Annotated in this window: 37 protein-coding genes and 2 pseudogenes (1 of these 39 running past the window's edge); 15 read left to right on the top strand and 24 right to left on the bottom strand. The window is 50.9% G+C overall.

Going from position 1 to position 57671, the window contains the following annotated elements:
* The 3 genes from ACR0KS_RS00195 to ACR0KS_RS00185 form a co-directional block, all read left to right on the top strand.
* Positions 1–3820, top strand: the 3' portion of a protein-coding gene (locus ACR0KS_RS00195; RefSeq protein ID WP_480693080.1) for a DEAD/DEAH box helicase. The gene continues 2564 nt to the left of window position 1, outside the view; the window shows 3820 of its 6384 coding nt (coding positions 2565–6384); its start codon lies off the left edge, out of view; it ends in the stop codon at positions 3818–3820.
* Entirely contained in the window at positions 3817–5997 is a 2181-nt protein-coding gene (locus ACR0KS_RS00190) for a UvrD-helicase domain-containing protein (RefSeq protein WP_170756910.1), read from the top strand. The genes ACR0KS_RS00195 and ACR0KS_RS00190 overlap by 4 nt, the downstream gene beginning before the upstream one ends.
* 456 nt (positions 5998–6453) lie before the next feature.
* On the top strand, positions 6454–8238 hold the full coding sequence (locus tag ACR0KS_RS00185; protein ID WP_170756909.1) for a hypothetical protein: 1785 nt from the start codon (positions 6454–6456) through the stop codon (positions 8236–8238).
* On the opposite strand, the gene ACR0KS_RS00180 is transcribed toward ACR0KS_RS00185, so the two are convergent.
* The 9 genes from ACR0KS_RS00180 to ACR0KS_RS00140 form a co-directional block, all read right to left on the bottom strand.
* Complete coding sequence (locus tag ACR0KS_RS00180) at positions 8225–9559, bottom strand: hypothetical protein (protein WP_170756908.1); 1335 nt, start codon at positions 9557–9559, stop codon at positions 8225–8227. The two genes, ACR0KS_RS00185 and ACR0KS_RS00180, sit on opposite strands and share 14 nt — an antisense overlap.
* A 101-nt stretch (positions 9560–9660) precedes the next feature.
* On the bottom strand, positions 9661–10512 hold the full coding sequence (locus ACR0KS_RS00175) for a M48 family metalloprotease (protein ID WP_170756907.1): 852 nt from the start codon (positions 10510–10512) through the stop codon (positions 9661–9663).
* Between the two features lie 191 nt (positions 10513–10703).
* The gene (locus ACR0KS_RS00170) at positions 10704–13859 is read right to left on the bottom strand and encodes a UvrD-helicase domain-containing protein (protein ID WP_480693079.1); all 3156 of its coding nucleotides are present in this window, start codon (positions 13857–13859) and stop codon (positions 10704–10706) included.
* Positions 13852–16512, bottom strand: coding sequence for a PD-(D/E)XK nuclease family protein (locus tag ACR0KS_RS00165; RefSeq protein ID WP_170756905.1), 2661 nt, complete (start codon positions 16510–16512; stop codon positions 13852–13854). The genes ACR0KS_RS00170 and ACR0KS_RS00165 overlap by 8 nt, the downstream gene beginning before the upstream one ends.
* 195 nt (positions 16513–16707) lie before the next feature.
* Complete coding sequence (locus ACR0KS_RS00160) at positions 16708–19905, bottom strand: helicase-related protein (protein ID WP_170756904.1); 3198 nt, start codon at positions 19903–19905, stop codon at positions 16708–16710.
* Positions 19898–21745, bottom strand: coding sequence for a phospholipase D family protein (locus ACR0KS_RS00155; protein WP_480693078.1), 1848 nt, complete (start codon positions 21743–21745; stop codon positions 19898–19900). Before ACR0KS_RS00155 ends, ACR0KS_RS00160 begins: the two co-directional genes overlap by 8 nt.
* Positions 21735–22904, bottom strand: a complete 1170-nt coding sequence (locus ACR0KS_RS00150; protein ID WP_480693077.1) for a DUF6361 family protein — start codon at positions 22902–22904, stop codon at positions 21735–21737. Before ACR0KS_RS00150 ends, ACR0KS_RS00155 begins: the two co-directional genes overlap by 11 nt.
* Positions 22905–23072: 168 nt before the next feature.
* Positions 23073–23246, bottom strand: coding sequence for a hypothetical protein (locus ACR0KS_RS00145; protein ID WP_480693076.1), 174 nt, complete (start codon positions 23244–23246; stop codon positions 23073–23075).
* Positions 23247–23538: 292 nt separating this feature from the next.
* Positions 23539–23958: a hypothetical protein gene (locus ACR0KS_RS00140; protein WP_480693075.1), complete on the bottom strand. Its 420-nt coding sequence runs from the start codon at positions 23956–23958 to the stop codon at positions 23539–23541.
* 163 nt (positions 23959–24121) lie between these two features.
* On the opposite strand from ACR0KS_RS00140, the gene ACR0KS_RS00135 reads away from it, so the two are divergent.
* Complete coding sequence (locus ACR0KS_RS00135) at positions 24122–24517, top strand: hypothetical protein (protein ID WP_170756900.1); 396 nt, start codon at positions 24122–24124, stop codon at positions 24515–24517.
* Positions 24518–25147: 630 nt separating this feature from the next.
* Here the strand turns inward: ACR0KS_RS00135 and ACR0KS_RS00130 are convergent.
* Complete coding sequence (locus tag ACR0KS_RS00130; RefSeq protein WP_480693074.1) at positions 25148–27232, bottom strand: AAA family ATPase; 2085 nt, start codon at positions 27230–27232, stop codon at positions 25148–25150.
* 635 nt (positions 27233–27867) lie between these two features.
* On the opposite strand from ACR0KS_RS00130, the gene ACR0KS_RS00125 reads away from it, so the two are divergent.
* The 3 genes from ACR0KS_RS00125 (at position 27868) to ACR0KS_RS00115 (ending at position 30626) form a co-directional block, all read left to right on the top strand.
* On the top strand, positions 27868–29298 hold the full coding sequence (locus tag ACR0KS_RS00125) for a hypothetical protein (protein WP_170746479.1): 1431 nt from the start codon (positions 27868–27870) through the stop codon (positions 29296–29298).
* A 109-nt stretch (positions 29299–29407) separates the two neighbouring features.
* Positions 29408–30346, top strand: a complete 939-nt coding sequence (locus tag ACR0KS_RS00120; RefSeq protein ID WP_170746480.1) for a metallophosphoesterase — start codon at positions 29408–29410, stop codon at positions 30344–30346.
* Positions 30333–30626 (top strand): hypothetical protein, encoded by a 294-nt coding sequence (locus tag ACR0KS_RS00115; RefSeq protein WP_170746481.1) that lies wholly within the window; start codon positions 30333–30335, stop codon positions 30624–30626. The genes ACR0KS_RS00120 and ACR0KS_RS00115 overlap by 14 nt, the downstream gene beginning before the upstream one ends.
* Positions 30627–30962: 336 nt before the next feature.
* Here the strand turns inward: ACR0KS_RS00115 and ACR0KS_RS00110 are convergent, their stop codons facing one another.
* Together ACR0KS_RS00110 and ACR0KS_RS00105 are read right to left on the bottom strand one after the other, a co-directional pair.
* Positions 30963–31571, bottom strand: coding sequence for a hypothetical protein (locus ACR0KS_RS00110; protein ID WP_480693073.1), 609 nt, complete (start codon positions 31569–31571; stop codon positions 30963–30965).
* Positions 31572–31747: 176 nt separating this feature from the next.
* Positions 31748–31863: pseudogene (locus tag ACR0KS_RS00105) on the bottom strand (integrase core domain-containing protein); the annotation flags it as partial.
* A 163-nt stretch (positions 31864–32026) separates the two neighbouring features.
* Between ACR0KS_RS00105 and ACR0KS_RS00100 the strand changes: the two are divergent.
* On the top strand, positions 32027–33043 hold the full coding sequence (locus ACR0KS_RS00100; RefSeq protein ID WP_480693072.1) for a hypothetical protein: 1017 nt from the start codon (positions 32027–32029) through the stop codon (positions 33041–33043).
* A 13-nt stretch (positions 33044–33056) separates the two neighbouring features.
* Entirely contained in the window at positions 33057–33458 is a 402-nt protein-coding gene (locus ACR0KS_RS00095; protein WP_170746485.1) for a hypothetical protein, read from the top strand.
* A gap of 300 nt (positions 33459–33758) precedes the next feature.
* On the opposite strand, the gene ACR0KS_RS00090 is transcribed toward ACR0KS_RS00095, so the two are convergent.
* From ACR0KS_RS00090 to ACR0KS_RS00050, 9 genes are all read right to left on the bottom strand, one after another.
* Entirely contained in the window at positions 33759–37226 is a 3468-nt protein-coding gene (locus ACR0KS_RS00090) for an SNF2-related protein (RefSeq protein ID WP_480693071.1), read from the bottom strand.
* An 11-nt stretch (positions 37227–37237) separates the two neighbouring features.
* Entirely contained in the window at positions 37238–38578 is a 1341-nt protein-coding gene (locus ACR0KS_RS00085) for an EH signature domain-containing protein (RefSeq protein WP_480693070.1), read from the bottom strand.
* Entirely contained in the window at positions 38575–39843 is a 1269-nt protein-coding gene (locus tag ACR0KS_RS00080) for a hypothetical protein (RefSeq protein ID WP_170746488.1), read from the bottom strand. Before ACR0KS_RS00080 ends, ACR0KS_RS00085 begins: the two co-directional genes overlap by 4 nt.
* A 2-nt stretch (positions 39844–39845) precedes the next feature.
* Positions 39846–41897, bottom strand: coding sequence for an anti-phage ZorAB system protein ZorA (zorA, locus tag ACR0KS_RS00075; protein WP_480693069.1), 2052 nt, complete (start codon positions 41895–41897; stop codon positions 39846–39848).
* A gap of 279 nt (positions 41898–42176) precedes the next feature.
* Positions 42177–43202, bottom strand: coding sequence for a helix-turn-helix domain-containing protein (locus ACR0KS_RS00070; RefSeq protein WP_480693068.1), 1026 nt, complete (start codon positions 43200–43202; stop codon positions 42177–42179).
* 229 nt (positions 43203–43431) lie between these two features.
* Entirely contained in the window at positions 43432–43782 is a 351-nt protein-coding gene (locus ACR0KS_RS00065; protein ID WP_170746490.1) for a hypothetical protein, read from the bottom strand.
* 38 nt (positions 43783–43820) lie between these two features.
* Positions 43821–44189: a hypothetical protein gene (locus ACR0KS_RS00060; protein ID WP_170746491.1), complete on the bottom strand. Its 369-nt coding sequence runs from the start codon at positions 44187–44189 to the stop codon at positions 43821–43823.
* Positions 44190–44344: 155 nt separating this feature from the next.
* Positions 44345–44785, bottom strand: coding sequence for a single-stranded DNA-binding protein (gene ssb / locus ACR0KS_RS00055; protein WP_480693067.1), 441 nt, complete (start codon positions 44783–44785; stop codon positions 44345–44347).
* Positions 44772–45602, bottom strand: a complete 831-nt coding sequence (locus ACR0KS_RS00050) for a hypothetical protein (protein WP_480693066.1) — start codon at positions 45600–45602, stop codon at positions 44772–44774. The genes ssb and ACR0KS_RS00050 overlap by 14 nt, the downstream gene beginning before the upstream one ends.
* Before the next feature lie 184 nt (positions 45603–45786).
* Here ACR0KS_RS00050 and ACR0KS_RS00045 point away from each other — a divergent pair, with 184 nt between their 5' ends.
* The 4 genes from ACR0KS_RS00045 (at position 45787) to ACR0KS_RS00030 (ending at position 51779) form a co-directional block, all read left to right on the top strand.
* Positions 45787–46824 carry a hypothetical protein gene (locus tag ACR0KS_RS00045; RefSeq protein ID WP_480693065.1) on the top strand — a complete coding sequence of 346 codons (1038 nt, stop codon included), beginning with the start codon at positions 45787–45789 and terminating at the stop codon, positions 46822–46824.
* Between the two features lie 39 nt (positions 46825–46863).
* On the top strand, positions 46864–47676 hold the full coding sequence (locus ACR0KS_RS00040; RefSeq protein ID WP_170746495.1) for a MerR family transcriptional regulator: 813 nt from the start codon (positions 46864–46866) through the stop codon (positions 47674–47676).
* Positions 47669–48991 carry a VWA domain-containing protein gene (locus ACR0KS_RS00035; RefSeq protein ID WP_170746496.1) on the top strand — a complete coding sequence of 441 codons (1323 nt, stop codon included), beginning with the start codon at positions 47669–47671 and terminating at the stop codon, positions 48989–48991. The genes ACR0KS_RS00040 and ACR0KS_RS00035 overlap by 8 nt, the downstream gene beginning before the upstream one ends.
* A gap of 457 nt (positions 48992–49448) precedes the next feature.
* Positions 49449–51779 carry a hypothetical protein gene (locus ACR0KS_RS00030; protein WP_480693064.1) on the top strand — a complete coding sequence of 777 codons (2331 nt, stop codon included), beginning with the start codon at positions 49449–49451 and terminating at the stop codon, positions 51777–51779.
* A gap of 638 nt (positions 51780–52417) precedes the next feature.
* On the opposite strand, the pseudogene ACR0KS_RS00025 reads toward ACR0KS_RS00030, so the two are convergent.
* Both ACR0KS_RS00025 and ACR0KS_RS00020 read right to left on the bottom strand, forming a co-directional pair.
* A pseudogene (locus tag ACR0KS_RS00025) lies at positions 52418–54094 on the bottom strand (DEAD/DEAH box helicase); the annotation flags it as partial.
* A gap of 114 nt (positions 54095–54208) precedes the next feature.
* Positions 54209–54493 (bottom strand): hypothetical protein, encoded by a 285-nt coding sequence (locus tag ACR0KS_RS00020; RefSeq protein WP_170567875.1) that lies wholly within the window; start codon positions 54491–54493, stop codon positions 54209–54211.
* Positions 54494–54821: 328 nt separating this feature from the next.
* Here ACR0KS_RS00020 and ACR0KS_RS00015 point away from each other — a divergent pair, with 328 nt between their 5' ends.
* Together ACR0KS_RS00015 and ACR0KS_RS00010 are read left to right on the top strand one after the other, a co-directional pair.
* Positions 54822–54977 (top strand): VOC family protein, encoded by a 156-nt coding sequence (locus tag ACR0KS_RS00015; RefSeq protein ID WP_170567873.1) that lies wholly within the window; start codon positions 54822–54824, stop codon positions 54975–54977.
* Between the two features lie 233 nt (positions 54978–55210).
* Positions 55211–57262, top strand: coding sequence for a DEAD/DEAH box helicase (locus ACR0KS_RS00010; RefSeq protein ID WP_170567871.1), 2052 nt, complete (start codon positions 55211–55213; stop codon positions 57260–57262).
* Positions 57263–57462: 200 nt separating this feature from the next.
* Here the strand turns inward: ACR0KS_RS00010 and ACR0KS_RS00005 are convergent.
* Positions 57463–57671 (bottom strand): hypothetical protein (locus ACR0KS_RS00005; protein ID WP_480693063.1); only part of this gene is annotated, 209 nt, incomplete at its 5' end.

Raw genomic sequence — 57671 nt, 5'->3', positions numbered from 1 at the left:
TTTGCCCATACCAGATACGCCCAGAAGACTAGGCCCCATCCCGATTACGCTGAGTAATGCTCTGACCGGTGTTGAAAAATTGACGCGTAAACATATCGCAAACTGGTATCGTGATTGGGTTTTCAGAAGCTTTGCAGGTGCAGACCTTAGAATTGGAACTGATCCAGACACGGTTTTTAAACTGGCGCTCGACAGGTTGCAGGCCGACGGTCTCGTCAAGCGCGTTGATGGCCCAGATGGGCACCGGCACGTTTGGCTGCTTGAGCCAAGTAAAGTTGTAGTCTCCTTGAATACGCATGGTTTAACCTGCGATGTTTGTGGGCGGCGCGAGGTAACGCTGGCAGTAAACGAAGACCTTGTCGTCGGTTCGCGCTGTACAAAAATCGGATGCCAGGGACATCTACAGGATGCACGACTCCCAATTCGCCCTGCGATGCGTAGGTCATTGTCCTCAAATCGGAATCATAGAGTTGTCGCCCGGGAGCACACCGGTATCCTCGATGCGGATCAAAGAAACCATATCGAAACGGGTTTCATAACCGAGGAAACCCGATGGGCGCCGAACCTGATCAGCGCAACGCCGACACTGGAAATGGGTATCGACATTGGCGATCTGTCAACGTTGCTTTTGAGCTCGGTTCCACCTGAAGAGGCGAACTATGTTCAAAGAATGGGGCGAAGCGGACGTCGGGACGGCAATGCTCTGAATCTTGTTCTGGCCAACGCCAGGCCACACGATATTCAATTCTGGGAAGATCCAACACCAATGCTGGCGGGTCAGGTCAACCCTCCGGGCGTGTTCCTCTCGGCAGAAGAAGTGTTACTGCGCCAGGTAACAGCGTTCACCCTTGATGCTTTCGTCATCACCACCTCCGAAAGCAGCGATTACGGAAAGGTCAGAGATGTCCTGAAGCGGAGAAATGACGGTACTTCGACAGGCTTCCCAAGGGAATGGCTCGATATGGTCAAATCCGACGGCGCAATGCTCGCTGACCAGTTCTTGGAAGGTCTTCCGGAGGCCATAAAGGCGCGATCCGATTTGACCGCACGAATTCGAGATTACTTGACCCAATCCGACCACCACTCGCTCCCCTGGCGCATCACAGCCGTCTTTGATGAAGCAGAAAATGACAGAGCACGCCTGGTGGACAAGCGAGAAGAAGCAACGAAAGAGCTGCAACGTCTACGCCAGCGCCAGGCTGAGTTTACCGAAGAGGAATACGACAAACGCAGGGGCGACATCGAGCGCAACCGAAAAGAAATCAACAGCATGATCCGCAAGGGTATCGACGATGTTCCCGTAATTAAATACCTCACAGATAAAGGTGTTCTGCCAAACTACGCTTTTCCCGAAGAAGGAGTAAAACTGACTTCGATTCTATTCCGTCGCGACAATGCAAAGGGTGAACCGGAGGAGCCGCTACAAATCGAATATTCCAGACCTGCCAGCTCCGCGTTATCCGAGCTCGCGCCCGGCCAGTACTTTTTTGCAAATGGCAGACAGGTTCAGGTGGAGCGACTTGAAATTGGCAAGGAGGATCTGACGTCGTGGACGTTTTGCCAGTCCTGTTCTCATATTGCTCCACGGCACGAGGGGGACGCGACCAGCAATTGTCCTAAATGCGGGGACAACATGTGGATCGATAGCGGATCCGAACATGAAGTGGTCAAACTGAAATCTGTTATTTCCGCCAGCAGCGAGGAAAAGGCTGCTATTCGCGATTTGGACCAGCGAGATCAGCGTCAATTTGATAGAGAATTGACACCGTTTCATGCAGAAGCCGACGTTTTGTCCTCCTGGTTTACAGATCAGGATTCTACCGCACCATTTGGATTTGAATTCATTCCAGATTGTACCTTCCGCGATTTCAACTATGGCGCAAAGTCATCGGCTCCGGTGGGTCCAATCATCGCGGGCGCCAAGCGCGCTTCTCAGCCTTTCAGGATCTGCAAACACTGCGGCACTGTGCAAAGGCCTCCGCGCAATGAAGATGATGTTGGTGTTCACCCACCAAGCTGTAAAACCTTGCGAGACAACATCAACCGCGAACATTGGGAAACAGAAGTCTTCCTGATGCGGGAATTCGAAACGGAGGCGATGCGTGTTATTATCCCAGTGGTGGGAGATGCTGACGACAATGATCTGAAGAGCTTTGTTGCAGCGATAAATCTTGGCATGCAACGTCATTTTGCAGGCAAGGTTGATCATATTCGCTCCACAATCTACGAAGCCAGGCTTAATGATCATGTTTCGGTTCGAAGCCTCTACTTGTACGACTCGGTGCCTGGCGGATCCGGTTACCTTCGCCAAGTAGGCGAACATCCAGATACAATGAAGTCGATTGTCTCTAAGGCGATTGCGGCACTCTCCCAATGTCGGTGCAACACGGCCGACCCGCCTCGAGACGGATGTTATCGATGCGTAAAACCTTACAGGTCGCAATTTGGCCCCGGCGAGCCAAGCCGGGACCGTGCACGTGCTCTAATGGAAAGTACACTCGGGAAATGGGACAGCTTGACCCAGACCTCGAGTAATATTGATGCGTCTATTCTTGGTGCATTGGTTGAAAGCAAATTGGAAGCCAGGTTTCTTGGAGCCTTATCCAAAACTTATGGTGACGACGCGCTGAAACCCCAGGTGTTATCAGGCGGGCGGCGCGGATACGTCTTGCGTGCAGGAAATGCAGACACCCCAAAACTCTGGACGATAGAACCACAGGTTCAAATCGATACCCGCTTCAAAGGATTGCCCAAAAAAAGAGTGGATTTCCTGGTTTCTCCAGTCAACGCCGCCGACCAATTGCCGGTCGTCGTGGAAATGGATGGGTACGATTACCACGCCAACACCATCGACAAGGACCTGCTGGACCGTATCGAAATGATCCGATCCGGAAAGGTTCGTGTTTGGACGCTTAGCTGGAACGACCTTGATGAGACCGCCGATTTGCCTAGGAACCCCTTTTCGGAAGCGACTTACACGTCCAAGCAGCGCGGAACGCTTGGACGGGTTCTGGCAAATGAACATTTTGCCGGTTTGTCCGAGCCGATAAAGAGCTTGCAGTCACTTCCAAATCTGAACGCGCTGATACGTGTTTTGGATGGCGTGGATACTGACCTAGAGCGAGCTTGGTCGGTGTTGTCTCGCACATTCGTACAGGCAGAAAACCGCGCGTTTGAAGATCTTCCTAGTGTTGGCGACCTACGGAGCGAGAATCTGGAGTTTCTGAAAGAGGCGTGGCGCGCGGCCCATTTTGGTCAAAAACCACTCGACGTGTTTGTCGCTTGTGACCAAGTGAGCCCTATTCAATGGGCAGAAACCAACAGGGACGTGCGCGTTGTTCTCCACGCCACTCTTCCAGACGTGTCAGATGCAACAACAACCAAACCGGTTCTTGAAGATATTTGGCGCGGGCTATGGCGTGCTGTGAACCTGCTTCAATCCTTGCCCGGCTTCCATGTGCAGGTAAACGGGTTGGATACACTGCTACCACCGGAAACCAGTTCATCCAGCGCCGCGGATGAAAAAGAAGATACCGCTTGGCTAGAAACACGATCTCTTTGCGATGAAGTGTTCCACCCTTTGATAGATGCGCTTATCGCGGCCGGTGTAACAGGGCCGGATAGGATCGGCGACGATCTCATGGTGTCCGGCCGAGTCGTCGGTGCAATGGAGTTTGGCTGGTCCAAGTATAACTTCTGCGTGTCTGAAGAAGCTCATGAAAATACTGGGTGGACACTTCTGACCTTCATTTCAGAAGAAAGTCACGTAAGCGAAACCATCGCCGAAATCCTGAAGGCAATTGAGGAGACGAGCAAATGAACCAACCAATTGCGAAACGGGTTTCGTACGACATCGGCTGCATGAAGAGCCTCAGGAAGCTTCCAGACAAAGTTTCGCTTAGATTCATGGATATGATGACCCGTTACATGTCGGCCCCCGAAAGCAACGGTTTGAACCTTGAGACGGTCGAAGGTTCAAAAGACAGTTCCATTAAGTCTCTGCGGGTGGATCAAGGCTACCGGGCTATAGCTTTCGAGCTGGGCCGTGACATCATGTTTGTGCATGTCGGTGAGCATGACAAGGCATACCGATGGGCGACAGGGCGACGGGTGAAACTTGACCCTGGGACCAATCGTGTCCGTATCATCCAGGAAATTGACGCTGAAACGGAAAAGCAGACCACTGCTGCTCAACTTGGATTGTTTGATGATTTTGCGGATAAGAAACTTCGCGCTCTGGGCATACCGGACGAAGAACTACCCGCCATTCGGCAAATTGCCTCGTTGGAAGAACTTGAGACGGACGAAGACAAATTTGATCCCCTCAGCTATCAGGTCCTTTACGCACTAGCAGCGGGGTACTCCGAAGAAGAAGTCTACGCGATGACGGGCGTTGCCGAAAGTGTTGAGGAAGACGCTGAACAGGGTGACGCGGACGTTTCGTTTGACAAGCTCATTGAGACCGACGAAAGCCGACAGTCCATTTTCATTCCTGAAAGTGAAGCGGAACTGAGGCGCGTTTTCGAGGAAGGGCTGGAAGGCTGGCGTGTCTTCCTGCATCCCGAGCAGCGAAAGCTAGCCTATCGCGATTATAACGGCCCGGCGATGGTACGCGGAGGTGCCGGCACCGGTAAAACCGTTGTCGCAATGCATCGTGCGAAACATCTCGCGGATCAAATCGCGGCTGATCCCAGGCGGGTCGGAGAGAAGATTTTATTCACGACGTTCACGACAAGCTTGGTGCAAGACATTCTAAACAATTTGCGCACACTTTGCCCTGAACACTTAGATTCAAAGCCGGCAAGGATTGAAGTTATTAATCTGGATCGTTGGGTGTCGCAGTTCCTGAGACGAAAAGACTTTGGCCGGCAAGTTGCGTATTTCGGCGAAGCGCGTAATCAACTTGAAGAAATTTGGGGGGAAGTGTTTGAAGCGCATGATTTACCAGAAAACCTGACCGAAGATTTTGTAAAAGCTGAATGGGGTCAGATTGTTCAGGCAAAAGGTCTGACGGACAAAAGGGCTTACCTGAAAATTTCGAGAGCGGGGCGCGGCACGCCGCTTGATCGACGAAAAAGAGCCGCTTTGTGGGACGTTTTCTCGGATTACAGAGCCCGCATGGTCAGCGCAGGCCTGGCCGAACCAGATGATGCTTACCGCGAGGCGACCGAGTTGTTGTTGTCTGAAGCACCAAATCTCCCTTACGTCGCCGTCGTTGTGGATGAAGCACAGGACATGGGTGAGCAGGCTTTCAAACTGATTAGAGCCATTGTCCCGGAAAAATCGACCGGCGATAAAAACACGATCTTTATCGTTGGAGATGCGCATCAACGAATTTATGCACGTCGTGCGAGCATGTCTGCTTGCGGTATAAACATCCGCGGCCGCTCACGCCGACTGCGACTGAATTACCGTACAACGCAGGAAATACGAGCCTGGGCCGTATCAATCCTGGAAGGGGTGAGTGTCGATGACCTCGATGAAGGCACTGATACACTGAACGGATACGTAAGTCTGTTGAAAGGGCCAAACCCTGAGCTTGCGTCCCATCCATCAGAAATTGAAGAACTGAAAGGTCTGGCCGATTGGGTAGGTAAGGTGATTTCTTCCGGCACTGCTCCTGAAGAGATTGGAATCCTTTGCAACCGGAGAAAGGACATTGCGCGTGTAGAGGATGCTCTTCACCGGATTGAAGTTCAAACAGTTGAACTGAAGGCTGGAGAAGCTGACAGCCGCGACAAACCCGGGGTGAGAATCACTACAATGCACCGCGCCAAGGGTCTGGAGTTTTTTGCCGTGGCAATTCCGTTCATGTCGAAGTCTGCTTTTCCACCGAAAATAGCTGTAGAGGCTGCTGTTGATGATGCGGACTTGAACGACATCATCGACCAGTACCGTTCCCTATTGCACGTGGCAGCCACTCGGGCAAAAAAGGAACTTCGCGTCTCATGGTCAGGGGAAGTGACTGACTTGGCAGCGATAAGTCGTAGCAAATAGTGCATTGCAAACTCGGAATCCGAGATTTGAGCGTTTGCAATTCGCAGGCCGGGGGGATGACAGTCCTTCTGTTCACCTGTTTAGAATGTGTTTTTCGTTCATTCGGCATGGTCCGTCTTTCTGAAAGCGTTGAACGCCGGGGGCGGTCAATAGTTTCTGAATTGCTCAGAAAGCCTGCGTCACGGGAGCAGAAAGCAGATCACCAAAAATTAGATTTATATGGTTAGAGGATCTATTTTTCTTAGTGTTTTCTATCTCTTAAACGATCAGTTCGTAAATAAACGTCAAGTGAGAGCCCATCTTCTCGACAAAATGCGTCACTTTGCGTCTGTCAGCGCAGTTGGGCTCTCACTGTCCTGAATGCCACAATGTGGCCTGGACCGGTTGAAAACTAAACGGCAATCGCGCAGAACATGTCCAGAACACGCGCCCTGCTGCCAAAAACAAGAAACGAACATGAAAAGATCGAGCAAAACCTTTCAGGCTCCACGTACAACCCGCAACAACCTGATCTCCGGTGAAATATTATCCAAGACCTTGGCGGTGGCTGAGACCGTCGCAGATGTCTTGCGGGACAGCGGTGAAAAACAGGAAAAGGCAAGCGCTCGAACACGGCAACCGGGTTATCTTTCTTACCAACCACTTGGAGAAGGCAAGGGATACGAAAGCCCCTCCGATTGGGTCTCACGCCTCAAGCGATACAGCGCGGATATCAATCCTGAATTCAGATGTCCGGCCGCGCTTGTGGATCTAAACCCGTCTCGGCAGATGACCTGCAATGCTCTGAAACTGATGCATTTCATCCTGGCCTCATGCGCCCATGCAAAGTCGAAAAAGGTCAGCCTGAAAAAAGGTGTTCTGTCAGATTTTCTTGGAGCAACGACACCACGTGTTGTTGATGCAATCCGCACATTGAACGAGTGCTTGCTCACACTGAATGCAATATCGGTAAAGTCCGGTTCCAAGCCGCGCCAATCCAAGTTGCTTAAGAACCTGAATGTTGGAAGATACACGGTGTTCTTGGAGCTTTCCGACCCTGTATGGTTGGAGCTGCGAAACCCTAGTTTCTTTGCTTTCGTCGATCTTCAGGTCGTTCGAAGCCTTAAGTCAACTCATGCGATCCTGCTGACTCCTCTCGCTTCACTTCTGAGCATTTTGCAGCGCGATACAAGGTTCAAGCTCCAACGCCATACCAACACCGCAACAGGAGCGCACCTAAGTACGTATTCTATTGAAGTCTGGCCATCAGAGTTCATGCAATGGCTTGGGTACACTCCAAACGAAAACGTGCACCGGGAACCTGCAAGACTGGTTAAGTCCGTTTCAAACGCACAAAAACAGGTCGAGAAAGGCTTCGGAAAAGATGCTTACGCGCCGTCGTTTTCTGCAAGGCCATTTGAGGATTACGAAGGTTTCAAAAGAGATCTAAGCAAGCCCGACAAAACAAAGCTCAAAATCACGCTAAGACCTGCGGCTCGAAACGTGATGTATGAATTCATGAATCGAGAGATCTATGAACAATTCAATCTCAGCGCACCGAAAGACCTCTACATCAGCCCAAAAAGGTTTATCGCCTTATTGGATGCGCTCCATCTGGATGTGTCAGCAGATTATCTTGAGGCGCATATGAATGTCGTTCAGCTGGCGTGGAAACACTTCCTGTATCAGAAGTACCTGAACGGTGTGACGATTGAACCAATCAATGGCTCGCAACTGATCTCAGAGTTCATTGATGAATGTCTTAATTTTGGCATTCAGACCGGACAAGAAGATCAATTGGTTGCTGCGGAGCTCGCGTTTGAGGATATTGTTTTTGGCCGGTTGAAGCCCGTTTCCGAAGCAGATGAGACCGACGAAGACGATCTGGGCTCGGTGTTTGCCCACCACCCCTCAGAAACACCGCGGAAATTTGCTCTCGAAGGGCCCGTGCGACGCCAACGGAGTGACGCAAACATTCTCACCAAATATCGGATCAAAACCAGCGGTGATGGCAAACTATGGACGTTCAATGATGTCGTCTTCGAAGACCGGCTGAACCCAAAAACCAAGACTATGGAAAGAACCCGCCTGCCGATGAGCGATGTCGTTTCCGGCAAGGTCAATCCTCAGAACTACGCTTTTAGACAAGTCGATCTCACCGCACTGGAAAGGTCGACCCTTTTGGAAGTCCAAATGCTTATCGAGCGTCAACGGGGTTTGGATACAGATAATCCTGAGCCAGTCACCGTCACTGCACGTTGAGGCCCAGGCGTTTTGGGCCTGCCAAAAACAATCTTCGACCCTTTTGATTGTTCTGTAGATTTAAGCCAAAATCTCCGTTGATGACATCAATCAACCCGTCCCAACAAGCCCGAGGCAGATCGCCATAGCCGTTATCAATTGTCACCTTGGACCCTTTAGGACCAATATATATGGTGTGATCCCCAGCGGCCTCCCTGAGCTTTCTAAACCCCCATTTGCGGGCAGCCCTTATCACCTTGGAAGGTGACGCTTGAACCGCGGCTGGTGCATGTCTCGGCGCGATTATCGGACGTGATCCCGGAAAAACCACATCGTAGGCAATGATGTCTTTGTTCCAGAAACCGGCAAACATGTTGGGCGCATACTTCCATCGGCTCGCATTGCCGATAGGGTCGATCATTGCAGTAGCCATACTTTGTTGCAGAGAATATTGATCTTCAGAAAACAGATCATGCTTGAATCTCTGACCTGCAACATAGCGTTGCACCCCCCTATATCCTGGTAAAGAACACGCAAGCGCGGATTTCACCGCGAAACGCTTAAAGATCGCTTGCATAGAAACAACTCCCGGCAGTTTAGGGAACTGTGTCGACCTGTATGGCTGTTCACCGAGACGTCGGATCACGTCACCATTTGCAAGCCCTTCTTCGATCAAGCGATCATCGAGTGGTCTCGTTAAGGCTCTGTAGACATTATCAAAATACGGGACGAATACTGGCCGTCCCGTGGCGATTTCAAGCCGTGTCGCAAAGCACTCACTCTTGTGGTGATACATCTCGTGCAAGAAAAGATACAAGAAAGAGGCTTGTTTCAGCTGCTGGCCAAAAATCATCTGAACAATTCTCGAGGCCTGCAATACTCGTTTCCTTTCAGCGAGTGTCATTGAAAGGAGAATCGCACGCGACAGGCTGGGCAACCGGTCACCCCGAATGTAGATACCGAAGTCTTCTTCGTAGAAATGAATTGGACAATACCAGGCCCAAGTGTCGAATACGGGTTTTTTCAATGCGGTATTGGCAAATTCGTCAAAGCTGCGATTGCCTTCAAGGATTTCATAGGCATCACACTCCTCGAGCCAGTCTCCAAAAAAGTAGTCACTTGGATCCCACATCTCGTCTCTATTATACTTGTGCGGCCTTAAGAAATCGTCCAAGTCCAACGCGACCCTGGAAGGCGATTTGTCATCGTCTGAGCCACTACGTGCAATCCCGTCACCGAGATCATTTGGCGGGAACACTTTCGGTGGTAATTCCGGGGCTTTTGTTGTCGGTCTCGTAAAGCCTAAACTTGACAATTCAGAAACAAGCTCGCGAATTTCCATAGTGAACTTCTCCAGTTTCCCTAAGATTGCGGTTCAAGACAATTTAATTGCTGCCGCCCAGCAGGTGATCGGTAGCAGAATGTCGGATTTTGAAGTCGGTTTCAGTTCGCTTTCTGAAGTGAGCTAGTTTGGCTTGCCTCGATTTTTGCGACTGTTGCAAGGACTGTCGCAATCCTCTTTTCATCTGGTGGATGTGTGCCCCAGAAGCTGAGCTGACCATTCACTTCCTTTGGGCTTTCTGGGCGAGCAAAAAAGCGAACGCCCTGCACCGGGTCATAGCCGGCGGCCTTGGTGATGTAAGTCCCGATGACATCAGACTCCAGTTCATAAGTCTGGCTGAAAGCTTGATTTCCCAAAGCTGATCCAGCGTACACCGCGTTCTCGATGTTCTGCTGTGTAATCGTTGGATCTGTGTAGTAAGAATTTGCACCTGCATATGCAGCAGCCATGCCAAGAATCAGAGCGCCAGCGACAGCTTGCTGCTCTTTTTTTGCAATGTGTTCAGCCAAGTGATGACCCACTTCATGCCCCATGACGAATGCAAGCTCATGCTCGTTTCGCGCATCTGCGATCATTGGTTTTGTAAAAACAATCAATGGCTCTCTGTTTTTCCCGTATGTCTGATAGGCATTGCGATAAGGCGTCTTGCTATCAATCATTATCTTGATATCGCAATCAAATCCCTTTCGATCCGCAGTATGCTGTCGGCAAAAGCTCTCGGCCACAGGCTCCACCCGACGCGCAACGCGATCAAACTGGCGTTCGGCCTGATTTGGAGACAGTTTTGTACCAGCTTTCGCAGTAGACGGGTGGCGTTCTTCAGCAAACATTTTCTGCGCAATTGCATTATGAGCATCTGTCGTTTCAGTAACCTGGTATGTGGTTCCGCACGCCGTCAAAACCCCAAAACCTACAATTGCAGTACACACCCGCATCGAAACATTCATATTCATCTATTTCACCTGCCGGATGCAAATGATCCGGCACTCCGTGTCAACCAATTCCTTACACGAATTGGTCACAACTGACTGAATTTGCTTCCGAACAGGTGCCAAATTCTTGTGATATCCCGCCAAGAAGACTGGAAGGCAACGAAAGCTCGCTTCAGTTTTTTGCAATTGAAGAATCTGCGAGTATTCCGAGGTTAACAGGCATCCTTGGATAGCACCGAAACCTTTCCTTCATTCATCCAGTTTATTGCAATAGCGTCGACCGGTTTTCCAGGAAATACAGCCTGAACGAGCCCGCAGTATGCTTCCAGCTGAGGATAGAAAGATGCAAACTTTTGCGTTGGGTATTCACATCGACCAGATTTGTGATCAAGGATCAAAAAACCGTCTGGACCTTCGGCCAATAGATCCACAACGGCATTGGATTGTGCGCCTGAGTTTTGCTCAAGTTGCATTGGCAGTTCGAAATGTAACTCACTGTATCCAAGAGTATTGAGCCACGCTTCAACTTCTAAAGCCTGATCGCGAACACGCCCTAACACCTTATCACTCAGACCGGTTGCAAGAGCGACTTGATCGGTTTTTTGGGGGTCCTGGAGCAGAACTCTGAATGCCAGGTGCAAGGCCGTGCCGCGTTCAGACGCGTTCTCGAACACACCGGTTTGTTCCGGTATGCCCGTAGCGAGCTGAATGGTCTTCACCGGCGGAATTCCGGAATGATTTGTCTCCTGCAACTGCGATGGCTGAATTCGCCAAGGCGTGCGCAATTGTGCCATTCGTTTTCGTTTCTCTCCAAACCGAATGTAACCTGCGCTTGCAGGTGGCGCGTGTTCAATGTCTTCAGGCTCCGTGGCAACCGTAACCCTCGCAGAAAAGGTTTTCCCTGCCGCCTCCAAACCCGTCCCGTCCAAGCTTACCGACAAGCCGGTTCTTTCAACCAACAGCTGGCCGAGAGACCTGGGGTGGTCTGGAAGTGTTCGAGGCGGTTTGGGAAGCGCCAGGATGAGGCGGTCCCGAGCCCGCGTCATCGCGACATACAACAGGCAAGATGCGGCAGAATAGCTGGCGTCCAATCTGGAAGCCAGAAATCGCTCCTTGTGCTCTGGTGCGCTAAAAGGTGGAAACCAACCCAATCCAGATGCAGGCAAAACATCTGAAAGGTCATCATAGTCGGAAAACTCTGTTCGCAGCGTGTTTTCCTTTTCGCGAAAGTCGTAATCCAGCCCGGCGACAATAGTGATCGGCCACTCAAGTCCTTTCGCTCCATGCCATGTGACGACCTCCACTCCTGGCTTACTCCATCCTTCCGGGTTGGGGTGACGGTCAAAATCTCGCTCTGTCTGCGCGGCCAGCCATCCTAAAAACACCTGTGGCCCAGATCCATAAAACCCTGCCGCGTTTTTCAAAGACTCAGGCAATTGATCAAAACTCTCAGCTTCAGCCTCAAGGCGCGTCAGATCCGCAAGTGCCTGCTCCGGATCATCAAGAGTGCTGGCCCACTCTCGAAGACCAGCAATATCGATTGCGTTTGCCAGCTGAGCGGCGACTGGCAGAGACCGTATTTTTTCGCCGCGCAGGGCTAGATTTTCCAGTGTTTCTTCATTCAGTAAGCTGCCGTCGATTTTTGCCTTTAGCGCTTCCTCCAACGGTTTTCGGGAGGGACCATGTGTGACCAGGTCAAGGGCTGCAAAACCATCTGTGGGATCATCGAGCAATGCCAACGCGGCCCGCGCCATGCGCGTGGACATGGACATCTGCCATCCGTTGCTTTGAATACGTACTTCAATACCACGCGCCCGTAGAGCATCCGCATGCTTCAAAGCCTTGTTGTGAGTATAACATAGTATTGCAATGTCTGAGGCTCGAACCGGCCGAAGCTCGCCATTATCTCGATCACATACCAACTCTTTGCCAGCGAGCAAATCCTCAACTCGCTCAGCAATACATCCCGCGCTGTGATCTCTCCGACCGCCCGGCAGCAACAAAGCTTCCAAAGCCGTTTGACCTGTGCTTGTTCGCTGCGGTGCCAGCGATTGATACCCGTTCGGGAAAAGGCTTGGTCCAATTGAATTAACAAATTCAACGATTTCTGGTGTGCTTCGCCAGTTGCGGTCCAATGGTTGAATATTGTTCGGATGTTGAGCTTCGAGCTCAGCGGCAAGCATTGGGTCCGCTCCCTGAAAGCCCATGATGGCCTGTTTTGTATCTCCAACAATCAAAACGCGCGGCGCCGCACGGGCAAGACACCACAGAACTGCAAACTGCGCTGGGTTCGTGTCTTGAAACTCGTCTATGACAACGCAATCCAGTTCCGCAACCACTGCCGCCAAAATGTCTTCCTGATGGCGCAGCATGGCTTCCGTGCCCGATATCATATCCGCATAGTCAACAAGACCGTCACGCGACTTGGCAAGCTGATAGGCAACCATGATTTCCTGTGCACCATCGACAAGTGCACGCAAATGTCCGCAGGCATCCTCAAGTGGTCCGGAATGGCGAGGCAGAGCATCCGCCGCATCAATGACTGCCTGGGCCAGTTCATCATAGGTTTCCGGTGTTTCCATTCCTCGCTTAGACTGTCTTAGGTCTCGCAAGCGTTGCCAGAGAGACCAATCCCAATCCAAGCGCTCCGGAAATCGCGCTGCTGACCTTATCGCGTTGTGATCATTGCGAAATGTCTTTTCCACGGAAGGTTTAGCCACTGCAATATGTGCAATCCCATTTGGAAACGCATCGTAAAGGGCCATGGTTGCACTTTTGAGGGCCTCCGTCAGATTTTCAGGATGGCAGTCCACCTCTCCATAGATGGCTCTCAATTCATCTAGTGCTCTATCAATTACCGTGGGGTCGGCACCACGTTCACCCAACCCACGCAATAGATCGATTGTTCGAAACACTTGCCCTCTGAATTGATCTTCTGCACTTTCTCCCCTTACAAAGCTTGGCCTGTATCCGTAGCGTGCCAGATTGCTTATCACGGGTTGCAAAGACACTGATCGAGCCATTTCACGACGCAGGAGAAGATCACGCTCTGCTTCGGTTACAAGCCGGGCAGCTGGTGCATGTCCTGCGGCAAAAGCGTGCTCGGTTAAAAGGCGTTGTCCAAGCCCATGAATAGTTCCGACATATGAACGGTCGATTCCCAGCGCACTATTTATATCCCCTGATTCCAATAGGATGTTGCGCAAACGCTCTCGAAGCTCGCTTGCCGCTGCTTCAGTAAAAGTAACAGCAAGAATGCGATCCGCACGGATTTCACCCGTTCTGACGAGTTCAGCAAGCTCAGTTTCGATTTTGTAGGTCTTGCCTGATCCGGCTCCCGCCGGAACAATCGTAAGCCGTTCAGACATTGGGGAATTCCTCCGGCTCTGATTGTGTCAGCAGGAAAGAACCAACAAACATGTTGTCAAGCAACGCGTAAGGTTTACTTCCGCGCTCTTTCTCCATTCTTTCAAGATCGCCTTCATTATTAAGGCGCACAAGCCCGGTTCGAACCTCTTCTATTTTTGATGTGAGATAAGATAAGGAGTTCGCCGAAATATCGTGATTGACGGGTTCTGCGCCCTGAAGCGCAGGCGTACCCACACCACCGAGCAAAACGGTGTGGTCAAGTGTCAAATGATATGCCGTCGCGGCATATGACCCCGGCGGCACAACCACCTCTTTTGCCTTTTCTGTGTCTGGATTGGCGAGCATCTCCGCGTAGAGTGCAACCTGCAAGTCCCAGCCTTTTCGCATTTGGTCCCTGCGTCTGGCAGAACCTGAGCGCTTGTGGTCGACAATGACGATTTGCCCCTGTTTGGTACGGAGAATGCAATCCGCAAGTCCAAAAAGACGAAGTCCAAAAGCGGTTCCGCTAAGGCCAATTTCATTTGCGACTATACTGACGTCGTTCACCCTAAGAAAATCCGCCCAGGCATCGCAAGTTTTTTCGGCCTCGCGCAACAATCCGGCTCGCTCAATTGACCAGCCTGAGCCGGCCAGGAAGGCCGCCTCTTTCAGGATTGCGTCCTGCATTGCAAATGGTAGCACCTTCTTAATTTGCCCAGCCGTTGGTACAGCCTGCTCTTGCGGGAAGACCCGTTCCAATACGCCGTGGATAACACTTCCCAACACCAGCGGATCGACGCCTTCCGGACCCCAAATTCGTTCTCTGGCACCCAACTCGTCCATGAGCCATGCAAGGGGACTTACGATCAGCTTTTCTAAACGTGATGGTGATTGGGTTGCTGGTCGCCCTTTCTCATCGACGCGTAGCTTGAGCAAGTCAGTTTCCAGACGGATTTGTCCATCAGAAGGCACGTCTGGCCTTCCCTGGTTGGGTGCGGGTGAAAGAAGTCGATGGCGACATGGCCATTGTTCCTGACTGGTGCCACGCAAATCCTTGATCAACGCCTCCGGCTTGTGTGCTCCAAGACATCGCCCAAGTAAGGAAAGCCCAGGCGAAGATTGCTGGCGTTGACCAAATGCATCCCTGGCGGGAACGAGAAAATCAATACTGTCCGAAGCCGCACATAGCTGCCGGCGAAACACTTCAAGGTTTCGATCTAGCCGTTGCTTTCGTGAAAAGATTTTAAGACCCGCGGTGTTTTTGACATGTGCGAGTTCGCTGTCCGTAAAGAATGGACTTGCTGACGGGGTTCGCGGCCATTGCCGGCCAGAAAATCCGAGAACAATCATTTTTCTGACAGTTCTCCAGGGAATGGTGGTTTCCTCAAAAACACTTATCCCTTCCACATAGCGGTCGATTACCTGTTCTCCCGACCTCCTTGTCGCAACAGCCTGGTTGACCGCGGCCCAATCCAACCCATCGCACTTCGCCAACGCAGAACGAATTTTCTGGCACCTACCTTGGAAGTCGTCTCGGATTTCAGCAGGCGCTAAGGATTTTGCAATCACCCCAAGCTTGGCCAGTAGTTGATCCGGGCTCTTTGCAGGGCGCAATGAGGAAAGGACTTCAGAGGCGGCGCCGGATTGCTGGTTCGCAGTCTTCGAGCGACCAATGTCCATCAATTCGCGCACCATCTGGTGACCCAAAGCTGCATCCCAGGGCATCAGAGGAGAGCGGTAGAGCGTCGCGAGCGCCAGCCTGGGAGCCGGCCCTTGCAGAATTGCAAGAAGAGCGGATAAGAGTTCGCCGCAAAGATCCCGCTCTTCGTGCCTGGCTGCAATGCCAGACAAAGCGAGGCCCATTTCAGAGAAAACATGGCCTAGGTGGTTGTGGTAAAGTTCGTTGTTCGGAACGAGCAGACCAATTTGTTCCGGTGTTTCAACCTGACACTGATCCAGATAGCTCTGAGACAATGCCGCTGCAAATTCCATTTCTTCAAAGGGGTTGCTCAAGCCAAAGAAGCTTAGTGAATTGTCCATTTCAGAAGGAGATGCAAATCTCAGCAAGTTTTGCTGAATGTATCCAAGCGCCCCAGTTCCGGGCGGAGGCGCATCAAGCTTCAGACGGGTCTGAATAGCATTTTCATGATCAGCCAATCCATGATGTGACTTCAGTAATTCTACCAGCCCGATTTCATCTGGGGTTCGGAATGGATCCGGCGCGTCACTTAGGAGCGGCAGGCTCTCGATGCAATCGTCCGCCTTCGACATCAGTGCATTCCTGACGACCCAGAGGTCCTCAGGAAGACCATCATCAAGCGCTTCCCAGACCTGTTTTATAGCTTCAAGATGCGTCCTGGCCCGACCTTTGACATTCTCCAGATGCAGGTTCTCTACAGACAAACCAGGCGTCGCCTTCGCAATCTCGACCAAGGTATTTACAGCAAGCCTGATGACATCCTGCGGTGCAACATCAAAGCTAGCAGCCCAAGGCAGACCAGGTATTCCAAAGGCGCCTTCAAAATCCAGTTCAGGTGGAAGCGGGCAAAGATAGCTTTCTTGCAACAGGGACGGCGTGACCGGGCGAATAGCTCCGGTGAGTGGGTGGCATGTATGCAGAGGGCCTATTTGCAAGTTATTAATCCCAATACCTGTTTGCGAAGCGTAAGCCAAAAAGACAATGTCTTCCTCCAGCCACCGTGTCTTTTGAACAGGAACACCAAATAATCGGTTCGTGACAGACGATAGCTTTCATCCCCCAACGCCTTGTGACTTCTAATGTTGGACAAGTTTTTTTCAAAACCTCCCCGCCCATTTGTCGGTGGTCGAGTTCAGGCTGCGTGGTTGAAGCGTCAAGTGAAACAATGCTCATTTCTGGCCTGGCCTCAGGCTTATTTGTAGCGCGCTAAGATCAAGGTCATCGAATGTTCTGTCAGCTCTTTCCAAAAAAGACAGGAGATCATCTTGCCGCGGTTGCCCAAACGCGAGTCGGTAAAGCGCAACGGATCGCTTAAGCCAACTCAGCAAATTTGTCTCGCGGCTGAACGGTAAAGAGAGAACATAACGTTCGATACTGGTTCTGCCATCGAGCAGCCAAAATGGTTCAAGGTCTCCCGGTCGGCTGGCATGTTTATGGGCAACAGAAAACATGAAACGCCATGGGTCAGAGATCTCCCGCTCCTTCAGCGCATAAGCGTAGCGCTCTGCGAGATTCAACCTGACGGCGTGGTTCTTGAAGCGGTGAATACGGCCTTCCCGTTGCTCGAGATCCACCGGGTTTGCCGGCAGGTTCCAGTGTACCAGCCGATGGCAGTACGGATGAAAATCAAGGCCTTCCTGACCAACTGATGTGGATGCCAAAACGAAGGGTCTGAACGGCGAGTTGAAAGCACTTCTGACAGTGTCAGTGCGTTGCACAACCCCTTCTTCCTGGCCCTTTTGCAGCAATCGGGTTGCAAAGCGACCGCGCATTGTGAGCGCACGCTGAACATCAATTCGATTGGTATGCGCCGTGTAGCTTTTTATATCGATTTGTGCTGGTTTTAGCGAAATTGCATCTTCAACAGCTTCAGCAAGGATCGCGACAGCCGCACCGGGTTCGGTATCTGCCAATCCTTCCGCTTCAGGAAGCGTATGAACATATTCGTCCATTACCGATTGCAAGTCGTACTCGACGCAATAATGAAGCACGGATTGCCAATAGACTTCATCCGTTTCTCCACGAAGCAATGCCTGACTTTCGGGTTGATTGAAGAGGCTACGAAAAGCCATACCAATCCGCGTGGCAGCGCTGAGAATATCAGGGTCATCAAGTGGTAAGTCGGGTGCAATGCGGCTGAGGGATCTAAGCGCGCATGTTGCCGGACTTCCAAGTGCAAGATCACACAAGTGATCCAACAACCTCTCCTGGTCCGGGTTACCTTGCAAGTCAAAAGAACCCGCGGCATCACGCAAGGCGGACAGGTGGTCAAGCCATGCGACCTGACCGTCCTCACGGATCAGATCTCCAAAGTTCCCGTCTTTGGAAATCCAATCGGCAAAACCTTCCTGCTCAAAATCCAGCGCGGCCGCGCAGGCCCAATCCCATGTTTCGGCACGGTCTGAATATATATCATGGCCAAGTTCAAACCCGGAGCCAGGGCTGGCTTGTTCATGCAATCCAGACCGGTGAGGAGGTCGAAGCCATCCTGTGATACGTCGGGCAAAAGGCAAAAGCGCGGGTCGAACAGCCTCCCTCATCTCTTTGGAACTCTCAAGCTTTCGCCCAGAACAAAATATCTTCAGGGGATCTACCGCCCGCGCCAAAGTCGGGGACGCCACCACCAAGGGCAACACACGCAACCCCGTCAGCCTATCTTTGCTTCGCCTGAAACTAAGAAGTTGCGGGTGTCGTGCAGAATAGCCGCGACCAAGCTTGGCCATGCCCATAGCTCGCTCGCTTTCGTAGGAAAGCAGTGCCGCAATGGCATCAGGAACCATGGCCCATTGAGAAAAAATCAAGACCTTGCTGGCGAGAATACGAGACCCGAAATATGGCAAGCTTGGGGGCATCCACAAGCGTCGAGCCATGTCATCGCGGAACGCAATACTTTTTAATGCACGTATCCGACCGTTGTTTTCAGGTATTGGCTGGTACGTTTCAACAGCTTTGGGATCAATTTGCGCCGAGGAGGCATCGCGAATGGCCGACAACAACTGGGGCGATGGAGTGTCTTTTTGCTCTTCGAGCTTTTGTCCCAGTTTGTATTCTCGCAGGAAGCTCAGCAAGTAAGGCGCGGATTTCCAGTATTCGACGGTGTTCGGTGCTTCCGCGGCATCGGCAACGCGGGCAACAGCGCGTGCCTCTATCAGATCTTGAGCCTCTATGGTAACTGGTACTTTGACGTCACGCATCATGGCATCGCGGTCTTCGGTCTCCGAAACTCGCTCGGTTCTGGAAATAACCCGCCGCAGGGTAGCTTCAATCCCTGTCTTGACTTCAAGTGCCTTGTCGAAACTTGCAGGCAAGCTTTGCATTGCAGATCGGAAACGTCGCATTTCCTTCTCCAGTTCCACGCGGATTTGCTCGCCATGCTCTGCTCCAAAGAGGAAGCCCAGAACATCGAGAAACTCTGCGTAGTGATCTCCGGAATCCGCCTCGTCATCACGCAATGACAACATTTTGTAGGGCGTGGCCGAGAGTAGCAGGACTTTTGCCTGGTTCCCGTCGGGATCAACGGCGTCAAAGAGTTTTTGCGCCAGTTCAGCAGCTTCGCTGTCACCATGCAACAATTCGGTGAAACGTTGAAATTCATCCAAAACGATTAAATCGGGTTCCAAAGCCTCCGCACTCTCGCGGGCGAGGATCGTGCGAAATTCGCCAACAAGCGCTTCCCGACGTCGATTTAGATCCGTGTCTTTATGGCGAAGTCCCTTGTAGGCCTGTGCGCAATCTTCAAGATCACTCAACAATGCAGGGCGCTTTTGAACCGCAGCTAAGAAGCGGTCTTCGATTTGCGGCTCAATTCGTTGTGCATCAATCCACTTTCTTGTGGAGCGCCATCCATGTGGGCCCGCATAACCTTGCAACATTTTTGCGACCGCGCGACGGTCTTCAAGCAGAGGCCAGATCAGGCGCAGAATGAGCGCCCGCTCTTGCTTCGTTCCGCCACCCTGCTTGAGATCCAGCGAAGTACCGGGTGTTAAGCTGAAGAAGTTAACACCCTCACTATTAATTCCACCAGCGCGCGCAAGCTCCAACGCCAACATTGTCAGCCGCGTCGGTAAAACACGCGTGCGTTCGCCACCCATAACGTTCAGGCGAGACACGTTTTGTTTTGCGATTGCCCCGTTCGAACAGATGTAGACAACGTCGATGCGAGGGACCGTGTGCTGCAATGCTTCAATTGTTCTGGCGATAACTCCTCTTGCAACCATGGTTTTTCCCAGTCCGACTTCGTCGGCGACCAGAAAATGGCGTACAGAATCCGGGTCAGTCAGGAGCCGGGCTGACACGTACTCAACAGTTGCTCGCTGAAAGTGCTTGAGCGGGCGTAACGCATTCTCTGCATTGAAGATTTCACCCACTTTGCGACACCTCTTCCGAAATCACTTCTCGGAACGTTTCCCAAAGCGAAATAAACTCAGGAGGAATGACCGCGTCCTCCTCGGACGCGGTATCGCCAAGGCGGGTCACCAAGCGCTCGATATCGTGCAATTGCCTGCCGTCTCCAGACAGTGCGCGTACCATGTTTTCCAGGATCATTGCTTCCCGACTGCTTCCAAACCCAGCTGAGAACCCAGCACCGGAACCAGCGGCGAACAGAGCTTTTGCCGCTTCTGAAACATCACCCAGAAGCAATCGTATATACCTCAGAAATGCTTCACGGTTGTCGATGATAGAGCGCAGGATTTCAGCAGTACGGGTTTCAGGCAATCCTTCCAACTCGGTGCCGAGCGTGAAAACCTGTTCAAATCCGGTGTCCTTGTCTCGAATGCATACGCCAATCCAGCGGGTGACATCCTTCAAAGCAAGATGACCGAGCAAGCGAGGTTTCTTATCCAAGAATGTCAGATCGACGCCATTGTTGCTTCCGGTTACGAGAGGCCAGATGCGTAATCCGATATCGCCTGGAAAAAACATCTGGTTCTTTGCAGCAAGATGCAAAGCAACTCGGTTTTCAGCCGCTTCGCCGCATTGAAGGACCAATTCTGATTTGACGAGTTCACGCCGGAATTGGTCTAACTTGAGATCTGCGGCCTCTTCATCGGCAGTATCCGGAGGTGTAAACGGCGCGAAATCCCGAAGAAAGCGACCCAATCGTTCGGGCTGGAATTGATCGTTGATCGATCCAAGGTGGCGCGTGTATCCGGAAAGGGTCGCAAACACTTCAACATTGTTGCCGGTTAGAAGAGCCGCGTTTGTGGCATTCCCGGATCCAATAGTAAGTTCTGTGCTTGAGTAGCGTTCGGTCATGAATACCTTGGCGTGCAGACCACGCGCAGGCACACTACTGCGTTGCAACCCTTCGGTCTCTTCACCATCTTCGGTTTCAGCGAGCTCGTCCAAAACCATAATTTTACCGAAACGTTCCAGGGTTTGTGGTTTAAGCAGGGCCATTTCTTCGCCGCGCCCCAACAGATAGGCTTTTGCCGGATCGACAAATTTAGCCAGTTCCATCAGAGCGCTGTCGGTCATGAAAGGTGAGATAACGCCTAAAGAATTTCCAATACGCGGGCGCCAGACCTCATCTGACAGCCCATTGACCGCGAAGGATATTTTTCGAATATGTTCAGGGTTTTCCCAGCGCGTCGTTCTTAGATCTGAGCGCAGTTGGTGAACAATTTCAACCGCCCTTTCTGGAGCTGAACGACCTACGGCCAGTTCTGGGAGTGCACCAAGCAGCTCGATCAATGCAGAGTTGACTTCTGACACCTTCTCTCCTGGAGCGCCATCAAGGCAAAGAGACATGTCCCAGGATGCATCTGTCGTCAGGTTTCTCGATAAGAGTGCAAGTCGTAGACGTGGTTGCCCACGGCCATCAATTGGTGTGAAGCGCAAAATCCAGATCTTTGGGTGAAAGGCGCCCCCCCGGGGAGCAACAACCTCTGTTACAGTATCTTCGAGCAACGCCGTCAGCCGGTTTGCGCCTTTGGGGATCGCTTTAATCCGACCGGCTTCACAGAAAATGGCGATCCGGGTCGAAAGGCGTTCCAACCCTTCAAGCAACGCAAGAGGCGTGTCCAACGTTTGCTGGCGATTTTCTGCGGAATGAAGCGCCAGCGTGGCGGGAATGACCAAAGCGGTTTCAAAATCAAGCGTATAGGTTGTGGCTAAGGCAATGTCGATCTCGTACCCGCTCGGGGCTCGCAGAATCTCCCCGTATAGCGCACGATTCTCCGGATCCAAGGCGGTTCTATCGTGCATCGGCAATGTCTTTCAGATGGTTAGAGACTACAGGATTCCAACGGTAGTTCAGAGGCGAAGTGCCAGATGCGCCACTCCAACGAGAGAGTGCTCCATCGTTGCGGAACCGCGATTTCACGCCCTTCAGTCTGGTCTCCCGGCTCCGGATCAATGATCGCGCAACCTGATCCTGAACAACCTCGCCGCCAGTACGGACAACAATCGCACGCCATTCTTCGACAAAGCGACGGGTTGGGTGCTTTACATCGTGGGATGAATTGCGGGAAAGCGTCCAGAGATCATCAAGATCCCAACCGGAAAAAAGACCTGCCGGCGTTTCTGTAGCCCAAAGCTGAAGGCGTACCTGATAATCCTCGACTTTATTGTGCCAATCTGATTCTGCGGTTCCATGCATCTCAGCGGCCCGTTCAGATAGCATTAGGTTGTAGAGAAGAGATGCGCCATGCATGAGCTGCGAGAACCGCTTTGCATGATCCACCAAGGTGCGGATTGGAGCTGGCCAATTTTCACGTTGAGGATGTTGCCAGATCATTTGACAGTCGGATGCGCCTTCTTGGCGTGCAAGCCAGGTAAAGAGGCTACCGGGCGCTTCATCAGTCAAGCGATCCCTCAAAAACCCGGCCTCCTCCAAAGTTAACGCGAACGTCGTTGAACTGTCTTCTGTCGCAAGAAAACTTTCCGGGGCGGAGGGCAATCCTGCGGCCCATAATCCGCTTTCCTCTCCTGGCGCGGCTTCAAGGCAAGCCGACCGGCTTCCTTGAAAGCGGCGGATACCTAGAGTTAGAAGGCCCGCCCAGTAAACATCACTGGGCAAACGCTTAAGCTTCTCACGGGCTTCGCTTCCAATAACGTTGCGTGTTTCACCCCCGCGCACCAACGCTTCAATCAGCCGTGTTTCAAGTGCTCGAGCCAAATCTCGACGAGCTGTAGCTGACCCGGCTTGTTGCCCCGCGATTTGATAGATCCAGGGAACGAACAACATGTAGCGTATTCTGGTTTGGATCGTGCTTGTGCCGGGGAACATCAAATCAGACAATGCATCACGGACAGAACCAAGGCCGAGTTCGTCGCGACTTTCTTCACTGTCAAACAAGTCCATGATCCGCCGCGCACGGTCTCGATCCGCCTGATCAAAATCTATCCAGGCCAGAAATGACATCTGAGAAAATCCTTTTAAATCTGTTTCTTTACCGGGTGGTGGGGGCTTTGCGGAATTGATTAGAAAGCAGCCCTCCGGTCACATAGACGATGCCTCCAATTGGATCGTGGAGCAGTTCGGACAGACTGTTCCAATGATCTGAACCCTGTCCGGCTATTGGGCCGCCCTTCATTTCTTAGTCTCACTATCTGCGGCCAGACCAAGCTTGACGAGCTCGCGAATTACCTTTGTTCGGGCTCGAATCTTGTTTTGGAAACCCCAGGTATCAATGGCATCAATCTCAGACTGTGGCAGGTAAATGTGCAAACGCACTCTTTCTTCACCTTCGGTGTCATTTGTCATGTTCGCCTCCGTTACATCAGGGTGGTGGAAAATTCCCTTTGTGTCAAATGGGTCATTGACACAAACGCAAAATTTTAACACAAAAGACCCACTTAGCACAAAACTGGAGGCGCTCATGTTTGAGTTCATCAAAGTAGCGTATCACCAACTGCACATCGCGGCGGTTATCATCCATGTCGTGCTCGTTTTCGGCGAGCTGCTCCACGTCATTCCTCACGCGTAAAGGAGCCAGACAATGATCCAGTGCCTTCAGATAACAGGGCCGGTGCAGCCACAGGTCTTTACCGTTCAATCAACGCCTTGATGACCTAACGCGCGGCAACCGTCGCAATTTTGGCTGCACCGGCTCCTCAATTTCCCTAGTCTCCAAAAACTTCAGCAGGAAGAACTTCGTGTTGTCGGCTTGCCTACACATCCAACAACCAATTTCATATTCCTTTGCCTCAAGGGTCACGGTGCCAGACAGGTGAGGTAAGCGTTCGGATTTTCGGTTTTTCAGAACCGTCAGTCTCGCTTTGTGGGTTATCCTGACGCCTGATCTTCGTTGATGAATTTCAATATCGATGGCGGCTTGGGAAGGCAGCGTGACCTCGACAGTCGCTGTCGCGAGATACTTTTTGTGACCAAAGTCAAGAATGCCCAACCACTGTGAGTTTGATGACCCTTTGTGAACTCCGTTTTGAAAGAGTTCTGCAATTCCAACTTCTGACATACGCCATGCTCATTTTATTCGAAGAGCAAATGTCATTCGACTTGCAAAACACAACGCACGGATGGTTTCGCAGTTGATTTGTAAATTGCGTAACCCCGGCAAACTCTTTGATTACGCACAATACAAGTTGTGTCGCTAGCACACTGAGCTGGAGAAGACCTGCATGAAGAAAACAAAATACCGCCAATCGGAGCCAATTGGCCTGCGCATCGATCCAAACTTGAAGCAGCTACTGGTCCAAGAGGCAAATGCACAAGGGGTATCACCAACATCCTGCGCACGTCAGATTCTTGCCCAAAGCCTGAACTATAACGTTAGCCTGCCGGCTCAAACGTCACCCAGACGTCATCCCAGGAAGCCTGTTTCTTCCGACCTACAAAAAGCGGTCGCGTTTCTTGCGTGCATTCAAGATGTCCGCAGTGAGTTACGCGCCATCTCGCGGTCACTTCGACAAAACCAAGCACCCTGGTCGCAAAAGCTAGCCGCGATTTTAGCTCTCAAGCAAGTCAACATAACTTTGTCCCGGCTGCAACACAGCCTGATCGGAACGAAGGAATGATCATCAAGTCGAGCCGCGTTCGAACGGAGCGCACAGCCGCAATAGCAAGGTATCTGACCGCGCGGGGCACAAATGAACGGATCACGTGGCAATCGGGTTCGCCTGAAGATATGCAGATAATGGGAGAAATCTCAAAGCTCGCTGGCAAATCCTTTTCCGTCCGACATGTCGTCATCTCACCTGGCGAAAAGACCAGCAATCGAGACCTGGTAAAAATTCTTAGAGAGATATGCCTCGAGTATAATGTGCCATCGGCCGCTGCAAATCGCCTATGTGTTGTCAAACATCAAAAGGCTCGAACCGGTTCTGACTTAAATGTGCATTGGCACGTCGCGCTTGCGGAAACAGATACTATTTCGTTGCGAACCATGGAAAGCTCTTTCAGCCGAATTCGGGACGAAAAGCTCTCCAGAATTGCTGAACTCGTCTTGGGTCATTCCGTAACGCCAGGTCGATTCAACAAGGAGATTTACCAAACCCTGTCCCGGGAGCGAAAAGACCTGGACCTCGAACCGTTTCGGCAGGCCCTACAAAGCGAATGCAGGAGGGCCGGGTTGGAGTATTCCAACTGGCTTTACGTTCGCCGGATACGAAAAAAGCATGCACCTCAGAGTGATCCGGATGTGTTCTCTACACCGTCACCGCGGAACATCCTGTGGGACATGTCCCCGGAGCTTTGAAACCTTTCAAAACTGTAGCCAAATCTTGTTCTACAAGCTCACGCTCAGACATCAGCCTTCTAGCCAAAAACTCAACCGTGTTGCGTTGAGAAACTAGGATAGTCCGGGCCTGTCGCTGCGCGGCTTCCAAATGCGCGATGATCCTCTTTGCGATATTGGTATCTTGCAACAAGGCGTTCAGGTTTTCCTCAGTAACAGGCCTCCAAATCAGCGGCTCCTGCCCAAACCCGTGTTGTGTTTCCAAACGAGCGGCCAAGAGCGTCGCTTTGCTCAAGTCGCTTTCTCGTCCGCCCCCTGCGCCGGTGGATACGGAAGAGAGCATTAAATCTTCGGCTTCGCGCCCGGCCAACAAGGTGGCCAATTGAGCTTCCATCTGTGGCAGTGTCGGATTGGGATGGCTTTCACGAAATGTCACAGAGCCGCCGTGATTTCCAACTTCTGCGCGCAGAGGCACGCCCAGACCTAGCTTGAAACCCACAACGCTGTGCCCCGCCTCATGGTAGGCAATCCTCGCGATGTCCTTTGGAGCGCTTTGGGGAGAAACAATAGTCGCCGCCTCCAAAAGATCGTCGTCGCTCAGATCCCGACCGTTTCGGCGTGCAAGACTTCCGGCATGCCGTACAAGCGCCGCCGCATCCGCACCGCTGCAACCAACAAGATGTGTGGCCACGTCATGCACCGCGGTTTGCGAGACAATGGACCCAGCATGGTCGGACAGAATTGCCGCGAGAGCGGCTTTGCCGGGCAACTTCAATGCAACTTTGAGATCAAATCTTCCGGAGCGCACAAGTGCGCGATCAAGTTTTTCGGGATGGTTGCAAGCACCAATAACCAAGACGCCTTGATTTTTTGTAACCCCGTCCATCGCCTCCAGGAGGCCATTCAAAGCGGCGCGTGTGTAATTCGCATTCTCTCCAGTTGCGGTCGCGCGGTCTTCAAAAGAGTCAATCTCATCAATGAAAAGCACGGAAGGCGTACGCCTGCTCGCATCGTCGAAAGACCGGCGCATCGCGGCTAGGAAGTCTCCAAGGTGGCCATGCCGCTGCCAATCAGAATAACTGGTCGCGATGAAATGCGCACCAATCTGTTCCGCAAGCTTACCGGCGAGAAACGTTTTTCCCGTACCTGGAGGGCCGTACAACAAAACACCTCTTGGAATATTTTCCCAGCTAAGCTCGCCGCGGCCCCATGCCTGCATGTCAGCAGCTAGTTGCTCCAATAGAGCTCTGCTTGCTCCCAGCCCCTTCACCTCGTCTAACGCCTGGTGGTTCGAAGCGGTTACATTCCCAGCTGCGAGACTTGAAATCTTCGCGGCCATTTTCTGGAATTCAGCGGGTCGCACGGAAACTGCCAATTGATCCGGGGTAAGGAGTTGCAAAGCGTCGTCGACAGGCAGTTTGTGGCTGGCGATTTTAAGTGTTTGATCAGGTTCTTTCCGATGGATTACCTGGTGGAGTTGCAAGACGACTTGTCTGGAGACTTTTGCTAGCCGCACAACTTGTGACACTGATGACCTGAAGGGCGCGGGAATGGCTTCCACATCCCGGACAACACAAACAATAGGTTGTGCATTTGAAATGCCGTCCTTGAGGGTGTTCTGGAATTCTTTGTGCCGACTAATGGGATTTCGCGAAGAGTTGCTGAATCTGTCGGTCAATACCGAGACTGCTGGCAGGTATCTATGAGCCCTACGCATTGCAGGAAGTAGTCCACTTTCAAATGCGTCTGCTACATGCTCAATCCAATCCGCGTCAGGTGTTTCAATCACCGTTACACTGAACGGATCAAAAAGGGAGCCCACCAGTGCTGCGGGCTTAGCCTTTTGCGAAACAAAAAACAGGATCAAAGCCGCAGCTGAGTGAATATTCAGCGATGACCTTTGCTTCAGCCATTTTACACCCGGCTCGTTCTCTTCAACTTCTTCTGTCCAGTCAGACGAAAATACATCGCCAGTGTCGAGTTCTCGCAAGGCTTCATCAAACCAGCGGTCTAGTTCAAGTGTATTGGTGAAAGAGTCATTTACAACACACGTCACTGTGCATTCCTTTTTCGCATATATTCTGAAACAGCAGGTAGCGCACGCAATACGAGCGCCAAAATCAGCTGAGAGATATCAGCTGTGCCAACGCGTATGCGCGCAAATCAGAAGGCAATGCGAAACAGGACAAAGAGATCTCCAAAAAGGGCTCTCAATCTACTATTATTTTTATTTATTATCAAGCGCAAAGCTTGAAAACTTTCCGATCTATTTTGGCTTCAGGGTCAAGACAGCGCTGATCGCTTAAAGGTTGGAACGTGCGCTGGAAAAGAGTACTCGAGAGCTTGACTGAAACCAAGCACGAGCTGGTTCTATGGATGCCCGGGCGAAAACAAAATCAGGTGCCTTCAGACTTGCTTTGGCTATCACATTCAGTTCAATCCGTTTATAGAATGGACCGTGCTTGAAGTAGCACATTGGCGGGAATTCAAAACTTTTCGGCGCCACAAAAAAAGCGACCCCGCCTTCCCGATCTCATATTTGATTTGAACTTGACTGACGCGAGACACCATGTTTCCGGCACCGCCCATCCGGTGATCCACCAGTGAGCGATCCAAACCGAGAGGCACCGCCAGTGTCGTGCTTCGCAGGTATCAGTCGTTGTTAGATTTAGCTTGCCGGAAGGAAGTCGCATGCACCTAAAAACAAAACATGAAATCGCGACACTGTTTGTATTAGCTGAAAAGACCATAGACCATAACGGAAAACGTGGATTCTTTGGCAAAGACAAAGGCGCTGAAGCTGCGAAGTTGATGATAGACCAATTGGATCGCGTTGTGAAAATTGCGCTTCAAAACGGCGATCTACAAGAAGCAAAATTTACCGAAATCATGAACCTCGTCAAAAGGGGTACAGAACACGCGCGAATTCGTGATGATGCAAGTCACGTTTTGGCACGCGTGATTGCGAACAGGTGCGGTTTCGATTTTGACCAGCTGTTGGAGCAAAAAAAATCTGAAGAAACAAAAAGGATTGCTGAAGAGATCGAAGACGCTATCGACAATCTGGTAGAGTTTGCCCTTGCTTTGTCGGACGGAGACAAGAAACGTATCGAGTATTGGGGCGAGCAGCGGGACTCGTCCTACGACACTTTGTGCCGTTACAATGTAGATGAAAAGGAAATCGAGCGTCGCGTCGCAGAAGAACTAGCAAGCGCGCAGGAAGCAATCCGATTAGAAAACGAAACCCGTCGCGCACTTAGGACACTGACCTATGCCCGAATGGAATTGCAAGCCGATGACCTCGACACGAGTACAAATGGGCAGATTGAGGCGTTGCGGTTTCTACGCGAAAACGGTGTCACCGGCCAAGAACTTGAAGAAAAGATTCAAGAGACACGGGAGACAGTTGTCGCCGCAGCGCAGAGCGTACTTGAGGATTTTGACGCTGAGACGGTTATTGATAACGCGATTTTTGACATCGCTTATGTCGAATATGGAAAGAAGACCAACCAAAAACTGGATGAACAGGACTACAAAGATGTAATAACTGCGGTCGAGACACTTCGGCGCCTTAACGTAAGTGAACAAGAGGCGAAGCTACGCACTGAGGCTGAGGTGGAGCGACTAATGTCTGACGATGCCCAAAAAGCGGCTATTCACGAGAGTGAAGTTAAAGCAGAGCGCGAAAAATTCGACGCCTCCGCCCTGGTTCTCGCAACCAACCGACGAGCGGTTCAGACCGCCAACCGAACGCTGCCTTCTCATGAGCGCGTGAAACCCGGGCCAGAAACTGACGTGCAAACACCTGAAGGTCGCGAAGCAAGCGAACACCTTCTCGAGTATTTCACGCCCGAACAAGTAGAAAAACTCATTGAAGTTCAGTCTGGCGAACTTTGGTACTCCGAAGCACTTGAAAACGCTCGAAAGTCTCAAGAGGAATATTGGGGAACCTCTGCACATGAGGCTTCAGAATTAACAAGAGAGCAAATATCCAACATGCGCTTTGTTGGGCATTTCCCTCCGCGACCGGAAGGTTATCCGCCGATAGCAACGTCTGTAGATTTCTGCTTCTATATCGATCCTTCAAAAACCCGGAAGCCTATTAAAAGTTGTCCCAACTAAAACCCATAAGCGCGCTACTTTGGCAATGTAAACACACCTAGGCCTTGCGAAATAAAAAACGACCATTTGTTTTGCCTGCTTCAACTGATTGCAGCAAAAAGGAATTCGAATGTATCACATCATACCGGACATACACGGGCAGGCCGACAAGTTAGATGTTACTCTGGCGCAACTTGGTTGGAGAAAGTCAACGGCTGGCTGGCAGGGTCCTAGCCCGGCTCATAGGATCATGTTTCTTGGAGATTTCATCGACCGAGGCCCTGAAAACAGGCGTGTCCTTGAAACAGTACGGTCGCTAATGGACAGCGGGAAAGCCGAAGCCGTCATGGGTAACCATGAGTTCAATGCAATCCACTTCCACACAGAAGTAGATGGCAAGCCTTTGCGAGAGAGATCGCGGAAAAACACTGGCCAGCACAAGAGCTTTCTTGAAGAGTTCCCGATAGATAGCTCTGAAGCTCGCGAAGCAATCAAATGGATGATGACACTTCCGTTGTTTGTGGAGAACCAACAATTCCGAGCCGTTCATGCGTGCTGGTATTCCCCGGCAATTGATCTCTTGAGGTCCGAACTTTTTAACTCACGTTTGACCGACGAGATGTTGCAGCGCCCTTCTTGGCAAGACGGAGATATCTGGGACGCGTTGCAGTGCGTCACGTCCGGCGTCGAGTTTGAATTACCAACGGGTCACTCTTTTTTCGACAAAAGCGGATATGAACGACATCATATTCGAATGGGTTGGTGGCTATACGGCGCTAAAACCTGGAAAGAGGTCGCCCGAAGCGTACCTGATGCCTCTAATTTGCCGGACGGCGAAATTCCCAGTAGCGCCGCAAAATTTGTATACCAAGACACCAAGCCCGTCTTTTTTGGGCACTACTGGTTAACTGGTACGCCAATTATCGAGGCGCCCTATGCTCTTTGTCTCGACTATTCAGCAGGAAAAGAAGGGCCGCTGGTGGCATATAGGTTTGATCCGCAACAGTTGGAAAATGACGTCCGGAACATCTTTAATCCTGTAACGGATTTGAATCATGGACAAGGTTGAAAGCATGAGTGAATTTCCAAAAGCTGGCCCGGTTAGCGTGATAGTCGAGTGGGGTTACGACCTTCACGAGATTGTTCTAACGAAGAGAAATTGGTCATTGATACTACGCGGCAAGCCGCTTCGAATTCGCTCGCGTGGCTATTACGAAGGCGCCTGCCAATGGGAGTACTGGAATTTCGCTGGTGGTCTAGACGGAGCGCTTTTGGTTGAGTACGGCGAGAATGGCGCGGTAGGGTTTGAAGGACACCTAAAGGACGCGATTGTTAAGGCCACCGAGTAAAATTAATTTGACCCAAGGTTAAGCGGAATGAGTTAAAGGCGAAAAATGGGTCGTACGAAAATAGCGAGTCCTCTAGGAATATTCGATGACAGTTTCCAATGAGCCGGACGACGAATTGACAAAATTCTCAACTTGGATACCCAAATGCCGTCAGCCAAGCGCCTTGGTAAATGTAGCGCTGCATAAAGAACAAGTTGCGTTAAAAGGTAGAATTTAAGGGCACCCACCGCGGGCAGGGTCGCAACCCTTTGCGACAGATGTCCTGAAATCTTCATGCCAACCATAGCTCTTGCTGCAACTGTAGACTTCCGTTTTTAAGCCCAGAGCCCAAGGCTGTTAGATATCTCCAAGATCACCAAAATCATGCTCTCCACTGAGGAATCCGTTCCCGAGGTTCCATTTGTGAAACCCTGACGGTAGGCGCTGGTTGGATTGAACATATTCTTCCAAAAAAGCCCTAATTCTTGTTCTTTCAGAAGGGCGATGTATCCCGGCAACTCCTCGCGTAAGGTGACCATCAAGTTTGGCACAGTATTCTTCGATTTTTCTTTGAAAGGGCTCAATCATCAGAGCCCGGCCCTGACTCTCTTTTCGTTTTCGACTCTGCTCTCTTCTGAGCAGTAACGCTTCTCCTCGGCGAAATTGGTCGGAAAGCACAGTATCAAAAGGCAGTAGCGTCTCTGCAATCTTGTCGATATCAAATTCTGACAGCCGCTCGCCGATGTCCTCCAGCATTTGACACAGTCCATGGTACAGGTCGGCTCCACGACGTAATCCATCGACCGTTTCAAGGTGGATTTCATCCGCCTTGTCCTCAGGATCGACCATTTCTTGCTTTGCTGACAGCGAGTAAGTCGCATTGTCGTGCCGTTCAACTATGAAGCTCCATGACCATTCCTGCCCAACCATGTTTCCATTGGAAAACCGAAGAACTTCTTTTTGCATCGCTCACCTTTCAATTCAGACGTGCCAGGTTCATCCACAATGAATAAATGGGCACCCGAACCTGCCCTCTAAGTTTAATATTTCACGCGCATCAGACGGGACTTCTTTACCGGCGTACTAACTATAACTACGCGGTGCGACACTGAGAGGCCTCTTTTGACTGGTCCAATTTGATGTTAGTTCATCATTGGCCTGTGATCCATCGGGATGATGGTTTCAAAGCTGGTGGGCGATAGCCCAGAGCACTGTGGGGCCGCCTTGTGTTGTAGTGTTTCCTCCATTGCTCTACTCGCGAAGTGGCTTTGGAGCTTGAGAAACAAGGATTTGCTCTAGAACCCAACGAAATATCCGTCAAAACTCGCCAAGTCTTTGTTCAACTACGCGAGCAGGGTGACGCCTAGGACGTCGTCCCAGTATTCTTTTAAGAAGAGTTCTCCGAAGGAGTGAATCAGAATATGGACTGGTTTCAAAAGATTACAGGTTTTGCAGAGCAAGGATACGCAAAAACGCGGTCACTCCTGTCAATACACGACGGATATCTGGTCTCTGAAAAAAGTAATCGAAAATGTGCAGTCGGAAAGCTGACTTTAACTAGCCTTAATACTCTTCGAACATCAGTGCCGCGTCCCTGCGATAGGGGTATGCTTAAAGTCACAAATGCGAGCGCCGATGTACGCGAACTCCATAGCGTTCCAGAAAACAATGGGGCGGTTTTTCAAGTAGCCTCTCAGTTCAATATGCTGGAGATGATAGACCCTGATATAACGCCAGAGGACGGGGTTACGCGATATCAGTTTGACAAAACTCAAGGCCCTGCCTGCGCAATAGCCGGGGGAGCCGCGACAATATTTAGGAATTACTTCGCGCAAGTGGGTGAGAAATCCGGGCAGACCGCAACTAATCAGCTCAATGGATTAGAAGGGCTTGCTGCCACACTTGGTGATCAATTGGGAATGAATAGCGACAAGATATTGCCTGTTCGAAACGGCTATGCGTTGCCGTGTTACGATTCCTTGGTTGGCATCAACCGAGGCTTGGAAAGCTTGAACGCACAAAGCTTGAGGAATTTGGAGGGAGCTCTGGAGGTTGGTGTTCACGTTGATGTTGAGGTGACAGATCAGACGAGTTCGAACCCCAACACCGTAACGCAAGTATTCTGTTCGGCTATGCCCGTTGGCTATTCAAACGTTAACGCATCCCTTTGGGAGCCGCTGGCTCGATTGATTTTGAACTCAGCATATGAAGCCACGCTTTGGGCCGGGCTAAGGAACAAACTTGAAGGCCGATCTCAACGTGTGTTCCTCACTCGCCTTGGCGGTGGGGCCTTCGGCAATCGAGATTCTTGGATCGACGATGCCATGAAAGTGGCACTCGCCAAGTTTCGCGGCAGCGGTTTAGAAGTGATTATTGTAAGTTATGGTGAGCCGCCGCAATCAATGCTGGACTTGTCGCGAGAATTTGGAGGTAACTGAAGTGTCCTGGGATATGTCGTCTGACGAAAGCCGCAACGGCGCCTTCAGGAACCTATTGAATACGGTTGAACTCGACCTCGAACGTCGGGCGGAAGAGCTCTGGTCAGTGTTGCCTGAACCCAAGTCGGAAAGTGCAGCGGCTATCGCCAAAAAACTTGACCTAGAAACGTCCGGCAGAGCTGTCATACAAGACTTGCTTCACCTAATGATCGCAGAACACGCGGAATTTAGGAGAAATTTGCTAGTAAAATTTGGCGCATACGCGGACGCCAAAGGCGTGGGAACGGGAATGCAGATTGATAACCGGGAGCAAATGGCATCGCATCTTGCAGCACGTCGCATGGAAGCTCGTTTGACAGGACGGACACCTCCAAGCGACTTCGATGGATTGGTTGAGGATTGGATGAAAGTCTAAATGAGCGAGCCTTAAGTTCCAGCCGCCTTGAATTGCATCCAGGACAAGACGGTAGCTGAGAGGGCGACCTTGGTGGAATTGAACCAACTCATCCGTTGCGATTGATCAAAAGAAGCCCACTCAGCACACGCCGATCAATAATTTCGGCTTGCCGTGGCTTTTAGTGAATGGCTGACGACGCTCCAATTGATCTTCAGTCAAGCAGAATAGTTTGGTCTTTAGCAGCTCTTGAAACTCAATGGCTTACCTCGCAGAGCCGAAATGCGGGCAAGCAAATTAATGGCCGCCCAACCTAGTAAATCAGACTATGTGATTAGGCCAAAGTGCAAGTCTATGGCGATCAACTAAAATTACGCCATTTTCTTCTGCTAGTTTCCGTGCTCCTGTTGTGAAACCTTCTGCATTGGTTATGACAACTCCAATCGACCCTTTATCCGTGGGATATCGTGTTGCAGCGTGCAACACCTCATGTACAGGTTTTTCATTTAAGTAGCGCTCATCCTGATTGGTGAATTTACACTGGACCAGAACAACATCTCCTCTCTCAATATGTTCCATGTGTAGATCGAGACCGCCGTCACCAGTTGCCGGCGTATCAGCGACTCTCCATATTCCGACGGACTTGGCCGTATTTCTCGTCCAAACCTCGAAGGCCTTCCAATCGAGGCTATCTATCTGAGAAATATCGAACTTATTCTCGTTGGTTAATCCGCTGATCATAGCACTTTGGTCTGCATCAAAATCTTCAACCGGCATCAAAATATCGCGAAACAGCTTTCGCTTTCGGATCATTATGTCGTTCAGAATGCAATCAAAACTCGCGCGTTGATGATGCGGGTGAACGGCAATAGGGATGTGGATAGTTACATCACGGTCCTGACCAATTCGATATATGCGGTCGTTGCACTGTTCCTCGATAGCGGGATTCCACCAGCGCGATAAGTGTATGATGTGTGTCGCGGCAGTCATGGTGATCCCAACTCCCGCAGATTTCGGGGACAGAATTCGAATGTCAAACAAACCATCCCCACGCGTGTTTTGGAACTGTTGGACGATCTCGCCGCGTCGACTTGGCGTCGTTTGCCCGTTGATGATTGGAATATCGGAAAGGTTATATCTTCTCGACAATAGTCGCCTGAGCTGATGTTGCATCTGATGTGTTTCAAGAAACAACAACACCTTTTCACCTTTCTCACTCAAGCTGTCTAATATCTTCAAAGTCTGCGCAATTCTTGCAGACCTTTCGGCTAAAACAGCGAGAGGGTCTGGATCATCATCCAATTGATCAAGACTGCCAGGATACAAGGAAACCGTTCTCAGCTGATGTAGGACTTTGAGGGCCTTACCTCGTGTCTCGCTCCGGAGTTTTGGAAAAATCATGTCGTACGCCTGAGCCTGCAAAGTCGGCATTGCTTCAGGGTAAAAGCGATAGTTCTTAAGCGGCAATTCGGCGACAGTTTCGCTTTTCATTCTACGGATACCTAGCGCAGGCGCTGCGAGGTCGTCTTGAGTTTTGTAATAGCCCACATCAAAGATCTGTTTATTTAATTCGCGGTATTTCGGCTCTGTCGCGTCCTTATACTCGCCGGCGAAGTCCTTCAGGCTACCGAACGAGCCTGGTGCCAGAGTATCCATAATGGCCCACAGCTCCGTAATTGAGTTTTCTACCGGCGTTCCTGTAAGGCCAATCTGAAAGTCAGCTTTAAGAGACTGAGCTGCGCGATGCGCAAGTGTGGTAACATTCTTGATTGCCTGAATTTCATCAAACACGACGGCTCCAAAATCGATCTTTCCAAACTCTACTTGGTTTTGAGCCAAAGTCGTGTAAGTCGTCAGAACCCATATCAGCTTGTCATTTGGGTTTGAGAGGCCTTCAAGGCCCAGGTCCAAGTACTCAGAACCATCATGTGCAACACGTTTCAGATTTTTTAGTCCGGAGCCATAGGCATCAATTCTCGTGCCCAGTCCAAACTGACCGTCCATATGCGTTTCAACCTCATGAGACCAGTTTCTCAGAAGCGTGGTTGGTGCCACTACAAGGAGGGGCTTTTTTTCCAACGGCGGTGCCGCCTTCATGTTCTCCTGAAGCCAAGCCAGGAAAGACATGGTCTGAAGGGTCTTTCCGAGCCCTTGGTCGTCAGCGTTTAGTATTCCCGGCAGCCCACCAAGATATGCGTCCACCTGCCAATCCATCGAAGTTTCTTGGTGGCTCATAAGCGACGTCATTATTTGGGAGGCCCGGTTTTGACTTGTATATCGCTCTCGGGGGAAAACCTGCCTACGATATTGTTCCTCTTCAAAATTGTCTTTGACTAGGAGAACGGTGTGCTCGCCTGGTTGCTTTGGAGGGTTGGCTCCCCCATCCGGAGTTTCTGGTGAAACCACAGAGACAAGCTGTGACAATACAGATTTGACCGCTTCGGTTGCCGGAATCTGTCTGCCGTCGAACTTCACTGTCTTTTGTCCGGCTTCGATGGCCCGCTCGATGTCCTGGCGAAGGTTGTCTATTTCCTTCGGTGGGATGGTAACAAACTCATTTCCCAGATAAATTCCGAACTCCTCTGGCTCCCACGAATTGGGTTGTTTCTTTATCCAGGGGACAACTGGTGGCTCCCAAAGGCCAAGACCTGTCACTCGATCAGAGTATTCACGTGTTTCAACAAAAACCGACGAAATGAGCCTTTCCAGCTGCTCTTCTTGTATATCATCGGCCAAGTCTTCGTTTGAGGTAGACTGAATTTGCTCTCTATAAAGTCCAACAAGAGCCTTGGCTGGGTTTCTTGCAAATTCTTCCCGCTCTTCGGGCGGCGCAGCCTCCAGAGATCGAATATGATCCACCGCCGGAAATAGTGTGTCGTCAATTAAGATGTACTCGCCGGAGGCTAACAAGTACGTACGCTTTGCGGAAGCCGATGCGAAAAAACCTTGGCTCGGGTGGCTTTCAAAAACGACCCGCTCTTCGTTATTTAACAGACTATCTTGTTCACTGATTGTCTTATTTTGCGAATCTGGGCATCTCTCAAACAATACCGGAGTGATCTTGTACCCACTTTCATTTTTGAATTCGACCGACACTGAAAGCGCTCGTGCCATGCGAACTTTGAATTGGGAAAGCGCACCTTCAAGTTTCACTTGCAGTTGATTGCTTTTCTCAGAATCGCTTTCTTCGACGCCAATTGACGAGAAGTCCTCTTCTAAATTGAGGCTCTCGTTAGTTTGCGTTCCATTGATCAAGGAAAGAATGTCCGCGACTAGATTGACTCGTTCCTGAACGTTGCTCTTTTTGTCATCTCTCAACTCTTCGAGGCGTTCCAAAATGGTGAAGATTGGATTAGGAATTACCCAGTCCTGTCCTTCTGCCCGTAAGATGGCGCCGAAGCGTTTTGCGAGAATGGGGCGACCTTCAACTTGCCAAATTGGAACAACCTGGAAGTCATTGCTTGCAAGACTTCCTCTTTGTTGCAAGCTGAACTGAAACTCTGGATTCGTAGGTAAATTCAGAGCTGCTAGTGTGTTGTTGCTCAACTGAGCCAGCATCGCATGCTGGATAGTGATCACGCCGTCGCTCTCGGCGATCAATCCCGGCTCTGCTTCTTTGAGACGCAGCAATTCAAAATATGCGAGCGCACCCGACGCTCCCGAAGCTTTTGACCACTCACGCAAATCAGTTGGTGTCAACTTTCTAGACATGCCGAAAAGACTACGGGTCTCTTCTACGAACTTGATTTCCACACCATATTTGGAACGCTTGAATTCAGTCTTAAACACTTCTCACCGACCTACTTGTTTCGACGTATGTAGTCCCGAGTTTTTTGCATCCAGCGATTGTTCACATCATGTGTGAACGCTTCGTCACAACCTGAGGCTGGCACCACCAATTGGTGGTATTGATAGTCTCGAAGGCCCAGGTTGGGACCTCTACTTGACTGATCTTTGAAAAATCGAACTTTGAAACTGTGGGTTCCTTCGACGACGGTTAGACGACCAATTCTCATAATAAAATAACATTTTTCTCCACTATCGCTGATTTTTCCATGAGTTTTGAAGGTCGGATCGCTGTATTGCTTCGCCAAATTTTGGGCGATCCTTTGACCGTCCCAGTTCAACACAACCCATGCATCATCTATGAGATCGTCTTTGTCTGCCTCCATCCAGAACTTTCTACGCGGTTCCCACATATGGCTGCCCTCAAACCGGTCGATAATATCGAAGAAAACTTTGAGGGATTTGCTCGTCAACCAACGCTTGACGATGGCCAGAGCTTTGTCAGATACACCAGACCACGCCGGCAAACTGACTCTGGGGTCATTATAGGTGTCGACCAAAAAACGCTCCAATTGATCTCTAAGCGCAGCAGGTCCTCCTTTCGCAAATGGGAGCACTAAGGCGTCAACACCTTCAGCCCTGCCTATCTCAGCTTTGGTTTGTTGGTCAGGTCGTAGCCATTTCATTACTTTGTTGAAAGCTTCTTCATCGAACGCGTTTAGTTCGCCGGACAGCTCTTCGAGCATCGCCTTGAACGCCGCGAAAAAGAACCCTTGCGCATGAGGAGACCAGGCTCCGAGCTGCTTAAGTTCCGTATACGGATTGGCGGACTTTGCCATGCGCGACCCTAATTGAAGATGACCGACGCTGGCATCAAATACATCAACACAATCAAGGAGTTCTTTTTGTCCTACGAAGTTTTCGTTCGCTTTAGACTTAAGAGTTTCCTTTAGTTTGATAGCCCTTGGTGTGTTAGAGCCATATGTCAGTAGGTACGCGTCTAGTGCAGCACGGCAAAAGTTTTTCCTGTCTGTAACCTTGAGGGTTTCCAACAGGATTTCGCAGACTTTCTCCCATCGGTTTTCTGACAAGTCTTCACTTGAAAAGAAGGACCGCAGTAGGTCCGATGCTTCGTGCCAAGGATATCTGTCCCAGTTATTGCTGGAGTATCGCGTCTCAAATTCCGTCAATCTCTCCGCGAGATCCGTTGGACTGGAACGCTCTGCCCCAACTCCATACATCAATTGAAAACGCTTTACCGCACGCTCGAGATTGACAGTGTTGCCGCCTCCGTCTCTCAGTTCAGGAGGTGAATAACTTACGAGAAGATCGGACAGCTTTCTAGGTTCTATCATTCGCCCACCGACCTCTGAGCTGCATCCTGAACCGCAGCCACGAGCTGCTTGGCCTCACCCAAATCCTTGGGCGTAGTCATGATGAAACGAAGATCGATCCGGCGATTAGCATCGCGAGCGCTGGATGTATCTTCGAATTCCACGGGGCGCGTGGCAGCATACCCCGAAACAGACAGGACAGGTTGTCCAGGGATTGACTGTTGATCCTTCTGATTGAGAACGTAGTTGGCATTTAGGTAGGTGCTCAGCGCTGGGCGATGCAGTACAAATTCACGATAGGTGGTAGCCGCACGCTTGGCTGAAAGATCCAAATTGTCACGAACGCTGCTCGATGGTCTTACAGGAATAGCGTCTGTATGTCCTTCTATCTGGATGGCCTCAACAATTGACAAATGTTGATTGCAGCTCTCATCGATGGTCGAGAACTCCCCCAAAGTAAAACAACTCAACTCTTCCGCAAGAATATCAGCGACCAACTTCATCCTGTCCCTGACCTGTGGTGTAGGTTCGAAGCTGGCGCTCCGAAAGCGGATGACGTTTTCGTCAAATCTAATTACGCCACTAACTTCGTCCACTTCTACCTTGATACCATTTTCGAGCAGTCGCTCCTGAATTGTGGAAAGCAGCCGCCGCCGTGTCTCTGAAATATTCGCCAAAGTATCCGACAGACGTTCTTCAGATTGCCGACTTTGCTCCAATGCAGCCACGACCTCTCGCAGCCTTTGATTGTCCGCCCTCAGCGCAGCAATCCGATCTTCCAATGTGGCATCACCGTCGAGCTCAAATTCTAAGGTTGCAATGCGGGCTCGGAGCGTCTCATTTTCATCTTTCAAGCGCGCATTCACTGCTTTGAGATTGTCAATCTCCACAGTTGCAGCGGCATAAAGTTCTCGGATTTTGCTCTCGCTGGCCAAAATATCCTTCAATCGCTGTTTAAGAATGTCATTCTCGCGAAGCAACTGCGCGACAAGACTGGTTTTTGCCTCGAGGGCGCTCTCCAGTTCCCCGACGCGTTGCCTCAGCTGTTCGTTGGCGTTCGTTAGAACCGCATTTTGGTCCGTCAAATCTGCAATTTTCTCATCACGAACTGACACTTCTTTATCGAATCTTTCTCGTGAAACCGTGTCTTGATCAACAAATGACTTTGCGAAAAAAGCCATCAAGATCATCACGATGAATAAGATAGAGATCATCAAGTCAGTCATCGAGACGAAAACCGACTCTTCTTCTTCCTCTCTTTGGTATCGACGGGTAAGAATTGCCATGACTAAGCACTCATTCTCACGGGTTCAAACTCGCTCAAACCGTCCATTACACTCTGGATGGACTGAATGCCTTGGGTGAATTGACCGTTAATGTCATCGGCAAATGCTTTTACCTGCTCTTGGGATGCCACCAACCCTTGTGAAATCTTCTCGAACGCCTTGCCAAGCCCCGCATCAATGTCTTCTACGTCAGATACAACAGTCTTAAGTTGTTGCATCGTTAGATCCAGCGCTTTCATCGAGCCATCAACGCTCGTTTTAGTGGTTTCCATCAAGGCGACATTGCTCTCAAGAGCCCGTCGAATGGTCTCGTTGATGGCCCCAATGCGTTCAACGCTGTTTGCAATTGGTTTTCCGGCCTGAACAAGCGAATTAGTTGCTTGAGACAATTGGCTTGCCGCGTCGGTCTGGCTGTCCGTTGCAGTTTCAATCGCCTGTGCATGCCGACCAAGTTCCCGGTTTGAGGCCGCGAGGTTTTGAGACATCTCGCGGATCGGACTAGCAAGCTTATCCTCAATTCCTTCCTGGAAATTGGCAAGATTTTCGAGAATGGCCCCAGTCACGTCAGAAAGACGAGAGTTAAGATCAAGGCTAGCCTTGCTCAAACTATCAGTTGCGTGGTCCCCGATGGCGGCTACCGTTGCAGTGGCCTTCGCTGAAGCAGCATCACCAGCCTCTGCAATTGAGCCGGCCAGGTTCTGGGCTGCTTCGGAAAGGTCTGCGGCCGCGCTCTCCAGCTTGCTGCTGCTTTCACGCGTATTGTTTTCGATGGCGGCCAAAAGGTCTGCCATTGCTCTTTGACCCTGTGCCCGTTCAACTTGCAATTGCTCTTGTGTGGCCTGACTTTGTTGCTCCATTTGCAATCTGAGGGCTTCAGCAACACCGTTTAGATTTGCCACACCATTGGCCATTTCCGACCCAATCGAGTCTCCGCTCGAAACGAGTACGTCTGCTACTTCAACCAGTGTTTTATTGATTGTGCCAAGTGTGTTCGACATCTCATTCAAGCTTTCATTTAGCTTTGCATGCAAAGCCTCTCCCAGGTTGGAAACCATCCCGCGAACCTCGTTTTGCGAGGTATTGCCCATTGTCTCAAAGACTTCGCCAAAGTTTTCCGAGATCACTTGCCCAACGTGAGCACCGACTTGTGCGCCCAGATCGTTTCCCAGAACTTTGAGTTGTTCAGATTGTTCCTGAACCGCTTTTAACTGTTCTGCCGCAATCTGTTCCGGTGCTTGAAACAACACGCGGTACTCAATTTCATCTGCCAAACTGGCGATCACATGGTCAAGTTGGTAGGTCCGGTATCGGTAGTAAATTCCGAATATGATGGATGCGAACAAACCCGACAAAGACATTATGAACTTTGATTTTGCCGTATTCAGGAACAACCCCATTCCTTGGTTGTCGAACGCAAATCCGCCTTCTTTCCCAACCAAGACTCCAAAAGCGGCGATAATTCCCAAAAAGGTCAAGAATAGCCCTACGGACACAAATATACCTGGTAAATGACGCCAAAACCCATGATCAAAGCCTAAGTCCACACTGTTGAAGAAGTAACTTGGACGCACAGTGTTACGGATGACTTGGCCACTTGTGTGCACTTCAGGGAGTACCAGCGTTTCCGCATACTCGTCCCATGCTCTTTTTATAGCCCAATCAAAGGGTCGGCTTTTTCGCTTTTCGTATGGAACCGAACCGGTCAAGCTTTCATTGATGCTTTGAAACTCACTCGTAAAGTCTGACCGAGATGAGCTTAACTGAATGACCTTCAGGGCACTTATAACAGCTTTATGCCTCTTTGCGCTTCCGAGCTGGAATGAAACAATCGAAATGACAAGCGCGCAAAAAATTAGACCCGCGGCAAGACCCGCGGCCCCCGGGCTAGCGACAGCACTCGAGATACTGAGCACAAAGCTTTCAATATTTCCCCCAAATCCTAAGCCGGTCATGTTCATTCCTTTTCTAATTCCAAGGTCAATGCTTGCTTTGATGCTGACCACAGGTTTACCCAATACGAAGCCTTCACTCTGCTTGGCAGCAAAAGTGGGCAAATCTATGGACCTAAGCCGGATTGCGCTCCCGGTTAGAAGGGAGCGCTGAGGTAGGATTCACCTGTTATTTTATTCATTTAGTAAATATGTAACTCGATACTTCTGCACTTTGCGCAGGATGCCAAAAACTTTTGATTTTCTGCCAAACTTTCTTTTTTTGATTTGTTTGAAGTACTTTGCACGTCTTGAACTAGCTATGCTGGCGAGGTTTCGAAGTGGCGTTTCTTCCATCGGTGTAGCTAGTGTAGCCGAAATCTCTTCTTGGCTAACTTGATCGCTTTAATGCGCTCCAGAGTAGTCACGAGGTGCGAGACCGCTCCAACGTTTAAACGCCGTTGAGAACGCAGCTTGATCAGCATAACCGAGAGCAAACGCAATTTCGGACAGCGCCATGTCATCTTTTATGAAGGTCTTTGCCAAATCAAATCTCAGTTCGTCTACAATCGTTCGAAAAGTGAGACGCTCTTCTTTTAGCCGGCGTGCGAAGGTCCTTGGACTCATACCAAGACTAGCCGCAACTTCATCCGCTGCCAGGATTCGCGCCGGCAGCGCCTTGGTCAAAAGACCCTCAGTTCGAGACCTAAGCGATTGTTTTCCCTCGCCGCGTTTTTCCAGCAAACGCTCACCATACTCGGTCAGGTACTCCCTCAATCGCAGATCATAAGTGGGTATGGGCAGATCCAACGTGGCAAGCGGTAATATGATCTCCAAGCTTTCGGCTCCAAAGACTACCGGGAAACCCGCCAATTTTTGAAACTTTTCTGCTGACTTCTTAACCTCGTGATCAAACCGCATTTCAAGAGGATAAAAGTCGGTTTGCGTGATCGCCCTCATCCGCGATAGGACACCAAACAACAGGAACTCCGTATGCCGATGAAACTTTGCATAGCTCGGGTCCTTCCAAACCACTTCGAAAGAGGCTGAGTTGCTAGAAATCCTTAGACTGTACTGAACAGCTGGGTCGATGATTTCATGAAAACGCGCTGTATTTTCAATTGCGGCCCTCAAGTCCTTTGAGTATTTGCTGATATAGCCCGTCAGACTATTAGACACTCGCCAAGTAGACCCGGCTCTCGCTGCAAATGTTATGTCGCCAAGAGCGTCACAAGCTTCTCTTACGAATCTAGCTTCTTTATCATAGTCGAAGTATTTCGCGTCGAATGAAGCATCATAAAGTGATAAATCGCTGTTTTTAAGTACTTTTCCGATGATACTTTTATCAACGGCTGATTTGTCCAGTTCGGCTACCAAGTGCCGAAGCCGACTTGCATCCACCTGCATCGTCTCGCCTGAAACTGCAATCAATGTACTCTCTTTTCACGAACGGAAATTGCACATGCAAAAGCTTGCATCATCCTCAAATCGTGTTCAAGGCGCTCGGTGATGACATCCGCCTTTCTTGTTAGTCTCATTGGGCAACCCAACCGCCAGCTAAACTGGTCTCGCTGAGTTAGTCTTTCCACAATAAGCTCATGGCAATCATTGATTTGGCTGCCATGAGCGCCGTTTCGAAGTCACCATGAATTCTCATTCTTCATGGATCCAACTTACCCTTGGTTCGGACAACTTCAATTTTCGACATACGCTCCTCAATGGCCTTTCTGCCTTTTTCGCCGCCATTGGAGAGCTTCATAAATTCACGTTGAGCGATTTGCTTTTCTCTTTTTCGAGTAGCCGCAGCCGCCTGTCGCTCCTCGTGCTCTTTTCGGCGCTGGGCTTTTTGCTCTCGTTCGAGCTTCTTCTTGGTCCTGAGGGCTTTTTCGTGCTCTTTCTTGAGCTTCTTTTTCTCGGCCTTAGCAGCTTCTTCCTTTTTGCGAGCCTCCAATTCAGCTGGCGTTTCTCTCCGGCGGGAGGTCTTTGTCCAGCTTGAGTTGGGGGTGATCAATGTTGATCCGCCAAAATATGTTCCACGCCTAGCCATGCTCAGGGACCGAACTTTTTGGGCTCTTTGCGCTCGACCGTAACCTTAGACATGCGCTTCCGTTCAATCTCTCGGCCGGTCTCACCAGCGTTGCGAGCCTGGGCACGCTCACGCACTTCTAATGCCCGTTCTCTTTTCTTGGGATCTGTGGAAGTGGACTTGATGTCGCTAAGGGCTTCCTGCCTGCGCTTTTTGCGAAGCTCGTAGCTTGCCTCTTCCTTCTGGCGCTGGGCATCCTCTTTCTGGCGCTGCTTCTCTTCGAACTCAAGCTGCTGCTTTGGCGTGCGTGATATTTGCTTGTCCTTTGAGAACCAGTCTGATCCAGGGTTCGCCTGGGTTGATCCACCCAGATATGTTCCGCGCTTAGCCATGGTTTACATCCTTGGGGCAGTTGTATCCTGCTTCACTCTAGTCTTTTCGATCACAACCTCCCGGGCCGCAACCGGTTAGTGCCACAGAATAAAGTCAATAACTTGAATGCGATCAAATCGCGTGTATGTCACGAAACACTGGCTGCTCGATACTTCTAAAATGGAGGATCAGTAAGATCCCAATCATCTACGTTGGATTTGGGTGATCCAGTACTTATCGACTCTGAGGGGCGCTCTTGTTCGTTGGTTTGCTCCCGTTCAAGTTTGAAAAGTTTGCAAGCAAAACCATCCAGCACCACCTCGGTCCTGTAGTGTTTTTCCCCTGCTTTATCGGACCAGCTTTTTGTCTGGATCTTGCCCTCAACGTATACCTTTGCCCCTTTTGGGAGTTGTTCAGCTACCTTGACTAAGTCTTCACGATACACTGCAATTAAATGCCACAGAGTACGTGATCTCAGCTCTCCGGAAGCGCGATCCTTCCAGCGTTCGCTGGTTGCAAGACTTAGATTGCAAACCTTCTTCCCACTAGAGATTTCATTGATCTTTGGATCTCTTCCGAGATTCCCCACCATGATAACTTTGTTAACACCTGCCAACGTGAGCACCCTCTCTCAACTTGTTATAGCGCTGCCATCCCAGATAGTTTTCAGGGCTGTTCCTGCCTTTGCTTGCGCCTTGAGAGTACTTTAAGTACCGCTCTGCATCCTCAAGCCCAGAGCCGCTGCGTTCGAACAGATCCATGAATGCAGCCGCACGCTCTGTCGCCAAAATGCTTCTTTGCATATCTGTCAGGTCGCGCCGAATTCGTGCTCCAACCAAACAATCTGATGCTTCTAAAGCAGCACGCGTATCCCAAGACCAACGTCGGTAATACGCGAGGTGGATCAGCAAATCGGCAGGCATGTTGTCTTCGACCTGACTTGCCCAATGCTCGACAATACGCCGCCCAATTTTGATCGAAGCAGACCAATGCTCCGAAAAGTTCTCTAGCTTCTTTACGGCTGAGTAGAATTTATGTCTCGTCTCACGATCAGTCCGCGAAAACTGCGTTGTCCATGCCCATTTGACCAAGCGAAGTTCATCCAGGTTTTGAATAGAAACAACTGGGAGACCATTGCCCGACAGTTCGTTGATGATTTCTCGACGTTCGTTGGCCGGAGTCTTCGTTGTTTGGATCAGATTGTGTAAAGCATGATCCCTTGGAACGATAACAATCCAATTCGAAAGAGCCTGTCGCAGGAGTTTCCTGACAGCTCCGTTGGCGTCAGAAACTTCGAATCCTGCGTTGTCTACGCCGCGTACAATATATTCGTCTTCGTTGTCCGGATTGTACAAAAGAATGCCGTCTGTTGGACAATCATCGTTGGTCGTCCAAACATGGAAAAACTCATGTAGCTCGAATTCATCGTCCATAGCAGTCTCCGCACGCGCAGTCTAATTCTACCTGTTGACTTGTAGCGTGGGTTACTTGTGAAAAGCGGCCAATTGCTTGTTTGGAAACGCCACTCTCTTGAATTTCTGATGTTTCATTCTGTTCTTTAGACAGTGGAAACACCGTTCTCGCTTATCCCTCAGTATCAGTTTTGCAGGTAGCCCAATGTTTAACTTCGATAATGTTCAAAGATTCCTAAAACGCTTCGAGTACTCCGAGGCTACAACGCTCGGTTTCTGCTACTTCCTTGGCCTGACGGCGCTGGTCGCCAAAGGAGAAGAGACTACTATCACCGACATTCAGAATCGCCTCGCTCAACTTCCTACAGTAGACATTGATGGTGAAATCGACAGCCTGCTAGGACCTCTGGATGATCGTGATCTTTACACGGTGTTTGACGAGCTGGTGTGGCGTTTTCGAGGTGAGTTCGAACCAAGAGAAATAAAGGTAAGTAAGACTGCTGAACCCGTTTTTGTGTATAAGTTTCGCAATCACGGTCGCATTTTCTCAGATACCAGAAAGGTTGATGACTTACACAGTGCTGAGGAGATCTTCTCCGAAGCTATGCGTATGTTTGGAAGGCCCTTCCAAGAGAGCGGATATGACCCAGTGAAGTGCTTTAAAACTGGTCTAATTATTGCAAATCTCAGGATACATGCGGATACAAAGACCTCCCATGCTTCTTTCGCTTTCGTCGAAAAATTCTTGCCTCTGGTTTTTGGCGCGGCCCACCGGATGGCACGCGCACCCTTTATAGATTGGAGTCAGCATCTGGATGTGCAAGTTCCCCTTCAAGTGTTTCTGACGGGAGTAAACCCTGACCTGGGAGAAGTGATTTGGGCGTATCAATCTCACATCCATTACAAAGACGGAAATCTGAAGCCGGGCGTAACCGAATTGAATGACCTAGATTATATGGCTGGGTGCAAAGAAGCAGCGATCACTTTTTTTGAGAAGTACCCAACTCAATGCATCGAACTAGCTTCTCAAAAGTTTCATTGGAACTCATTTTCGCCCTTCAGAAACGGTTTTGACGAACGAGATGCCATCTTGGACGTTATTCACAAAACGCTTGGCTATAGCAGTAATGAGAAAAGCAGTTATTCAGATCAGTGCACTCTTAAGGCACTAATTATATTTGGCTACTTCTGCTCCTTATGTGAGACGATCCTGCTTGAACAAGGCAAGACCCAAGAGCATTAACTTCATCACCATCAAATCCATTAAATTATGTTGATCGGCATGTCCAAGCACATGTCGCCGACTCGGCCAGTCAAGCATGAGATGAGTAGCGAATTAAGTAATGAGAAAAACACCAACCATAAACTCGACAACTTGACATGTCGTAATGTCAATATTATTTCAACTGCCATGACTGATGGAATCACACTTGAAGAACTGAGCGAAAGAACCGGGGTAGAACCTCGAACATTACGCTCATGGATAAGCGAAGGACTGCTTTCCCCACCAAGCAAATCGGGGAGAGGAGCAACCTACCCAACAACAAATGTAGAGCGGGCCAAGGCGGTTCTGACGTTAAAGAATGCATACGGTATGACGCTGGCAGAAATTGGACGCCGGTTCATGACGGCAACTGAAGAACAGATAGAAGAATGGGCTGAGGAGCTACTGACCGCACCCAGATCGCGAGGTTCGGCGCGGGAGTATCTCAAAAGCATTGAGACACAAAAGGAGGATCCGCTCCCATTCAAAATGGCTCGGATGCCGCGTGCCAGATCTGAAAGCCGCCACAGCGAAGAAAGGCGCGATTTACTCGGTGAAAAGAAACCGCGTTTTAGTGAACGACGGGAAGCAAAGCGCCTTGAGAGAGAAGAGAGCCTTGCCAGTATAGAGCAGCTGATCGTCAGTTTGGAAGAGCTTTTTGAGGGCCCAGCACCTCGGCGTGCACGGGGCATGATCTGGAACCGGATCTCCATCACTCCAGACCTGGAGCTTTCCATCAGAGGCAAACTTGAACCACGAGAGCGCGCATTATTCGAACAACTCGCGGATCAGCTCCGCGCAATACTAATAGGAGGCAAGAAACGTGACTGACCTAAATATAGAACTGAATTGCCAATTTGACCGTGAGCTATTTTGGGAGCACGGCGACTCCGTTCGCTATTTGGTGGCCAAAGTAAGAGCCTCGGATTGCACCTCGACTTCTAGACGCGACCGTGCACCTTTGAACGTCGCTTTGGCAATTGACGTCAGTGGTTCGATGTCGGGAGGAAAGCTTGAGGCAGCAAAGCGGGCAGCGCTGGGCCTCGTGACGAAGTTGTCAAGCCAAGATCGTTTGACGCTTGTTTCCTTTGGTTCTGACGTTGTTACTCACCTGGATGCTATTTCAGTCGATGACAAAAACTTGCCAGAAATTCAGTCTGAAATTTCGCGCTTGCGGACGCGTGGATGTACAAACTTGAGCGGTGGGTGGTTCCAAGCTGTGGACCGTGCCGCCGCCGTGTTCGAGGCGGACTCCAGACTGCCACCACGGGTCATTATCCTAAGCGATGGGCACGCCAACGAAGGTATTACGGATACTTTTGAACTCCGCCGCCATGCGAGCGAATTGCGCAAAAGAGGCGTAACAACTTCAGCACTCGGTATTGGAAATGGGTATGATGAACAACTGCTGCGGGGCATCTCTGAAAATGGAGGTGGGCGACTGCATGATGCCGAATTTGACACCGAGATTTCGTCGGTTTTGCTCGGAGAACTGGAAGATATCTTCTCTACCGTGGCCGACAACGTCGAAGTTTCAATTCAGTATCCGGCAGGATTTCACGTAGAAGTCCTCGGCAAATCCTCATCTCTTGGAAACGCGGGACGCTTGAATGTCGATTTAGGGCCCATACAAAACGAAGTGGAACGCGCGGTGGTAGCAAAAGTCACTTGCCCGACGGCTGCTCATAAACAGCGATTTGAATTCACAGCGAGCGTTTCTGCCAGATCAGTGGAAGGCGGCAAGCCATTGCAACCGCAATATAGCACTGCCTTGCTTATGGCTGCGGACAGAGGAGAAAACGCAAGATGTCCAAAATCATCGGAACTTGCGTCGATAGTAGCAACACATTGGCAGGCCCACGTATTGAACCGCGCGGGACAAATGAACCGAGACCGAGCGTTTCGAGAGGCGGCCAACTACGTTGAAAGAGAACTACGATACTTTGAGGCATATGTTTGCGAACTGCCGGGCAGCCGGGAACTGGTTCGGGGCCTCAAAGTACTCGCGCGGCACGTAGACCGTGATATTTCTCCGAGAATGCACAAAGAAATGACACTCACCTCGGAGCTTGCGTTTCATCGCCGCGCAGACCACCGTGGAACTGCCAAAAAATCTTGGGTGGATCGTATGGCAGGTGGAGATTGAAAGCACGTCTTGCGGCACATTCTTGGCCTAGAAGGCAAAAAACGAAGGGACAATTGCAAGCTTGACTCGTTTTCAAACATTGTTGACCTCAATTTACTGGCGGTGATCGACCAACCTCGGTTGCATCCACTCGTTCTTTCTCTGGCCGGACTGAAAACAGCTCGGAAGAATCTTCAACGGACGGGACAAACTGTTTTAAGTCTTTCGTTGCGCTTCAAAATCTGGCTGAGTGAGTACTAAAAAAGGTTATGATACCTACTGGCACAGCCCCCGCCGACGTCTATCACGGCCGCGGCGCGAAGATCCTGAAGATGAGAGAGAAAATCAAGAAACAGACAATCCGAAAACGCCGGTTGCAGCACCAAGCCGCTGCTGCCTAAACTCAAACAGAAAACGAACCAGAGCCTCTGTTACGAAAATGCTTCAGCTCTCCGAAAAACTCTGACGACGGACAATTATGGCATTTGGATATCAAAAGGTTGGCTTCCCTGAAGCAGTTGTAATTCTTGGCTCTAGCGAAGTTGAGACGCTCGTTGAAAACTGCGTGGAGCTCGCAAAATCGCAAACAGTTGAAGATAAATATGTTGATTTTGCCAGAAGTTGTGCTGCGTCAGTTCTGGTTGGGAACGGTGCAACATGGGAACATGTCCTAAATCGGGCCCTATCATTATCTGGTATAGCAAGAAACAATTTAGCTAGCTTTCAATTCGTACAAAGCGTTCAGAAAGAGAATAGCCAGACGCTAAGCCAAGAGTTTTCACCGGCGCTCCCAGTGATATTCCAAGAATTGGGTTTCGTGCCCACCCCTGTGATCGGGGAAGCAGATGTAAGGCGCATAGCACAGCCGATCTTTGATGGCATCGGGAAAGCCATACTAGTTGAATTTGATCTGTCAAAACCAAAACGTCTGGGTTTGACGCGACTAGGTTTAGTTTTGTGTGAAGAAGAAACGCTTAAATGGACATCGGTCGCGGATCTTGCGAACCCAGAGGCTGCGAGGACTTTAGAGCAGGTGCACAAAGCGATCTTCCGTAGCGAAGTTTTCGACCGATTGCAGGAAAAATGGGCCAGTATCACACCGGACGGCCGTTTGAACGTCGCCATCACTCCATTGGGTATTTTAGCGGTTAACACACAAGTCGTCAGGCAACTCTGGGAAGAACAAAACTCACAACGTAATCTGGATTCCTTCTATCGAGAAGGCAAATCGTTGCGGCCCTTCTTAGGTCCAATCGCGCCCGGGATGCTTGGAGTTCCTGACCCCGAAACCCACAACACGACCATTTGGCTTGTAGATCAGCAGGATCCAGTAAAAATCGGAGACCTGAGCATTTTACTCCGCATTGCAATGTCGATCATCGACAAATTCGATACAGATTTGATCTTCGCGTTTGTGGGATACAAATGGGACCTCAGGTCTTATTTTTCACTTCGTGGGTTTGAGGATTCCGACTCTCCTGATCTTCCCGAGCCAACCGGGATAGAAGTTGCACCTGCTGATCATGCAAAAGAAATCATTCCAGGCAGAAGAGTTGAAGACGCAGATCTAAGCACTGAAAACACTCTCTTGAAGAATCCAAATCATTCTCGTTTTAGGAGATTTGTTTCATGGGTTCTTTCTTCAACCTCTGAAGAAACCCTAAGAGATGCGGACTTGGCAGTAGCTCATAAGGACGAGGATTTACACACATCTCAAAAAAACTTAGCGCCAGCGGCGGATCTGTCGTCTGGACAGCAAGCGAAACTGGTGGTTGTTCAAACTCATGTTGGGCAAGATCCGAACGATCCAGTCTATCGACAAGAAACGCTTCTAAGCCTGACGGCGCGCGAGTTAGACCAGTTTTTTGAACAGTTCTGGAAGAAATGTGATCCGACTATCGAACAGCATTTGTTGTACGCGGAGGGCTTGGAGCTTTTCAATGAGCGGATGGGTAGCAAAGAAGGAGCTCAGCATGAACCTTGGGAAGTCACAAAGTCATATGTGCACATTCAGTCATCGGATCTCCTCAAGGAGCGCATAAGCAGTAAGATGCGAACCCCCGCGATGAAGGTATTGGATGAAAGCCCGCAAAGGCTGCCCGAGACCGTTGTTTTCCCAGAGCTGGGCCTTTCTCAGAAATTTTTGGAAGGCGAAGAAAGCATTAGGCAAGCAGCACAACCGCTGTTCGACAAAGGAGTGGCCGCCGTGCAGCTGGCGTACTTCGATGATAGAAAAAACCCTGAGTGGCACAGGCAAGAAGCTTGGCTCCGAGTTGAAGAAGAAGTCCTTATAGTGCGGAACCGTAGATTGACATGGTCGCACAAACTTGGAGATGAGGAAATTCCTCGGGATTTGCGCGGTAAGATCCAAAAAGCTGTCGAAGATAGTGCCTACATGTCGGCAGTCGATCAGCTTTTTCAGTGCCATGTACCAAGGCAAGGCCATAGCTTGGCAGTAACGCCGTTCGGTATCATCGCGGTATCAGGGGCACTATTCAAATCAAATCTAACCGATATCTTGGTGTCCAAGAATAGAGACAACGCAGATTGGTCACTTGAAGCTGGTCGCTTGCGAACTTTGTTGGGGCCTTTCAATGGGGGTCTAACGCGCGATGGAGACTTACTTCCACCGGAGCCGTTGGCTTGGCTTGTTGATCCCGTTCGTCCTCCCAAAATTGGATCTCTTGAAGAGCTTCGTCAGATAGCCATTCGAATGTGTGAAGTTACAGGGGCAATGGGACCCACCGTTCATATGGTTGGACATGCTATTCAGGCCGGCCGACCAGGTTTCGTTGTTAAGACGCAATAGTCGCAGCCGAGGATGCGCGACAGTTCGGAGCCAGAACTTGAGCGTAGTGACTTCGGATGTATTGAAAGGAGGTCTCGGACTCGAACCGGGTCAAGCAGACTAATCTGGAACTTTGGCCCCGGTCGGTCCAATATCCCAGAAAGCCCAGAGCGAGTGCAATGACTGCCACGGCTAGGCTGATTGATCGTCTGTCTCGGAGTGAGTAATGCAACTATTCCGTCGCCAAAATGACGAGTCCTTGGTTGGAAGACTCAGCCTAACCCATTGGATTTATTACCCTTGAAATTGTGTCTTTGGGGATTTTTTACTTACTTTTCAATTACCCAGAGCGGAATCATAATCCGCGTGTCGGGGGTTCAAGTCCCTCCTCCGCTACCAAAATCTCCTATAAACATCAGACGCATACACAAACCTCACGTCGCTCATACGTGCTCAAAGTGTGCTTTGGGTGACAATTTGGGTAACAGCAGACAAGCTTTGCAGTCGAAAAGAACTGGGAATCGTCATCAAAGGGTGAAAGAGGCCTTTCGCAACGGGTGCGGGTCAACGCGGCCAGATCCGCAAATGTGGATGTTTGCATCTGAAATTCGACAACATAAGCGAGCTGTATGGTCTGTGCAGCTATTTGGCGTTAGGGGAAGGCCCGCATGATACCGTTCGGCGGCGATGCCTTGTTGTTTTAAGAATTCCGCGACGCGCTCGGTAGCGTTTCGGGTCGCACAATAGACGACCGCCCCCGACACACCCTCGCGCGGAAGCTGGGCCTCGATCGTGTCGAGGATATCGGTCATCTTGGTTGCCCGCTGCGTTGGTAGCACCTGGAAGCTCAGGTTCGACCGCGATGCGCCACCGTCGATTAACGCCAGCTCGGACCCCAACCGCTCTTTGAAATGACTGCGGATGTCCTGCACGACGTCCGGCTTTGCTGTTGCGGTCAAGCAAAGCACCGGAGCCGGTTCGTCGCCTGAGCTTTCCTTAATAAACCGCGAAACGTAGCGATAGTCGGGTCGGAAATCGTGCCCCCATTTAGACACGCAGTGCGCCTCGTCCAGAACCCACAGCCCCACCTCGCGCTGTGCCAGAACGGCCCGAACTGTTGTGCTGCGCAGTTGTTCGGGCGAAATCAAAAGGATCGCAGCATCCCCAAGCCGCACCTTGTCGAGCGCATCCTGACGCTCGGGCAAAGACAATGGCCCGTTAATCGTAACCGCCGAGGAAATTCCGGCGCGTACCAAGCCCTGAACCTGATCCGCCATCAGCGCCACAAGCGGCGAAATAACGACGGTCAAGGCCCCGGTCTTGTCGAACCGAGACAGTGCGGGAATCTGATAGCAGATGGATTTACCTGTGCCCGTCGGAAGGATGCCCAATAGATTGTCGCCTTCCATGGCCGTCGCCACGATCTTTTCTTGAAGCGGGCGTCCGTCCTCGTCGACTGGCTCCGGGCGGAAACTGGGAAAGCCGAACCAACGTTCGAGTGCACGGGTGGGATCATTGTGCTCTGCGCAATAGGCACACTGGGGATCACAACAATTCGTATCCCTCAGGTCTTTGACGAGCCGTGCTGCGTCACGAAACTGCGCCCGCACCCAAGGCGGCATGACAGAATCCCCACCAGCGACTGAAATCCAGGCAAGGGCATATGCCATCGGCCAGCCCAGCCCAGTGTCCGAGAGTCGCTCGAGCAAAGCGTCCACCTGCGCGCCGCAGGCCAAGTCTTTAAGCAACTTCTGAATGGCCCCGTGCGCTTCTGCTTCTGTCGGGATGGGCGCCCCGCGCACGTCGCTGAACAACCGATCAAATCCGTCGCTACCAGGACCTCGGCAGCACAACCAGTGATAGGCCATCATAGTATCTGGCGACAACGTGTTCAGCGATACGAAGGCGTCGATCTGGTTGCGAAGAACCTCGAACACAAGACGCGCGTCGAGCTCAGGATCATTGACGTGACCACTTTGAAGCCGCCCATCATGGTAGTGCTTGACCAGATGATGGTAGGGATTGCGCGGGAACGCCAAGGGGTTGAGCCACAGCGTGTCAATCGGTCCGTCCGCGAGCTTTGCGAAGCGCGGCGAGACCGCCATGAGATGCGGCAGGTCATGGCGCAGAATATTGTGTCCAATGACATGTGCGAAACCAGCGCAAAACAGGTCGAGCTTTTCGAGCGCGGCTTTCAGGTCGCCTTTTCGATGAACAATCCCCTCTCCATCGCCTTCGGGCACGGCTGCAAAGGCGAATACCTGGGCTTCCTTGGGGTCGACTTCCAGATCAATCGATAGGCAGCGCGACAAGATTTTGGATTGCTCCCGCGGTATTTGAGTACTCTTAATTTCTGGCGGAATAGCCCCTGGCTTTTCAAGCGGCTTTGGTCCGCCACGGCCAAGGGCCCTTGATATGCCACGGGAAATTAAGTTTTTCATATTGGCAGGTTAATAATTATTCCCAAGGAGCGGAACCTTTGGAGACCATTTGACAAAATATGTTGTCCCGGTGCCATGCCAGGTTTGCGAGGTGCGGCCAGTTTCTTTTTCTTCGGGTTTGCAGATCTTTCTATCCGGAACCAACAGCCGGTCGAGACCATCACTCGGGAACTTTTTTGCGAGACCGGAGCTGGCAGGTTCCAGACAGGCTTGTTGGTCAAAGTTCCCACCCAAACGACTAATGCTGAGCTCAACACATAAGTCGCCTTTGGGCTCGAAGTAGACATTCGCCATAGGTCCCTCGAACGACCACTATGCGGACAAAGTTGCCATTCGGCAAATTCCGCCGAAAGTCCGCTTTCAAAAAAGCACCAAAGCCAAGGCGTTCGTTCGGGCAGCGAATTTCATACGTCGTCACGGGAATACTTGCTACTCTTTTCTGCCAAGAAATCAATCATTGCACGGGTCTTCGCCGGCAAATTTGAGCGGCTTGCATAGATGACATTCACTCCAGCGGGTGGCGAGCCGTACTCTTCCAGGATCGGAACTAACAAGCCTCTCGAAAGCTCCTTTTGGCAAGCAAGTTCTTAGCTGACATGGCTAGGCGTGTGCCCAAGCACGCGTGCGGCGGCGCTTAAACGGCATCGCCATCACCGGGCGCCGCGACTTCCGTGGCACCAAATCCATTTTCATTCGCGACCCCGACCGCAACGTGTTGGAACTTGTCGGACCAGGTCCGTCCGTCGAGGAACTTATTGCCGAGCACGTGCACGGCTAACGCCCCACCTCGAAAGGAAACACTACCCACGAAACCTTTGTTCAAAGGCGTGCTGACGGCACAAGTACGGTTTCGAATTTGGTTTAATCAAAGCTCTCACAACAGCTATTGGTTGAGCGGGTGAAAAAATTCATTTCCTGTGATTGACACATTCTCTTTCAAACGCAGTTTACAGGCTATACATCCGCACCAAATACCATTATCGCCAGGTCTTTCCCGGCATTTGGTGACCCATGCAAGATTTCTCTGACCTTCCGCAAACCTTATCCATAGCACTTTCCCAAAAAGGCTACAGCAGTTTAACGCCTGTACAAAAGGCTGTGTCAGATGAAGCGCTGGCGGGAAAGGATTTGCTTGTTTCTGCGCAAACCGGTTCTGGCAAAACCGTAGGCTTCGGGCTGGCAATGGCAAAAGAACTTCTCGACAAGCACGGTCGGTTCGACCGACCAGCAGTGCCGTTGGCTATGGTCATCGCACCCACGCGCGAGCTGGCCTTGCAAGTCCGGCGAGAGTTCGACTGGCTGTTTGCTGAGGCCGGGATCGTCACTGCGTCAGCCGTCGGTGGCACGGATGCCCGCACAGAGCGCCGGACGATCGAGCGCGGCGCGCATGTCGTGATCGGCACACCCGGACGGCTGCGCGATCATATCTCACGTGGCGTCATCGACCTGAGCGATTTGCGAACTGTCGTTCTCGACGAAGCCGACGAAATGTTGGACATGGGGTTCGCCGAAGACCTTCAATACATCCTTGACCAAACGCCTGAAAGCCGCCGCACCTTGATGTTCTCGGCCACTGTTCCGCGAGGCATCGCCAAGCTCGCCCAGACTTACCAGAAAGAAGACGCGCAGCGGATCAAGGTCGGAAGCACAGAAGCTCAGCATTCGGACATTACCTATAGCGCATTGAATGTTGCCCCGTCAGATATCGAAAAAGCGATCATCAATTTGCTGTGCTATCACGACGCACAGACGACGATTGTGTTCGCGAATACCCGATCCATGGTTGCGCGTCTGACCGCAAAATTCTCCAACCGGGGGTTTTCCGTTGTCTCTCTGTCGGGGGAACTCAGCCAGGCAGAGCGCTCCAACGCGATGCAGGCTTTGCGTGACAGGCGTGCACAGGTCTGCGTGGCGACGGACGTGGCCGCCCGTGGTATTGATCTTCCGGGGTTGGAGTTGGTGATCCATGCAGATCTCCCGTCGAATGCCGAAACTTTGCTGCATCGCTCTGGACGCACGGGCCGCGCCGGGCGCAAGGGGATGTCTATCTTGATCGTACCGGGACGGCAGCGCTCAAAGGCGCAACGATTGCTGAAAACGGCCAAGTTAGAGGCCGAATGGGGCGTCCCTCCCTCAGCGGATGAGGTGCTCGCTCGGGAAGAGGAGCGCATCATTTCCAACCCTGCCTTGGATGAGGTGCCAAGCGTCGAGGAAACGGCTTTTGCAGAACGGCTGCTAAGCGGAAGGACACCAGAACAGGTCGCCGCAGCCTATTTGCGCCTCTACCGAGAGCGCCACTCAGCACCAGAGATTCTGGGGGCGGTGTCAGAGACTAAAAAAAGCAAATCTGATACGCGTGCGGCGTTTGGGCCAAGCACTTGGTTCTCACTGTCCTTGGGGCGTAAACAGCGGGCAGAGCCGCGTTGGTTGCTGCCAATGCTGTGCCGCAATGCGGGCCTATCCAAAGACGCCATCGGCGCAATCCGCGTTCAATACCAAGAGACTTTTGTCGAGATTGCCAATGATGCAGTGCCCGCAATGAAACAAGAATTGGGGGCCGGACTCACCATAGAACAAGGCGCGACCCTGACCGAGCTGGCGGGCGCACCAGATTTCGATGCCTCTCCTAAGGGGCCGCCTGCGGCACCACATAAATCGGACGACGCCGCCAAGAACAAAAAGCCGCGTTCAGGCAAACCGTCAAAAACTACGCGCAGTTCCAAACCTTCAGAGCAAGATGCCCAAATCGCGCCCAAACACCCAAAGGGCAGAGGGAAGTCCGCCGCAAGCACATCGCATAAGCCCGCGAGCAAGGACAAACCAAAGCAGGCCAATGCTACGCACGCGCAGCGGACCAGCGAGCGCGGAACGGCAAATCCGCAACCCGCCACGAAGGATAAGAAGCGGCAAAAACGAGACAAGAACGCCTCGGACGCTTCCAAATCTCTGAGAGAACGAAAGACACCTCACAAGACCAAGAAAAAAGACACCGCGCGTTCAAAAAACAGAAACGGCAAGGGCGGAGAAGCAAGACCGTTCCGCAAGCCTTCAAAGAGAAGCTGAGCGTTCAGATAGCTATCGGTAGGCTGATGGAAAAATACCGAATGTGTCATTTTGCATGGGCAAACCACAATAGTATGCCCATGCGACACGTCCACTTCTTTTGGCAGCTATTAAAGGCCAAAATTTGAATCCAATGCCCCCCCGTTTGCCATACTCTGCGTGAACGACTGCTATGCGGACAAAGAAGACCTTCCACCTATTTACGGACCCACAGCCCCGAGCAACTCAAAGTGCTCGATGCTGGCCGAGGCAATCAAATCTCGCTCTTCAGGCTCGATGCGCGCTTCGTGCCAGGTATCTCCGGTGAAAGCCTTTATCGAATCCAAGTCGCGCCATAGCATGGTCATGCAGAACGTATTCGGATCGCCTCTCCACGGCTTTCCAGCAACTACCCAGATCAGGCCATCTT

It is taken from the genome of Ruegeria sp. BC7 (genome assembly GCF_056539165.1).
The sequence above is the reverse complement of the archived record's forward strand: the minus strand, read 5'-3'. Positions and strand labels throughout refer to the sequence as shown.

Bases quoted from the DNA above. Each gene is read 5' to 3' on its own strand.
- ACR0KS_RS00190 (WP_170756910.1), top strand. From the start codon at position 3,817: ATGAACCAACCAATTGCGAAACGGGTTTCGTACGACATCGGCTGCATG.
- ACR0KS_RS00185 (WP_170756909.1), top strand. From the start codon at position 6,454: ATGAAAAGATCGAGCAAAACCTTTCAGGCTCCACGTACAACCCGCAAC.
- ACR0KS_RS00180 (WP_170756908.1), bottom strand. From the start codon at position 9,559: ATGGAAATTCGCGAGCTTGTTTCTGAATTGTCAAGTTTAGGCTTTACG.
- ACR0KS_RS00175 (WP_170756907.1), bottom strand. From the start codon at position 10,512: ATGAATATGAATGTTTCGATGCGGGTGTGTACTGCAATTGTAGGTTTT.
- ACR0KS_RS00170 (WP_480693079.1), bottom strand. From the start codon at position 13,859: ATGTCTGAACGGCTTACGATTGTTCCGGCGGGAGCCGGATCAGGCAAG.
- ACR0KS_RS00155 (WP_480693078.1), bottom strand. From the start codon at position 21,745: ATGCACGATAGAACCGCCTTGGATCCGGAGAATCGTGCGCTATACGGG.
- ACR0KS_RS00150 (WP_480693077.1), bottom strand. From the start codon at position 22,904: ATGTCATTTCTGGCCTGGATAGATTTTGATCAGGCGGATCGAGACCGT.
- ACR0KS_RS00145 (WP_480693076.1), bottom strand. From the start codon at position 23,246: ATGACAAATGACACCGAAGGTGAAGAAAGAGTGCGTTTGCACATTTAC.
- ACR0KS_RS00140 (WP_480693075.1), bottom strand. From the start codon at position 23,958: ATGTCAGAAGTTGGAATTGCAGAACTCTTTCAAAACGGAGTTCACAAA.
- ACR0KS_RS00135 (WP_170756900.1), top strand. From the start codon at position 24,122: ATGAAGAAAACAAAATACCGCCAATCGGAGCCAATTGGCCTGCGCATC.
- ACR0KS_RS00125 (WP_170746479.1), top strand. From the start codon at position 27,868: ATGCACCTAAAAACAAAACATGAAATCGCGACACTGTTTGTATTAGCT.
- ACR0KS_RS00120 (WP_170746480.1), top strand. From the start codon at position 29,408: ATGTATCACATCATACCGGACATACACGGGCAGGCCGACAAGTTAGAT.
- ACR0KS_RS00115 (WP_170746481.1), top strand. From the start codon at position 30,333: ATGGACAAGGTTGAAAGCATGAGTGAATTTCCAAAAGCTGGCCCGGTT.
- ACR0KS_RS00110 (WP_480693073.1), bottom strand. From the start codon at position 31,571: ATGCAAAAAGAAGTTCTTCGGTTTTCCAATGGAAACATGGTTGGGCAG.
- ACR0KS_RS00100 (WP_480693072.1), top strand. From the start codon at position 32,027: ATGGACTGGTTTCAAAAGATTACAGGTTTTGCAGAGCAAGGATACGCA.
- ACR0KS_RS00095 (WP_170746485.1), top strand. From the start codon at position 33,057: ATGTCGTCTGACGAAAGCCGCAACGGCGCCTTCAGGAACCTATTGAAT.
- ACR0KS_RS00085 (WP_480693070.1), bottom strand. From the start codon at position 38,578: ATGATAGAACCTAGAAAGCTGTCCGATCTTCTCGTAAGTTATTCACCT.
- ACR0KS_RS00080 (WP_170746488.1), bottom strand. From the start codon at position 39,843: ATGGCAATTCTTACCCGTCGATACCAAAGAGAGGAAGAAGAAGAGTCG.
- ACR0KS_RS00060 (WP_170746491.1), bottom strand. From the start codon at position 44,189: ATGGCTAAGCGCGGAACATATCTGGGTGGATCAACCCAGGCGAACCCT.
- ACR0KS_RS00050 (WP_480693066.1), bottom strand. From the start codon at position 45,602: ATGGACGATGAATTCGAGCTACATGAGTTTTTCCATGTTTGGACGACC.
- ACR0KS_RS00045 (WP_480693065.1), top strand. From the start codon at position 45,787: ATGTTTAACTTCGATAATGTTCAAAGATTCCTAAAACGCTTCGAGTAC.
- ACR0KS_RS00040 (WP_170746495.1), top strand. From the start codon at position 46,864: ATGTCCAAGCACATGTCGCCGACTCGGCCAGTCAAGCATGAGATGAGT.
- ACR0KS_RS00030 (WP_480693064.1), top strand. From the start codon at position 49,449: ATGGCATTTGGATATCAAAAGGTTGGCTTCCCTGAAGCAGTTGTAATT.
- ACR0KS_RS00020 (WP_170567875.1), bottom strand. From the start codon at position 54,493: ATGGCGAATGTCTACTTCGAGCCCAAAGGCGACTTATGTGTTGAGCTC.
- ACR0KS_RS00010 (WP_170567871.1), top strand. From the start codon at position 55,211: ATGCAAGATTTCTCTGACCTTCCGCAAACCTTATCCATAGCACTTTCC.